This window comes from Niabella drilacis (assembly GCF_900101395.1).
GTDB lineage: Bacteria > Bacteroidota > Bacteroidia > Chitinophagales > Chitinophagaceae > Niabella > Niabella drilacis.
The window spans coordinates 346,030-401,085 of sequence record NZ_FMZO01000005.1 but is presented as its reverse complement, the minus strand read 5'-3'; the positions used below and the strand labels follow the sequence as shown (position 1 = coordinate 401,085).

The 55,056-nt window shown below is 48.4% G+C and carries 36 protein-coding genes (1 of these 36 only partly in view); 9 read left to right on the top strand and 27 right to left on the bottom strand.

Annotated features, from left to right (window positions below):
- Positions 1–249: 249 nt before the first annotated feature.
- From tnpA to BLS44_RS26535, 3 genes are all read left to right on the top strand, one after another.
- Complete coding sequence (gene tnpA / locus BLS44_RS11935; protein ID WP_090390276.1) at positions 250–693, top strand: IS200/IS605 family transposase; 444 nt, start codon at positions 250–252, stop codon at positions 691–693.
- Positions 694–1,245: 552 nt separating this feature from the next.
- A complete protein-coding gene (locus BLS44_RS26540) occupies positions 1,246–1,386 on the top strand; it encodes a hypothetical protein (RefSeq protein WP_176954401.1) in 141 nt (46 codons plus the stop codon).
- 166 nt (positions 1,387–1,552) lie between these two features.
- On the top strand, positions 1,553–1,693 hold the full coding sequence (locus tag BLS44_RS26535; RefSeq protein ID WP_176954400.1) for a hypothetical protein: 141 nt from the start codon (positions 1,553–1,555) through the stop codon (positions 1,691–1,693).
- Positions 1,694–1,977: 284 nt separating this feature from the next.
- Here BLS44_RS26535 and BLS44_RS11925 read toward each other — a convergent pair whose 3' ends face one another.
- Positions 1,978–2,562, bottom strand: a complete 585-nt coding sequence (locus BLS44_RS11925) for an RNA polymerase sigma-70 factor (protein WP_090390326.1) — start codon at positions 2,560–2,562, stop codon at positions 1,978–1,980.
- A gap of 657 nt (positions 2,563–3,219) precedes the next feature.
- Here BLS44_RS11925 and BLS44_RS11920 point away from each other — a divergent pair.
- Positions 3,220–3,558, top strand: a complete 339-nt coding sequence (locus BLS44_RS11920) for a hypothetical protein (RefSeq protein ID WP_090390274.1) — start codon at positions 3,220–3,222, stop codon at positions 3,556–3,558.
- 735 nt (positions 3,559–4,293) lie between these two features.
- Here BLS44_RS11920 and BLS44_RS11915 read toward each other — a convergent pair.
- From BLS44_RS11915 to BLS44_RS11870, 10 genes are all read right to left on the bottom strand, one after another.
- Positions 4,294–5,124, bottom strand: a complete 831-nt coding sequence (locus tag BLS44_RS11915; protein ID WP_090390273.1) for a hypothetical protein — start codon at positions 5,122–5,124, stop codon at positions 4,294–4,296.
- Positions 5,125–5,163: 39 nt separating this feature from the next.
- Positions 5,164–5,679, bottom strand: coding sequence for a hypothetical protein (locus BLS44_RS11910; protein WP_090390272.1), 516 nt, complete (start codon positions 5,677–5,679; stop codon positions 5,164–5,166).
- Between the two features lie 12 nt (positions 5,680–5,691).
- Complete coding sequence (locus tag BLS44_RS11905; protein WP_090390271.1) at positions 5,692–6,237, bottom strand: hypothetical protein; 546 nt, start codon at positions 6,235–6,237, stop codon at positions 5,692–5,694.
- Positions 6,238–6,264: 27 nt separating this feature from the next.
- Complete coding sequence (locus BLS44_RS11900) at positions 6,265–6,972, bottom strand: hypothetical protein (RefSeq protein WP_090390270.1); 708 nt, start codon at positions 6,970–6,972, stop codon at positions 6,265–6,267.
- 238 nt (positions 6,973–7,210) lie between these two features.
- Positions 7,211–7,966: a hypothetical protein gene (locus tag BLS44_RS11895; protein ID WP_090390269.1), complete on the bottom strand. Its 756-nt coding sequence runs from the start codon at positions 7,964–7,966 to the stop codon at positions 7,211–7,213.
- A 115-nt stretch (positions 7,967–8,081) separates the two neighbouring features.
- Complete coding sequence (locus tag BLS44_RS11890) at positions 8,082–10,223, bottom strand: sensor histidine kinase (protein ID WP_090390268.1); 2,142 nt, start codon at positions 10,221–10,223, stop codon at positions 8,082–8,084.
- The gene (locus tag BLS44_RS11885) at positions 10,223–10,939 is read right to left on the bottom strand and encodes a LytR/AlgR family response regulator transcription factor (RefSeq protein WP_090390267.1); all 717 of its coding nucleotides are present in this window, start codon (positions 10,937–10,939) and stop codon (positions 10,223–10,225) included. Before BLS44_RS11885 ends, BLS44_RS11890 begins: the two co-directional genes overlap by 1 nt.
- Before the next feature lie 266 nt (positions 10,940–11,205).
- The gene (locus tag BLS44_RS11880) at positions 11,206–12,972 is read right to left on the bottom strand and encodes an alpha-L-fucosidase (RefSeq protein WP_090390266.1); all 1,767 of its coding nucleotides are present in this window, start codon (positions 12,970–12,972) and stop codon (positions 11,206–11,208) included.
- 110 nt (positions 12,973–13,082) lie between these two features.
- On the bottom strand, positions 13,083–14,849 hold the full coding sequence (locus BLS44_RS11875; protein ID WP_090390265.1) for an alpha-L-fucosidase: 1,767 nt from the start codon (positions 14,847–14,849) through the stop codon (positions 13,083–13,085).
- 197 nt (positions 14,850–15,046) lie between these two features.
- Entirely contained in the window at positions 15,047–15,832 is a 786-nt protein-coding gene (locus BLS44_RS11870) for an SDR family NAD(P)-dependent oxidoreductase (RefSeq protein WP_090390264.1), read from the bottom strand.
- A 148-nt stretch (positions 15,833–15,980) separates the two neighbouring features.
- On the opposite strand from BLS44_RS11870, the gene BLS44_RS11865 reads away from it, so the two are divergent.
- The 5 genes from BLS44_RS11865 (at position 15,981) to BLS44_RS11845 (ending at position 24,559) form a co-directional block, all read left to right on the top strand.
- On the top strand, positions 15,981–16,871 hold the full coding sequence (locus tag BLS44_RS11865) for an AraC family transcriptional regulator (protein WP_090390263.1): 891 nt from the start codon (positions 15,981–15,983) through the stop codon (positions 16,869–16,871).
- Positions 16,872–17,328: 457 nt separating this feature from the next.
- Positions 17,329–20,613 carry a SusC/RagA family TonB-linked outer membrane protein gene (locus BLS44_RS11860; RefSeq protein WP_090390262.1) on the top strand — a complete coding sequence of 1,095 codons (3,285 nt, stop codon included), beginning with the start codon at positions 17,329–17,331 and terminating at the stop codon, positions 20,611–20,613.
- Between the two features lie 11 nt (positions 20,614–20,624).
- Positions 20,625–22,544, top strand: coding sequence for a RagB/SusD family nutrient uptake outer membrane protein (locus tag BLS44_RS11855; protein WP_090390261.1), 1,920 nt, complete (start codon positions 20,625–20,627; stop codon positions 22,542–22,544).
- 27 nt (positions 22,545–22,571) lie between these two features.
- Positions 22,572–23,813 (top strand): DUF4959 domain-containing protein, encoded by a 1,242-nt coding sequence (locus BLS44_RS11850; RefSeq protein WP_218127741.1) that lies wholly within the window; start codon positions 22,572–22,574, stop codon positions 23,811–23,813.
- A 26-nt stretch (positions 23,814–23,839) separates the two neighbouring features.
- A complete protein-coding gene (locus BLS44_RS11845; protein WP_090390259.1) occupies positions 23,840–24,559 on the top strand; it encodes a DUF4998 domain-containing protein in 720 nt (239 codons plus the stop codon).
- A 1,988-nt stretch (positions 24,560–26,547) separates the two neighbouring features.
- On the opposite strand, the gene BLS44_RS11840 is transcribed toward BLS44_RS11845, so the two are convergent.
- The 16 genes from BLS44_RS11840 to BLS44_RS11760 form a co-directional block, all read right to left on the bottom strand.
- Positions 26,548–27,291 carry a 3-keto-disaccharide hydrolase gene (locus BLS44_RS11840; protein ID WP_090390258.1) on the bottom strand — a complete coding sequence of 248 codons (744 nt, stop codon included), beginning with the start codon at positions 27,289–27,291 and terminating at the stop codon, positions 26,548–26,550.
- Positions 27,292–27,354: 63 nt separating this feature from the next.
- Entirely contained in the window at positions 27,355–29,457 is a 2,103-nt protein-coding gene (locus tag BLS44_RS11835) for an alpha/beta hydrolase family protein (protein WP_090390257.1), read from the bottom strand.
- Between the two features lie 3 nt (positions 29,458–29,460).
- Positions 29,461–31,074, bottom strand: a complete 1,614-nt coding sequence (locus BLS44_RS11830; RefSeq protein WP_090390256.1) for a sulfatase family protein — start codon at positions 31,072–31,074, stop codon at positions 29,461–29,463.
- Between the two features lie 30 nt (positions 31,075–31,104).
- The gene (locus tag BLS44_RS11825; RefSeq protein WP_218127740.1) at positions 31,105–33,177 is read right to left on the bottom strand and encodes an outer membrane protein assembly factor BamB family protein; all 2,073 of its coding nucleotides are present in this window, start codon (positions 33,175–33,177) and stop codon (positions 31,105–31,107) included.
- A 46-nt stretch (positions 33,178–33,223) separates the two neighbouring features.
- On the bottom strand, positions 33,224–34,075 hold the full coding sequence (locus BLS44_RS11820) for an alpha/beta hydrolase (RefSeq protein WP_090390254.1): 852 nt from the start codon (positions 34,073–34,075) through the stop codon (positions 33,224–33,226).
- A gap of 98 nt (positions 34,076–34,173) precedes the next feature.
- The gene (locus BLS44_RS11815; RefSeq protein ID WP_143019749.1) at positions 34,174–36,525 is read right to left on the bottom strand and encodes a beta propeller repeat protein; all 2,352 of its coding nucleotides are present in this window, start codon (positions 36,523–36,525) and stop codon (positions 34,174–34,176) included.
- 69 nt (positions 36,526–36,594) lie between these two features.
- Positions 36,595–38,895 (bottom strand): hypothetical protein, encoded by a 2,301-nt coding sequence (locus BLS44_RS11810; protein ID WP_143019748.1) that lies wholly within the window; start codon positions 38,893–38,895, stop codon positions 36,595–36,597.
- A gap of 107 nt (positions 38,896–39,002) precedes the next feature.
- Positions 39,003–40,862, bottom strand: coding sequence for a sulfatase-like hydrolase/transferase (locus tag BLS44_RS11805; protein WP_218127739.1), 1,860 nt, complete (start codon positions 40,860–40,862; stop codon positions 39,003–39,005).
- A 551-nt stretch (positions 40,863–41,413) separates the two neighbouring features.
- The gene (locus tag BLS44_RS26235; protein ID WP_143019747.1) at positions 41,414–41,611 is read right to left on the bottom strand and encodes a hypothetical protein; all 198 of its coding nucleotides are present in this window, start codon (positions 41,609–41,611) and stop codon (positions 41,414–41,416) included.
- Between the two features lie 934 nt (positions 41,612–42,545).
- Positions 42,546–45,344: a glycoside hydrolase family 2 TIM barrel-domain containing protein gene (locus BLS44_RS11795; RefSeq protein ID WP_090390250.1), complete on the bottom strand. Its 2,799-nt coding sequence runs from the start codon at positions 45,342–45,344 to the stop codon at positions 42,546–42,548.
- A gap of 11 nt (positions 45,345–45,355) precedes the next feature.
- Positions 45,356–47,332 (bottom strand): sulfatase-like hydrolase/transferase, encoded by a 1,977-nt coding sequence (locus tag BLS44_RS11790; RefSeq protein ID WP_245729188.1) that lies wholly within the window; start codon positions 47,330–47,332, stop codon positions 45,356–45,358.
- The gene (locus BLS44_RS11785) at positions 47,325–49,688 is read right to left on the bottom strand and encodes a family 78 glycoside hydrolase catalytic domain (RefSeq protein ID WP_090390249.1); all 2,364 of its coding nucleotides are present in this window, start codon (positions 49,686–49,688) and stop codon (positions 47,325–47,327) included. Before BLS44_RS11785 ends, BLS44_RS11790 begins: the two co-directional genes overlap by 8 nt.
- Positions 49,685–51,199, bottom strand: coding sequence for an arylsulfatase (locus BLS44_RS11780; RefSeq protein WP_218127738.1), 1,515 nt, complete (start codon positions 51,197–51,199; stop codon positions 49,685–49,687). The genes BLS44_RS11785 and BLS44_RS11780 overlap by 4 nt, the downstream gene beginning before the upstream one ends.
- Entirely contained in the window at positions 51,180–52,559 is a 1,380-nt protein-coding gene (locus tag BLS44_RS11775; protein WP_176954399.1) for a sulfatase, read from the bottom strand. Before BLS44_RS11775 ends, BLS44_RS11780 begins: the two co-directional genes overlap by 20 nt.
- Positions 52,560–52,914: 355 nt before the next feature.
- Positions 52,915–54,336, bottom strand: a complete 1,422-nt coding sequence (locus BLS44_RS11765; protein ID WP_090390246.1) for a sulfatase family protein — start codon at positions 54,334–54,336, stop codon at positions 52,915–52,917.
- 6 nt (positions 54,337–54,342) lie between these two features.
- Positions 54,343–55,056, bottom strand: partial view of a TolB-like translocation protein gene (locus BLS44_RS11760; protein WP_090390245.1) — the 3' portion only. It continues 444 nt past the right edge of the window; 714 of the gene's 1,158 nt are visible here — the last part of the coding sequence; its start codon lies off the right edge, out of view; it ends in the stop codon at positions 54,343–54,345.

Sequence of the window (55,056 nt, the reverse complement as noted above, 5' to 3'; positions counted from 1 at the left end):
TAACCACGCGTGAAACGCGGGGTTAATGACCGGAATCTTCGTTGAACCCCGCAGGGGTTCAATACACACCGGGCACAAATAAGCCGGCGGTTATATCACCGGCTGTCCGGGCCTAACCCCTCACGGGGTTAACGCCTTTGCCTGATGCAGATAAGCTTCCCAAACTGTATGACCCGAGAAAAAATAAAAAAACGGTTTCATGAAAATAATTGTATCTTAATAGACCTATTAACCGATAAATGAAAAACCATGAGTTATCGTCAAATCTTTTACCACGTAGTCTTCGGTACAAAATATCGCAGAAAAACCATCGAAGAAGAAAACTGTGAACAACTTTACAAATACATTTCGGGAATTGTTAAAAACAATAAGTGTAAGCTGTATCGTATTAATGGGATAGCCGATCATATCCATCTTTTGTCCGACCTGCATCCATCAGTATCACTTGCCGACTATATCAGGGATATCAAAGTAGCATCCAGCCTTTGGATGAAGCACAGCGGCCTGTTCCCTTATTTTGAAGGATGGCAGGAAGGCTATGGAGCGTTCACCTATTCACTAAAACAAAAAGATATAGTTATTAACTATATTAAAAATCAAAAAGAACACCACAAAAAGGAACCGTTTCATGATGAATTCAAAAGGCTCCTCATTGACAACGGCGTCGAATTTGATGAGCGGTACCTGCGATGAAGAAACGGCGTCCGAAAACTCTGTTTACAATGAAGGACCGGCCGGCCTCCAGGATCACCCCGCAGGGGTTCCATCCAGGTAACCGCACTTGAAACGCGGGGTTAATGACCGGGATCTTTGTTGAACCCCGCAGGGGTTCAATACACACCGGGCACAAATAAGCCGGCGGTTATACCACCGGCTGTCCGGGTTTAACCCCTCACGGGGTCGAGCGGCTCTACCTGATACATATACGCCTCCTAAACTGTATGACTCCACAAGACCTTAAAAGATAGCGCCGAACCTCTTGGACCACGTCTACTATAAAAAGCGGTAGCCGAAAACTCTGTTTATAATGAGGGGCCGGCCGGCCTCCAGGATCACCCCGCAGGGGTTCCATCCAGGTAGCCACGCTTGAAACGCGGGGTTAATAACCGGGATCTTCGTGGAACCCCGCAGGGGTTCAATACACACCGGGCACAAACAAGCCGGCGGTTATATCACCGGCTATCCGGGCCTAACCCCTCACGGGGTTAACGCCTTTGCCTGATGCTTATACGCCTTCCAAACTGTATGACTCCACAAGACCCTAAAAAAATAGCGCCGAACCTTATGGACGATACCTGCGATGAAGAAACGGCGGCCGAAAACTCTGTTTATAATGAAGGACCGGCCGGCCTCCAGGACCACCCCGCAGGGGTTCCATCCAGGTAACCCCGCTTGAAACGCGGGGTTAATGACCGGGATCTTCGTTGAACCCCGTAGGGGTTCAATACACACCGGGTACAAACAAGCCGGCGGTTATACCACCGGCTATCCGGGCCTAACCCCTCACGGGGTCGAGCGGCTCTACCTGATACATATACGCCTCCTAAACTGTATGACTCCACAAGACCTTAAAAAAATAGCGCCGAACCTCATGGACGATACCTGCGATGAAGAAACGGCAGCCGAAAACTCTGTTTATAATGAGGGGCCGGCCGGCCTCCAGGATCACCCCGCAGGGGTTCCATCCAGGTAACCACGCGTGAAACGCGGGGTTAATGACCGGAATCTTCGTTGAACCCCGCAGGGGTTCAATACACACCGGGCACAAACAAGCCGGCGGTTATACCACCGGCTGTCCGGGTTTAACCCCTCACGGGGCCGAGCGGCTCAACCCCATGCCTATACGAGAGCCTTCGGCGCCGAGCCGAAACCCTTCACGATTATAGAGATGACCGGTATTACAGAAATGTTTTGGCGGCGCTCCGCATAATGGAAGCGGGATCCGCGCCTGCAACAGGCCCTGCATAAATACAGGTCCTAAGAACTTCGTTTCTTCCTGAAAAAGTGACGCCCCTCCTCGGGAAAAGCGGCTTCCAGGGCCCGGGAAAGTGTTTTTAAAGCAATGGACATCTGCGCTTCCACCGTTTTTACGGAAAGGTCCAGGATCTCTGCCACTTCTTTGTATTTTAACCCTTCATCCTTTACCAGGCGAAAGATCAGCCGGCAGCGGGAAGGCAGCTGATTCACCGCATCCGCAATCTGTTGCAGGTTTTCCCGGCTGATGAGCGTTGAATCCGGCGCAGTATAGGCAACGGGCAGTGACTCGCCGGGCTCCTCAAAATGGATCTTCTTCCTCTTGGCAAACTGAGTATAGCAGGATTGCTTTACAGCCCGGTACAGGTAGTTGGACAGGTTCTGAATAGCGGGAAGGGTTTTCCGGTTCACCCAAAGCTGCACAAAAATATCCTGGATCACTTCTTCCGAAAGTGGCCGGTCGTTCAATATCGAACAGGCAAAGGATAATAAACCCGGGTAGTAATAACGCATCAGTGCGTCAAACGCCTGCTCATTCCCCTCTTCAGAGATCCACTTTATTAAATATGGTAAATCCGTCCTTTGCATCCGGCATTCAGCTGCTTTTTTACCAGGCTGGAATGCATCAATTATGCAATCGATTCTATAATCAGCCTTTCTTTTCAAAGAAACAACAAATCATACTCCGATAGTCTTACAGGATATTCTAAAAGATATACTATTTTAACATCTATTACGATTCCGGAGCTGCCGAAAGCCATAAGTGCATAACAGGTTGTGATCGCCACTCCTATGTCACTTAAAATGGCCCCCTGAATTTTAACAATTACGCCTTATACAAATAATAAATAATTACTATATTTATTATAGCAAACAAAACGCACCAGTATGGCGCTATTGAAAAAAGCACACAGTCCTCCTTCCCCGGAGTAGCCCCCTATCCTGAAAGCCCGTTAATGACCAGGTACTGACCGCTGTGAGCCTGTATAATTGCGACACCTGCAGATCCCCTGTTATAGTGCTTCTAAACAATTTTCCATGAATCCACCCCGTAGCAATACCCGGCAGCCATAACCCTTATTGCACAAAAGGATCCTCCCCGCCCCCGGGGCGCATATCGCCATTGCAGCCGGCGAACAGCGATCCTATGCAAAATTTGTAAACCGGGTTTTATCAACTTTTTTTTTGTTCCCGGAAAAAAGTTTGTTAACACCTCCTTGTCCACCCCGATAAAAAATACGGATCATGATCTCTTTCCGACAACAAACCGCATTCAGCCAAACAGAACTGGCAGCCTTGCTGGACACCTCCAAAAGCAGTATTTCCATGCATGAAAAAAGCGGCCGCTCCCTGCCCCTTGATGCTGAACGACAGCTGCTGGCCTTACAAAAAGCCTGGACACGCTTCCTGCAGGAAGGAGCCCCCCCGGGCTATTCCTTAAAGAAGGCGTCCTCCGGTTTTAAGCGGTTCCGGTCCCTGCTGAATGCACGTATACAAAGGGCTGCAGATAACAGGCTCCCTTCTCAGAAAACCGGAATTGCTGGAAAAAGAAGCAGGAACAATTTGAGTTCCGAAACTTTGTAAGATGATTTGAAGATGCGGAGATATGGCTTCCGAAAATCCGGGAGTGGGAATGTGAAGATAAAAAGCAGGTCTATTGCGATAAAATGTAGTATGAATAAGCCTTTGGAGGCCGAAAAGGACCTGATCTTTTGATAGCAGGCGCAGCGCGCCGCAAATAATGGTAACAAGCACTTCCAGGAACCTGGCCGTAGCCGCAGCGCGGCGGGAATCCTTTCGGGGGAGACTTATAGTACCGGTGCGCTGCACCTCTGTGCCATCTCCTGCTCGTTGCTAATAAGCGCAACGCTGCGCTGCAGCTTTGGCCTTTAACCACTATTCCTAAAATTAACCTGATGCGCATGCGATGACTATCGCATGCGCATCAAGATAAAAAACAGGTCTATCGCCATAAAATGTAGTATGAATAAGCCTTTGGAGGCCGAAAGGGACCTGATCTTTTGATAGCAGGCGCAGCGCGCCGCAAATAATGGTAACAGGCACTTCCAGGGACTTACCCGTAGCCGCAGCGCGGCGGGAATCTTTTCCGGGGAGACTTATAGTACCGGTGCGCTGCACCTCTGGTCCATCTCCTGTTCGTTGCTAATAAGAGCGACGCTGCGCTGCAGCTTTGGCCTTTAACCACTAAATTCCTAAAATCAACCTGACGCGCATGCGCAACTTCGGGGGGAGTATCGGGGATCCGTACACAGCCTCAGCAACCGGCAACGGCTTCAAGCATTACTTTTACGCGTGATCTTACTTTTTACATTCTACAATTATATCAAATTTTATACTGCCCCCTTTCGGGCTTTTGGGTACTATATTTTTTATACGCATTAATGCTCTTAATGAATTACTGAACTTAATGCAATACACTCCGGCAACTGGATTTGTATAGTTTACATACTGGCCGTCCATATTATTGGCATAACCAGCATTAAAGGCTTTCCAGCTATTTTCTTCTATTATTTTTTCAAATGTTGCGTCACTCATGCTTCCTTTGTATAGTTCCCCGGAGTTGATATTTTCCTGCTCCCATCCGCCCATACCGTCTTCTTTGAATAGATCAATATCATCATAGCTGATGCTTAAATCGGATTCTTTGGCGTTGGCCGGGAAGGTAAGGATCAGCGACCCGCCGTAGCCACTAAATAATACCATAGCCACATCTCCCTGCATTTCATTCGCGCTTTCTATATCAACACATTGACCGGTGGAGGGCACAAAAAAGGGGCCGAATTTGGTGTTTTTTTGATCACCCATCATGATATCCCGGTAAGACATCAGGTATTTTCCGGATTTTTCCATCGTTGAGGCAATACCGGGATTCCCGCCCCCCTGCGAAATACCCTCCTTTGTAACCTCCTGATTTTTGTTGATTGTTTCCCCGGTTTTCTCCGGATCCAGGTCTTCTGCTTTTTTGTCATTTTTCTTTTTCTTCTTCTTTGAAAAAAGTTCATAAAGGTCCACCTGGTCGATGGCTTTATCCACCGCTTCATTAGCTTTGTTTTCCAGTTTCTTGCCAACAGTCTGTGCCGATGTGGCCAGACTTGTCATCAGCAGTAAAAGAAGGATACCATTTTTCATCTCAAAAGTTTTTCGTTTATTAAAAAGAAAATCAACGGTCTAATTTTTTTCGTACGTACCGGCATTCCATCTTGCAATACCGCCGGCATAAATAACAAGGTTTCCATCAGTTTGTAAAGTGAGAATATTTCCACTTGCGTAGAATTTATCACCCCTGGGTAAAAACTTCTTCAGCCCTGCATTGTCCTTATTTTTTTGATCGGTCCAGGCATCCCATTGCGCTTTCCCATTATAATCGTACAATACCAGATTACCATCGTTTTGAAATATACATTTCTGGATGGCCTTACCATTGGTATGCGTGTACCAGATCGCTTTAAATTTATTGGGCCCTGTCACTTTATAAACAACAAGATTCCCATCGCTCTGCATTTGTAAAAAATACCGGTTATCCTCTGAATAATATTTTTGATCTTTATTAAAAGTGGTGCCGCCTGCAAAACTGCCCCGGGGCAGGCTGTTGGGGACTCTTATAGTTGGCCTTGTAGTTTGCTGTGCTATCGTATTTACGCTGATAAGCAATAATAAAATAAGGATACCGTTTTTCGTTTTCATGATTTTAGATTATTAAAAATTAATGGCTGCATTTACCGTTTTCATCGCTCCTTCACGGCTATAAAGTGTGATATCTTTTAACGTAATGGTTCTGTCAGATACGCTCATGCTGCCTGTAGTTTTACCGGTCCCGAAAAATGATTTGCCACTGGCAAGCCCATTTCCCCGGCCGGATAGCGTTATGGAAGCAAGCCCGGGCATGGGATCTGACATGGCTAATGCTGGCCCGTTAAACACCTTCAATGAGGGATTATTGATAGCGTCGCTTTCGTTGAGAAATGTAATTTGCAGCAGCGCAAAATTGGGATTTTCAGCCCCGCCATCATTGTCATGTTGGCAAAGCACCGAAAAGTTTCCTTTCACTTTGTCACCAAAATATTGTGTACTTACGGCTCCCTCAACCGATTTTCCGTCGAAAGAAAAGCTGCCCGTTTTTGTATCATCTTCATCAACTTTAATACTGTTTAACGCCGCGGTTTCATTGGTTGTTTTATTGTTGTTTTTGCATGATGTAAAAAATATCAGCAATAACAAAGCGGCAATAATGGATTTAGTCATTGTGTTTTTTTAGTGATGAAGAGGCAACTAATGTATTTCGGGTACTTTTACAGGAGGGTCTCCTGGATCGGGGAAAACATTACCGGGAAACGATTTGTTGGCGGCAGGCAATATCCAATTTCCTGAAACAGGATTGCCGTTTACTTTTGCGGTAAGATCCCAAACGCCTTCGCTACCGCCAATAGTAACGCCTTGAAACGCCACGTCTACAGATGTTCCGTCGGTAAATAAAAACGTTACAGAAAAGTTGGCCTTAAACGGACTTCCGTTATCTGAGTCGAGCTTCCAAACACGGGCTTTAAAGCCGTTTTGGAGGAAGCTTTTGTAATTGGCATTTTTAAAACCAGGCGCATCAGCAGGGGAAAAACTCCAGGTTCTCGAATGATTTTTCGGTTTGTTTATGGTTTCTATAATCTCACCACCCTGTGTATTTTTACTCCAATAAAATTTATTGTCATTTACACCTTCTAATGTTATAACTAAAGTTCTCTTAGGATTATAAAGATCAGCGCCCCAGGCAGTAAACGTTATTTTAGAAACCGTGGCGTTTAATATTTTGTCAATGCGCTTCTTTTCTTCTGCAGCTTTTTGGATACGTGGGTCTATTGGCGGTATTTTTCCGGAAGGCTTGTTGTTTATATGAGTTGGCGTTGGTAAAGGTTTTAGTACCTGTACCTGCGCACCGGCATTTACAACAAATGCCGAACAAATTATGCCCGCAATTATTTTTTTCATCAGTTTATTTTTTATTTTTTTAATGGTCTGATGGAACGCCCTATAAACATTCCCCTGTGTGATAAATTTATTATGGGCGTTTCATCTGTATATTTTTATTGGTTAATGCTGTTGTATTTAGTGCCTGTTTCTGTTTGATGCTGAAAGTAGTAGTACTGCTGTACAAGTGTGCGACGCAAAACCGATGATAGTAGTACTGTTGCCGGGTTCATAAAAATATGCGGCACATTTGCGGCAATTATTTTTTTATGTACTCGTAAGTAGTTGTTGTGTGTACCGGGCCTCCGTTGTTGTTCGACTCTTTGCAACTAATTGGATAGCCATCGGCGTTGGCCGTATAGATGTATGTAGATCCATAGATCGTTGGAACAGGACCGTCGGAGTAATCCATTATTACATCTTTATCTGTAAGGTTGTAATTGCTAAAAGCACCGATAGGGCCTGTGGTGCGATACGGGTCTTTTATATTATTAGGGGTGTAGGTTATCTGAACATTGAAACTCCCATCCTCATTGTACCAGGTAAATGTGAGCACATTTTTTTTGTCAGACGTATAGGTAAATACCTGTTTGGTAACCGTGCCATACCTGCTTGTTCGCATACTTTCCACCCTGTCATTGTAGTAGGCGTATTCGTTTTTATAATCTTTGCTGCCGTCATTCATATATTTTTGCTGGCTAACCATTCTGTTCATATTATCGTAAGCATATTCCACGCGGCCGATGCCATCGGCTGAAAGTTTTTCAACGGCAATGTTTCCTTTGGCGTCATAAGTAAAGGAGTTGATGCCTTCATACGGGCTTCCTTTTGCATATATTATTTGGGTAATACGCCCCAAATCATCATAACTGTATTCATCAATAGTTGTACTACCACCGCTAACAGTTGTAGTCCGGGCTAACAGAATTTTCTGGTCCTTTGCCGGGGCCTTATCCTTTGTGCAGGACGTTATTGCAATGGCCATGAGCAATACGGGGAGCAATTTCATTTTCATTGATAAAAGTTTATTGGAACGTTGAATTTTGTTACACAACAAACTTATTGCAACCTCGTACCCGCCGCCATATTGTATTGACGAAAGGAGTGTTTTAATTGACGAATGAAAAAAATCAGTTTTTAGCAGCAAAAATAACCTCGGCTAACGTGCCTTCAGCCAGGGCTGTAAAACGGACTGCTGCGTTCATCTTGCCGGACAGTTCCGCTACCAGCTGCAGGCCAAGGCCATTAAGGGTTTGGGTCGTGCGTCCGGCCAGTGTCTGTTGTTCAAAATCTGCCTGTGCAAAGCTGCGTCCGCTATTTTGGATGGACAATATCGCATGGCCGTGCTGTGCTGCCATGCCAACAACAATCGTTGCGCCCGGCGGCGAAGCCTTGACGGCATTCTGCAAAAGATTTCGGTAAATGGTCTGTAGAAAATTGTCATCGGCCATAACGGTTGTGCCCGGTGCAATATTATTCTGCAGCTGAATGCTCTTTTCTTCAACAGGCAGTTGGAGCAATTGTTCTACCGGATGCAGGACGGGCAACAGCGCTATTTCCTTTACATTCGGGTTTAGCCGGCTCATCTGTGTTTTGCTCCAGAGCAGCAGGTCTTCCATCGTTTCCAGCAGGGACTCGGTGGCTTTTTCCATCTTGGCCGCACGCCCTGCTTTTTCCTGTTCATTGTGCACATTCAGTTTCTGCAACTTTAAGAACTGGTACATTTGTTTCACCGGAGCACGCAGATCGTGGCCAATGATACCAAAGAGCTTTGCCTTGGTCTGGTTGGCCTCTTCCAGTTCATTGTTCAGTTCGGATAACTCTTTGTTCTTACCGTCCAGCACATCCGCTGTTTTTTTCTTATTCCTGTAAAATACCACCAGCATCACGGCAATAACCGCTGTGAGCAATAAACCTGCCGTAAGCCACAGGCGTTGCTTTTTAGCGAACCCGAGGTCTTTTTGTTGTGCCTCGATTTGCTGTTGCTTTTCTTTGTTTTGAAATTTGGCTTCTGCATCGGCCATGCTTTTTTGTATATCCACTGTGTACAGAGAATCCCGAATAGGCAAATACCTTTCGTAGTACAGTGCCGACTGCTGCCACTGTCCCGTACCCGAGTAGCATTTTGCTATTTCCCGCAGCACATTGCCGTATTGTTCCGGCCCCTGGTCCAGACCTATTTTTTCGGCGCTTTTCAAATAAGGAAGCGCCGCGGTATAGTCTTTTGCTGCAACAAGTGTCTGCCCCATTTTATAATTAAACGCAGTCAAATTAAGGGTATCAAGGAGCGATGTTTCGGCAAGTGACCGGGCAATATTCATATAAAACAGGGCGCTGTCAACTTTTTTGTTGGTCAGGTAATAATCGGCAAAAGACAGATCGGAGAACATCCTTATGTCCCAATCGTTCCGCTCATTCTTCTTGTCTGTGGGTGGCGGCCCAAATTCCTGCATGGAAAAATCTGTCAGCGAGTCGCGGTACACGCTGGCAATATCCGGCCGGAATAACTGCAAATAAGCATCCGCCGTATTTTTATAATAATGAAGGATGGCGTGCTTATACCCATCAAGGAATTTTTTGGATGGACTGAGGTATTCCAACGCTTTTTTAGGCTGTTTCAATTCCAGGTACAACGCACTGATATTGATGTAGGCCACACCGAGGTCTGTAGAATCCGCTCCATTCAATTTTTGCAAAGGCAGATCTTGCTTAAAGATCTCCAGATCTGCCAGCATCACGTTCATCTGTTGCTCGCGACGTCCAAGTGTTTCGTAATACTTCGTCAGTGCATTGTACATGCTATGTTTGAAGCGATTGTTACGTGTAGTATCAACGATACGCAGTGCCTCCTGGGCGGCTTTGTCGCGTTGCCGGGCATAACCGTCCATTTCGCTGTACATATACAGCAAGCGTTCCAGTCCGTTTACAATTCGTTTCGGATTGTTGGCACGGCGGCCATAGTCCACCGATTTCTCCAGATAAGCAATAGCGGTATCCCCATCTATTCCCTGGTTATAGGCACCAATGTAAAAATTGAACCGGGAAAGGTTGTAGTAATCATTTGCCGGTGTTATCAGCAGGGCGTAACGTGCCGTCGTAAACATATTCCTGTACGCTTCAACCCTGGCTGAAGAATCGCATAGATCCCCAAGCGCTTTGAGTCGCTCTCCGGAGGTTTTGTATTTTGTTGCATCAAAATTGAGAACGGGTTGTTGGGCTGCAACAACAATAGTTACTAAAAAACAAAGAAAGGTAAGCAGGGTTTTTCGCATTATCTGGTGATTTCATTTTTTACAATCTCCTTATAGGTTTTACCGACCGGCAAAGTAGCATTGCCGCAAATGATCTCATCCGACGAAACCCATCCATTGATCTTATCGCTGGCTACCGCATAACTGCGGTGAATGCGCAAAAAACCGGTCTGTGGCAATTTGTTTAAAAAGGCATTGAAACCTACAAGGGTAAGATAGCTGCGCTGACGGGTGACCACTTTGGTATAGTTCTGCATGGCTTCGAGGTAAATGATTTCATTTACCGGTAGTTTGGTCTTGTGGCGTCCCTCACTGATGAGCAGTATTTCCGTCCCGTGCAATAGTTCGTAGGTAATTGCCTTCTGTTTCATGTTCCAGTAATCTTTCAATCTTTGTACGGTGGAAGCAAAACGTTTTTCAGTGACAGGTTTCAGGATATAGTCAAAGGCAGAAAGTTCAAAACTCTCCAGTGCAAATTCCGGATGGGAGGTAACAAAAACGGCCAGTTCGATTCTATCCTTCAGTTGCTTCAAAATCTCCAACCCAGTAGCGCCAGGCATTTCTATATCCAAAAAAACAAGATCCGGTTGCAGGGAAAGAATGGCCTGTAAGCCGTCAGAAGCCGATGAAAAGCAACCTGCACAGGTTAAAAGTGGGTCTGTTTTTATGTACTCGTTTAGCAGCAATAAATCGTCCGGTTCATCATCAATACATATGCAGCGTATATTGTTCGTCATCGGCGATGGTAAATTTACTCAAATATACCAAAATAAGGCATTGCCGCCGGCGACAAGGCAGGACAACCGCATCTAAATTGGGTAAAAAGAGCGGAACCAGGAACATTACCAGGCACGGTAAGCGCCCGGTGTTTATAGCAGGATGTTAATGAGAAAACCCGGCTCCTTTGGAGCCGCGTCGATTAAAACGACACATTTGCGAAAAACACAATGCTCCTCCGGAGCTGATCAATGTTGCAATTGGATGCGTTTACCCTGGCCCGGTATCAAAAAACCACCGGCTTTATTTGCATCCCTGTTAAGCTCGCTTTTCCCCGATCGCCCTCTACCAGCTGTACCGTTACCCGGTGCCGGCCGGCTTCGTTAAATTTCAGCCAGCCAATAGGGTGACTGGCATATATATGATCTGCTCCCTGCTGGTTCTGGATAGCGATACCTTCACTGTTTGCTACCCGCCACACCATCCTGCCAGCTCCTGCATACTTCAGGTCAATGGCATAATACCCGGGATCTTTAATAACTATGTCCCATGTTACAGCAGTATTGTCCTTCCAGTTATTGACCACATACGCGGTTTTCCACTCACCAAATTTCTCCATCCACTGGTGCTTGCCCACCGACCCGTTCTGCACCGTAGCAAATTTTGTGGAAAGGGCAATGCCCCATTCCGGGTCTACCGCCTGCACAGGGTCCACTTTCAGCGGTATCTTATTCTCTGGTGTGAGTTTGATAACGGATGCCAGGGGATCGGGACTTAAAAAAGGTACATCGATCACCAGCCAGCTTCCTTCTTTCCGGAACTTCAGTTTTTTTTGCCCGCCGCTTAAAAGGCTTACGCCGGATACGCCGGACAGCAGGCCCGGCACATACAGTTTACCCCGTGCCGGCCAGTGCAATACCGACAGGTACAGGTCGCCGCCATGGGTGGTTACGTCACCCCAGGGCAGGGCGTGGTTCCAGGGGGAAGCTCCTGCACCGTAAATAACCTTCGGGTATTTTGCGATCCATTTACCGGCAGACCGCAATGATTGCTGTGCCGGCGCCGGCACCACGCCGCTGCGGTCAGGCCCCACGTTCAACATGAAGGTGCCACCGCGGGCTACCGTAGCGATCAGCCCCGACAATACCTGCGCCGGCGCCTTCCAGTTTTCATCATACCAGGCATAGCCCCAGGAATCATTGGTTACATCAATGCCCTCCCAAAGACCGCTGATATTTTCAAGCGGCGTTTCCATATCGCCGAGGGTCTGGTAATCGCCCAGGTTGTACCCTACCCGGCCGGAAACCAGCGCCCCCGGCTGGTTCCGGTGCACCGTTTCCACCAGCTGCTTCGCATATTTTTCCGGCATGCCCCCCGGCGTATCAAACCAGACGAGGGCAATATCGCCATAATTCCGGGTGATCTCCTCTACCTGCGGCAGGCACTTTTCCTTAAAATAATCATCAAAGGTTTTGGGGTTCCCCGCGGCATCCTTTGCCGGGCCGCCATTGCCCCCCGGGTAGGTCCAGTCCTGGTTATGGGAATAATAGAACCCGAATCCCAGTCCCAGCTCCCTGCAGGCTTTGGAAAGCTCCTTCATGGGATCGCGTCCGAAGGGTGTTTGCTGAACCACGTTAAAATCGCAGGCTTTTGAATCATACATGGCAAACCCATCGTGATGTTTGCTGGTGATGACGATATACTTCATACCTGCATCCTTTGCCAACCGGGCAATGGCATAGGCATCAAAGTCTTTCGGGTTAAACCCCCTGACCGCTTTTTTATATTCCTCAACAGGGATCCCGGCCATATTCTCATTCATGAGCCATTCTCCGATACCGTAGTAAGTTTTCCCCTGCCACTCGTTGGCCAGCTGCGAGAACAATCCCCAGTGAATAAACATAGCGTAATTGGCTTCATCAAAAAAGGCAGCCCTGCGCGTTGCCCCGTCTTTGCTCTTCGCCTGGGAGCTACCCCACATCTTGTCCATCTCCTGCGCCTTTGCGCCCCGGCAGGCAATCAGCAGGCAAATCATTATTGCAAATCTTTTCATATTGCGTTGTTTCTTTAGCACCTGGTTACAAAAGAAGCACAATTTCCGGTTCCGTTATTCGACGATCTATTCCGGTATATACACTATTTGATCTTCATTCAGTACCGGGGCTATTGAACTGTATATACAGTCACCTTCATCCTTAGGGGTCTCTTTGTCTGCAGCAGCACAAAAGACGCCCTCCTCCCCGGAACCAATGCCCCGGTTTTAAGTTCGTTTATCGAAAGTTCTGTTGTACCATTACCCACCACACCAGCCGGATCCCAATGGATCCCGTCCTGTGAAGTAAATACTTCTATTTTCTCCGACAGACTGCTTGTTTGCAGGCCCGTTACCATCCTGTGCCCGGGCAAATCAATACGGTACCGGTTCCCCTTCCAGGAATTTTCATCAATGTGTTTTTCAACTGCTTTTTTGCCATAAACCGGGTCATCAAACATTGACCCTTTTATCATTTCAGCATTCTCCTGTACCGTCCCTGTCATTTTTAATTCGATGATGGTCACCGTTGCATCCGGCCTTGCAGGCTTATGAAAGATCCAGTGACGACCATTCGTATTCCATTTTGTTTTTTCATCTATATTGACATAACGTGCAGCCACAATACGGTTATTATGAAGTGCAGGAAGGGAAACAGATCCATTGGGCCAGTCAAATAGATACAGGAAAATACGTTTCCCTTTATAAACAGCGCCGTAATTGCGGAAGGGTGCCCAGGGACCACCCCTTGTGCCATAGTAAGCAACGCCGAATTGTTTAAGCCAGCGGCCGATCTTTAAAAGCGAATCTTTTTGTTTTTCATCAAATGCCCCGTCAAAATGCGCTCCCCAGCTCAGCAGTACATTTCCGTTGCCGGCTGCCGCCTTAAGCATTTGCGCAATAAGGTCCTTTACGGGTCTTACGGGCGAAGGTTCATAGCCCCAGCTGCCATTTAGGGTCATGGCACTTTCCCAGGGGCGCAACTGGAACATCCCTATCCGCTGTTCCGGCGTATCAAAATCGCCCGGCAGGCTGGTGCGGTTATTAATAATAATACCCGGCTGCAGTTTACGGATCATACGTGTTAAGTTTTCCGCGTCCCACATATCCGCCGTAAACATGCCACCCCACCAGGCCGCGTCAAACCAAAAGATATCAATCTTTCCATAGTTTGTAAGCAGTTCCCGCACCACGTTGAACTGATACGCGATGTAGTCTTTATGAGAGGAGCCGGGCACAACCGTTTTCCCCGGTTTTGCTTTATAGTAAGGCGGGGCAGCTATTCTTTGCAGGGTTGACGTATCAACAGGCGCATAATCCCGGTGATACCAGTCGCGCTGCGAATAATAAAGGCCTACCCGCATTCCGGCCTTATGACAGGCCGTTACCAGCTCCTTCAGGTAATCTCTTTTAAAAGGAGTATTCGTTATTTTAAAATCAGCATACTTGGTGTCCCACATATGAAACCCGTCATGATGTTTGACCACTATAACGATATATTTAAAGCCTGCGTCTTTTGCGATCTTTACCCATTCCCCCGCATTAAATTTTGCGAGGCGGAACAAACCCGGCCAGATTTTTTTCCAGGCGCTGTCCGGGTAACTGCCATGCCCGGAATCGGGTGCTTTATGATCATAAACAATGGGCCAGCTCATATCTTTGTTAACGAAGGCATTGAGCCCGAAGTGTATGAACATCCCGTAACGCGCGTCGCTGAACCATTTCATATCCCCCGGTGTTGCAAAATTGCTGGCCGACCATTGCGCTTTTGAGAACACCTGGTACAGGTAATACTGATTGGAGTCCTGAGCCCGCGGATCGCCTTCTTTTACACTCCACTGTGCAATAGACGGTCCGGCCGGGAAAAGGATCCATAAAGCGATAAAATACTTTTTCACATGCTATGCTTCATTAATTTACTGCCTACAACCATCATCAGCCATTTTATATGCCCGTTTAACCGGTACACCCTGGCGTTAAAAATAATCCCTGTAATTTATAGTGCTGCTTTGGCTGCTACTTTATGTTAACGGCCTGTATCAACATAGTGGTATGTGCCGGCAGCGCCGCCACACGGCATTCCTTATCAAAAGCCCTATCCTAAAAGCGTTTCCCCGGAAGAACGCCGGTATCCCAGCTCTGCACCGCCTGTTACAGGAAATATACATCCTGTGATGAATGCAGCCCTTGCTGAAGCCAGGAACACACAGGCATCTGCAATAACATCTCCTTCCGGGCAATAACCCAGTACATGGATGTCATTCAAATATTTTTCCATTGTTTCGGGGTGCGGCTGTTCTTTACACCATTTCTTTAGCATAGGCGTCCAAACCCCCGCCGGAGCTACCGCGTTTACTCTTATACGATGGGGCGCATAGTCCAGTGCCATCGATTTGGTAAGTGCATTTACAGCTCCCTTTGTAGCCGTATAAACGGCATGAAGCTCCTGGCCAATTTCTCCCACAAGACTGCTGGTATTGATAATGGTTCCGGCTGTTTTGATCAATGCAGCGATTCCATGACGGGTCGTATGAAAAATACCCTTTACATTAACATTGATCAGCGTATCAAATTCTTCCTCCGAGGTCAGGTGCAGCGGCTTTGAGGGAGAGGCAATACCGGCGTTGTTATGGATCACATCAATCTTTCCATACATGGCAACCGCTTCTGAAATGGCTGCCTGAACGGAGGCCGATACGGCAACATTACCCACAATACCCAAATGCCCTGCGCCTAATTGTTTAACGGCATCCTGAACCTGATCGCTCTCCGGGGCAAAAATAATTACACGTGCGCCCTCCTTTGCATAAGCCCTGGCACAACACAGGCCAATTCCCGTTGACCCGCCTGTTAAAAAAACGACCTTATCTTTTAGCTGCATAAATTTAAATTATAGTTGGAAAACACCGCAGTACGAAAATACGCCTCCGGCACGTAATTTATATAGAATATTATATTCATTAGATGGATTATACTATGGTTCCTGAAAATGATTTCATTTTCACCTACCTTTAATAAAGACGTGCGTTATGATAAGAAATTTCAAACTGAAAGACGGCTTTTCGGGTGAACTGCAGATCAATGTTCCCCGGGAGATCGTCATTAATCACCTCCGGAAAAGACAATTCCTTGGCAACCTGTTTATCACACATATTGGTTTTTTCCCAAAAGCCAGGTTCCATTTCAGGGAACGGCCTTTTGGCTGTGCCGATAATATTTTGGTTTACTGTGTAGACGGGAAAGGCCACTATCGTTCAAAAACGGCTGAGCATACGCTTTTGCCGGAGCACTTTTTTATTCTTCCTCCCGGGGAATCCCATATGTACCAGGCAGATATCCGTACTCCCTGGACCATCTACTGGCTGCATTTCAGCGGCAACATGTTAAAAGCATTCAACCATCTTATAAAGGTTGACGATTTTACCACGCCAACAAAGATCAAAAAGGACAAAAGGATCATTGAGCAATGGAGTGATATTTACAGTGTGCTGTCAACAGGGTTCAGTGATCAGAACCTAACCTATGCTACGCTTTGCCTTTACAAACTGCTCACCTTCTTTGTATGCCCCATTGATATTTATACCCCCGTAATAAAAAAAGACCCCATCAACGATTCCATTGCTTACATGAAGGCCCATATTGACCAGCAGCTAACGGTGCAGGAACTTGCCGGCAAACAACAACTTTCCGGCTCGCATTATATGATGCTTTTTAAAAACAAAACAGGCTCTTCTCCCATCGACTATTTCATCCGGTTAAAAATGCAGTATGCCTGCCAGCTGCTTATGCAGTCCGGCTTTAAGATCGGCGATATCGCCGCAAAGATCGGCTACTACGATGTTTTCTATTTTTCCAGGCTCTTTAAAAAAACAACCGGCTATTCTCCATCCGAATACAGGGAGCGGGTATGCACAAACTAAAGATACAGATGCGTTTGCCCTGTATGCATGCCGGTCATTTTTATCCCTGTGTTTTCTTTTATCCTTACCGGGCCCTTCAGATTATAATAACATAATCCATAAAAAAAATAGTTTACCCTATCCGATCTGCTTTCCGCTCAGGCTAATTTTGTTTCAAATAAAGCCAGGCGCTACGATTGCAGGCCCATATAAAATGAGAAGAAAGGAGATTACATCGTTGTTATACTGAGTTACAGCCAATCCATCTGCCCGGGTATCCATCGGCCCGGGAGAGGTTTGTGTCCCTGATCTCCTGTTGCACTGCGGGTTTCCGGCCAATGGGAACGATAACGGGTATGTTGCCGTAAAGGGAATGCTATGCGGTTTACCATACAGGTGACCCGTCCTGTATCCGTTTTCTGCACTAAAGAGCAACATACAAAATAATAACATTTTTAAACCAAAAGGAAAGAATACAATGAAGGTAGCTTTTGAATTCAAATTTGCCCGAAGGAAAAACGGCGTACGCCTGTGCTTATTCTTCATGCTGCTTTCCGGATCTATTATTGTTAATGCCCAGAAGAAGATAACAATAACCGGAACGGTAACCGACACGCTGAATGCGCCGATCGCTTCTGTAAGCATCGGCCAGGAAAAGTCCGGTACTGCAGGCACCACAACAGACGCCAACGGCCGTTTTATCATTGATGTGGAGCCCGGTACCATTCTTGGTTTCAGTTTTATCGGCTTTGAACCCTATGCCTACAGGGTGCCCAATGCGCCGCAACAGAACCTGTCCATCGTGCTCCGGCAAAAAGTGATTGCAGCCGGCGAAGAAGTAGTGGTAACCGCGCTGGGAAGAAAACAGATCAAGGAATCCATTGTCGGTTCGGTATCCACCATCAAACCGGAAAACCTGAAGATCCCCGCCAGCAACCTTACCAATGCGCTGGTAGGACAGGTGGCCGGGGTGATCGGGTTCCAGTCGAGCGGCCAGCCCGGCCTGGATAACTCTGACTTTTTTATCCGGGGGGTAACCACCTTTGGATACCGGGCAGACCCCATGATCCTGATTGACAATATAGAAGTGGGAAAAGACGACCTGGCACGGCTGAACGTAAACGACCTGGAAAGCTTTACCATCCTCAAAGATGCCAGCGCTACCACCCTGTACGGCGCAAGGGGAGCCAACGGGGTTATCCTGGTAACCACAAAATCCGGTAAAACCGGGAAAGCGATCCTGAATATTGTTTTGGAGAATACCGTGTCGACCCCAACAGACCGGATCAAACTGGCCGACCCCATAACCTATATGAACATGTATAATGAAGCAACCGTTACCCGCGACCCCATGATGCCTGCACCATTTTCTGCCGACAAGATCCATTATACCGGGCTCACCCTGCAAAATGCACCTGCCGGGAACCGTTATGTTTACCCGGCCGTAGATTGGCTTAACCTGCTTTTCAGAGACCGGACCTTTACCCAGCGCGCCAATATGAATGTAAGCGGGGGGTCCGACCTTTCACACTACTTCATATCCGGGTCTTACAGCAACGATAACGGTATTTTGAAAGATCACCCGGACAATAATTTCAAGACCAACTTAAAGTTCACAACCTATCAGCTCCGGACGAACGTGGATTTTAACCTTACAAAATCCACACAGTTATCGGCCCAGCTTTGGGGATTGTTTAATGAATACTCTGGCCCGCTCACCAACAATGCCAGCTTTTCAACCGACCTGTACGATATGGCTACCCATACAAGCCCGGTATTATTTCCCGCATATTATGAACCGGACTCCGCCAACCTGCTCACCCAGCATATCCTGTTTGGCAACGCCTATGGTTCTTCCGCCAATTCCGTTGGTTACTTAAATCCCTATGCACAATTGCTGCGCGGTTTTAAAAAATTCTCCAATTCAAGAATGACCGCAACGCTCCGGCTGAATCAAAAGCTTGATTTTATTGTGCGGGGCCTGTCCTTTGATGGTTTTGTGAACGTAAACCGCTACGCTTATTTTGACAATACCATGGCCTACAACCCCTTTTACTATACCATACCCGTGGGCGGTTATAATATAGGATCCAACAGGTACGTACTTCAATGGATCAACAGCCTCTCCAGCGGAAACGCCTTTGCCGGGGGCATTGGCGCCGGGGGCAATGGCAGTGCGGCAACAGAATATCTTGTTTACAGCCCCGGCAAAAAGGACGCCACGGCCTATGTACATTTCCAGGGACGCCTGGACTATTCCAAACGGCTGGGCGATCATGATATCGGTGCTACCTTAAACATTATAAGAATGCAGCGGCTTGAGGCCAATGGCATAGATCCGGTTACCAGTCAACCGTCACTCCCCTACGCACTTCCCTACCGCAACCTCAACTTTGCCGGCGAAGCCAGCTATGCCTTCCGGTCAAAATATTTCTTAAGATTCAACTTCGCCTATAACGGGTCCGAGCGGTTTGATGTAAATAACCGGTATGGATTCTTTCCGACCATCGGGGCATCGTGGATCGTATCCAAGGAAAAATTCTGGCAGGATGGGTTGTCAGATATTATATCCAGCTTAAAACTGCGCTCCAGCATCGGATACAGTGGTAACGACCAGATAGGCAGCCAGCGCTTCTTTTATCTTTCCGATGTAAACCTGGCCGGGGGCAACCCTGCCTCCTTTGGCATTGGCAACGGGTACAGCCGCCCGGGTGTTACCATCAGGAATTACCAGAACAGCCAGGTTACCTGGGAACGTGGCCTTCGTTTTAACGGCGCCGTGGAAGCGACTTTTTTCAGAAGCCTTGACCTTATAGCCGAATACTGGAAGGAGCGACGCAGCAACATTCTGCAACAACGCCTGATCCCCAGCAGCGAGGGTTTGGAGGCCGGCGTATTTACGAATGTTGGCGAAGTGGAGTCCAACGGATGGGACCTGACGCTTAATTATAATAAAAGCTTTTCAAAGGACCTCACCGTTGCTTATATGTCTAACTTCACCTACTCACAGGCCGTATATAATAACTACGAAGAGCCTGCATACCTGAGCGAGCCCTGGAGAAGAAAAACAGGATCGATCGTAGGCCAGCCCTTTGGGTATATTGCAGAACGGTTATTTGTGGATGATAAGGAAGCAGCGACCTCCCCGGTACAAAATTTTGGCGGTCAAAAACCCAAGGGCGGGGATATCAAATACAGGGATGTGAACGGCGATGGGCAGATCACCATTGCCGATATGGTACCGATCGGGCTGCCCACCACTCCGCAGATCTCCTACGGTTTTGGAGCATCCGCAAAATACCGGTCGTTTGACCTCGGTTTCCGGTTCCAGGGAAATGCCCGCACCACCTTTATGATCGATGCCCGGGGGATCAGCCCCTTTGTGATACCGGCAGATGGCGTACCCGGACAGGCACAGGTTTTGCAGGCTGTTGCGGATGACTACTGGTCAGAAGACAATCAGAATATTTATGCATTCTATCCAAGGCTGGGTACAGATGCCAACATCATCACCAACAACCTCCAGCCCAGCACCTGGTGGCTCCGGAAAGGCGATTTTTTAAGGCTGAAGCTGGTAGAGCTGGGGTATACGCTTTCCCCTGCAATAGCGCGGCGCGCCCGTATAACCAATCTCCGTATTTACGTCAACGGCTCTAACCTGTTTTTACTTTCCAATTTCAAATTATGGGATGCAGAACAAAAAAACGGCTTCACTTATCCCTTACAAAAGACCTACAACCTTGGCCTTAACGTTACATTTTAACAGGATAAATCATGCAAAACAAAATACATATTCTCTACCTGGTTCTTTGCCTGGCTATGGCCGGCAGTGTAACTTCATGCAAAAAGTTTCTTGATGTTACCCCGGAAAACGTAGGAACCCTCGACTATGCATTCCGCAACCGGAATGAGGCCGAAAACTATCTATTCAGTTGTTACAGTACCCTGCAATCCCTGGCGGATATAACCAGGGATCCTTCCTTTACCACATCGGGGGAGATCATTTACCCGAATGTACTGGGTGAAGGCCCCAAATTATATGACGCGGGATTTCAATTGATGCGGGGTACGCAAAACATATCCAACCCGGTGCTTAACTATTGGGATGGCAGCAACGGTGCCCCCTCTGTCTTTAAAGCCATCCGGCGTTGCAATATCCTGCTGGAAAATATTGACAAACCGATCGACCTGTCTGTCTTTGAAAAAGACAGGTGGATCGCCGAAGTAAAATTCCTGAAAGCCTATTACCATTATTTTTTAGTAAAAATGTACGGCCCCATCCCCATCTACCGGACCAATCATGCCATCACCGATCCCATTGGAACGCTGCGGGTAAAACGGCTGCCGGTAGATTCCGCTTTTGACTATGCCGTGCAATTATTGGATGAGGCCATTCCCGAGCTGCCAACAGAAATAGCAGATGTTAACAGGGAGCTGGGCCGGGTTACCCAGGCAGTGGCCCTGGCTGTAAAAGCCGAAATACTGGTAACCCGGGCCAGCCCTCTTTTTAACGGCAACCCGGATTACAGGAATTATAAGAATGCGGACGGACAGGCACTTTTTTCTGCCAGCGCGGATCCCGCCAAATGGGCTGCCGCCGCTGCTGCCTGTAAGGCCGCTATCGACGCCTGCCGGCAGCTGAACCTGGGTTTATATCATTTTATAAGACCCGCCAATATACCGGCAACCCTTCCCCAGGTATTGTCCGGTATACTAACCCTTCAAAATGCCGTAACCGAAAAATGGGACCTGAACAAGGAAATCATCTGGAACCTGAACAGTTATTTTCCTCAGCAGGCCAATGCCGTTCCCCGGATCACCGCCGAGTTTGACCTTGGCTCTGCCCCGGGAACACTGGCCGTTCCCATTTCAACAACGGACCTGTTCTACACAAAAAACGGCGTACCCATCGATGAAGACAATTCCTGGGACTTCTCCGGCCGTTTTAACCTGAGAACGGGAGATGCCGCCAATAAGTATCTCATTGCCCAGAACTACCAGACCATTAAAAACAATTTTGACCGCGAGCTCCGGTATTATGCAGGCATTGGCTTTGACGGCGGCATATGGTACGGCAATGGTGTTACCAACCCCGATGCCGCTTTATCTGTACAGGCGCAAAAAGGACCTGCTGCACCCAAGGACAATTCAAGGCTCAACGTCACTTCCATCTGGCCCAAAAAGCTGGTGCATTACCTTAGTGTTTTTGATAAGAACGGGTTTTCCCAGACCAGTTTCCGGCTCCCCAGGATCCGCCTGGCAGACCTTTACCTGCAGTATGCAGAAGCGTTAAATGAAGTCAACGGCCCCTCATCCGAAGTGTATGCCTACATCGACAGCGTGCGGCTGCGCGCAGGCCTGAAAGGCGTACAGGAATCATGGCAGCAGTATTCATTCAACCCCGGCAAACCATCAACAAAAGACGGATTACGTACCATCATTCACCGTGAGCGCAGAATAGAGCTCTGCTTCGAGGGAAAAGCCGGCTGGGACTTAAAAAGATGGAAAGAGTGGACCTCGGTAATGTCGCAGCCGATGCAGGGCTGGTCCATTTACCAATCGGCGCCTTCCGACTTTTATATACCTGTAACCCAGTTTATCCCTACCATTACTTCAAAAGACTATTTCTTCCCGTTATCGGACCAGGCATTAAGAGAGAACGAAAACTTAATACAAAGTCCTTTTTGGAAATGACCCATTTATAATTCGAAATCCATAAATATGAGACAACCCTATTCTTCCCGCATATTGTTTATGGCCGTTCTGCTCAGCTGCCTGTTACTGTGGGTTCAATGCAGCCGTGTAGCCGACTTTAACCACCCCGTATCAACAGACAAAACCAAGCCAGGCGTAGTCACCAATATTAAAGTAAAGAACTTTAACGGCGGGGCTTATATTACCTATACCCTTCCAAAATCAGAGAATATTTTATATGTGAAGGCAAATTATGTGATCAATGAAAAAAACCAAAAGGCACTTGAAACCAAATCAGCCTATTACTCCGATACGGTAACGGTAGAGGGCTTTTCAGAAAGTAAAGAATATGAAGTCACCTTAAGGGTGGTCAGCCGGTCTAACGTTGAGTCGGATCCCGTTACAGTAAAAGTACACCCCGATACGCCCATTTACCAACTCGTAGGCAATACACTCTCTTTAGGCGCAGACTTTGCCGGGATCCGGGTAGATGCCACAAATGAAGCGCGGAAAAACGTAGGCGTTGTATTGGTTTATAAAGATCCCTATTATGGCCGGTACGTGATCCGGCAACAGCAGTTTTCCAACTTTAAAGATATCTTCTTTACATCAAGAGGATTAGATACCCTGCCCAAACAGGTGGGGGTCTATGCTACAGACAAATGGGGCAATATATCCGATACCGTTTTCAAAACTATAAAACCACTTTATGAAACGCTGCTGAACAAAAGCAAATTTTCCGTGTATAACCTGGCCAGTGACAGCCCCATCGGCTATGGATGGGTTACCGCCAACCTGTGGGACAACAACCCCGGAAGCGGGTGGCACACCCCCATACCACCCGGGAACATCCCGGTAACCGTAAGCTTCAACCTTGGCACTTCTGCAAAGCTGAGCAGGTTCCTGTTGTGGGGCAGGGCTGATGTTTACTACTGGGGACACGGAAATCCCAAATACTTTACGGTCTGGGGATCCAATTCAGAGCAACCGGCCGATTTTACCCCGCCTGCTAATTCTGAAGAAGGTCAAAAGATCGGTGAATGGATCAATATCGGCAACTACCGGTTCCCGGACCCTCCCTCTGGCAACGCGCCTTCTTCCCCTACAGCTGCAGACAAAGCCTGGTTTAATGCCGGTGTGGAATTCATCATGCCCTTCAATGCTCCGAAAGTCCGGTTTTTGCGCGTTGTTGTTACAGAGAACTGGGCCGGAACAAATGTTTTTGCCCATATAATGGAGCTTTCATTTTATGGAGATACAAGACCCTGATTTTTATTCCTACTAAATAAATCACTATGATTGATAAAATTAAGTTTCAAAAAAGCGGTTTCTTAATAGGGAGCTTCCTGCTTGCAGGTGTCCTGAGCTGCTCCCGGAAGGCAGACGATTACCAAAAGTATCAAAATGGCAGGGAACAGATCTATACCGGGGTTGTAAGCAACTTACGGACAGATCCCGGGAAGCTGAGAGCCCGGATCAAATGGAACCCGAGCTCTGACCCCAGCATAAGCCGGTATCTCCTCTTCTGGAACAACGGGAATGATTCACTTGAAATCGGAACAAAAGGAGAAAGCACCGCGGACACGATCAGCGTCATCATTACCAGCGGATTGCAGGAATCCGATATTCAAAGTTTTTCACTATACACTTATGACAAGGCCGGGAACCATTCTATCGGGCAGCTCACTGCTCCCTTAAGAATCTATGGTTCCATATACGAAGCCTCCCTGTACAATAAACAACTGGTGACCGCAAATCCCTATAAAATTTACCCGGTCAACAATTCCATAACGTTTTATTTTACCAAATCAGACACTACAAATATATTTAATCAATTATACTATTATACTAAAAATGACGCAGTAGACAGCATTCGGTTTACCGGCGACTCCGTTAATGTAAGCAATCTGAAAACGGGCACCCGCGTGGCTATACAATCGTACTTTTTACCGGTCAGGAATGCACTGGACACCTTCAGGACCCGCAGGGCAGACTCTACCATTATCATTAACTAAGACTGTTCGCATCTGAAAACAAACCTGAGATTACGGAATGCGTCAGGTTTGGATCTACTATAAGCTCCGGGTTCCTGAACTACTGGCGCTCGGTAAAAAAGCAGTTGCGTCAAAGCCCGTGTAGACGGGGACTGCAGGTTTAAGAATCATTTCCGGGGGGCCTGTGTTGGAGCTAACAAGATCAGAGAGCAGCTGATCTGGATTTTGACGGCATTTGCATAAACTTTTTACAATGGTGATCTGCTTTCAGATCACCACTAATAGTAGCGACAAACACATCTGAACCCGGTGAAAAGAGCGCAACCCCGAGCAGGATCAGGCACGGTAAATGCCTCGTGTTTGTAGAAGGGTGTTAAAGAGAGGGCCCAGGCTCCTTTGGAGCCGCGTAAAATTGCCACGGCCAAACAAACACGAGGCTCCTACAGGAGCCGGGTTGATAAAACAGCAGACTACTATAAACACGCTGCTCCTCCGGAGCTGAACAATGCTGAAATCAGATGCGTTTGCCCTGCAGAAAGATATGGGGCAAATACATCTGAACCGGGTGAAAAGAGCGCAACCCCGAGCAGGATCAGGCACGGTAAGTGCCTCGTGTTTATAGCAAGATATTAAAGGGAAAAACCCGGCTCCTATAGGAGCCGCGCAAAATTTCCGGCCAAACAAACACGCGGCTCCAAAGGAGCCCGGTTGATTCACCCGACACATTGGCTATCAACACAACGCTCCTCCGGAGCGGATCATTGCTGCAACCCAATGCGTTTGCCTTGCAGAAAGATATGGGGCAAATACATCTGAACCGGGTAAAAAGAGCGCAACCCCGAGCAGGATCAGGCACGGTAAGTGCCTCGTGTTTATAGCAAGATATTAAAGAGGAAAACCCAGCTCCTATAGGAGCCGCGCAAAATTTCCGGCCAAACAAACACGCGGCTCCAAAGGAGCCCGGTTGATTCACCCGACACATTGGCTATCAACACAACGCTCCTCCGGGGCGGATCATTGCTGCAACCCAATGCGTTTGCCTTGCAGAAAGATATGGGGTAAATACATCTGAACCGGGTGAAAAGAGCGCAACCCGGAGCAGGATCAGGCACGGTAAGTGCCTCGTGTTTATAGCAAGGTATTAAAGGGGAAACCCCGGCTCCTATAGGAGCCGCGTAAAATTTCCGGCCAAACAAACACGCGGCTCCAAAGGAGCCCGGTTGATTCACCCGACACATTTGCTATCAACACAACGCTCCTCCGGGGCGGATCATTGCTGCAACCCAATGCGTTTGCCTTGCAGAAAGATATGGGGCAAATACATCTGAACCGGGTGAAAAGAGCGCAACCCCGAGCAGGATCAGGCACGGTAAGTGCCCGTGTTTGTAGAAGGGTGTTAAAGAGAGGGCCCAGGCTCCTTTGGAGCCGCGTAAAATGGCCACGGCTAAACAAACACGAGGTGCCAAAGGTGCCTGGTTGATTAAAACGGCACATTGGCTATCAACACAACGCTCCTCCGGAGCGGATCATTGCTGCAACCAGATGCGTTTGCCAGGATTTAAAAGCCAGGCAAAATCGGCTGCCCGATAAAAAAGCACCTTTTATTGATGCTTCTTATTTTTCCCCGACATCAATGATCCTGAACTACGCATTACCCGGGTAATACTACTCTTGGGCTGGCTGGTTAAAGAGCGGATAACCGCGATCCCCTTATCAAAGACAAGTGCTTAACCAGGCCGTATTCTACCAGCTTTGAGGAACCTGGTATCGTTGGCTCCCCGCCTCCTTTTTAAGGAATGCCCCGTCTGCATTTATCTTTCGTTAAAAAGCATTTTCCTGGTAACGGGTTCTCCGGCACCATTCCAGGAATTCTTTATATACCCCCTGTGCACACATGAAGCAACAGGCCTCATCTCCTGCATGCGCGGGGTAGTACTCATTTCTTTGCATTTAAAATTGAAGGAGAGACTGGTTATGCGTATTATCTTTCAAATAATATCTCATCCATATCACAATCGCTTTAAACGGATATGCCGTACAGCAATGGTCATCGGCGGGCCGACATGAACCTGGAATCCCAACAGCCCCTCCATCTCCCTGTTTTGTACATCATCATCGGTTACATCGCTCATTAAAACGCCATTGATATAATGCTGTAGCCGGTTTCCTTTCGCCCAAATGCGCAACTCATTCCAATCATCATTAATGCGTGATTTTAGCGAGTCTTCATTGCCCAATGCATCCAACCGCTCACTTGCGGTCCATCTATTCTCCCTTGCAAAATCAGCAATGGTTCCTTTCACAGGCGGCAGCCGCACTTTCTGGCCGGGAAATGCCAGTATTTTCCGCCCTCCTTCTTCATAATTCTGCCCGGTATATTTTTTTGCGCCATCAATGTCCGCCTGATATCCCCGCATAGCAAAAGGCTGGCCTGCTACTTCTTTACTACGATAATTAAACCCGCTGTTTCCCTTTGCCGACACTTTATATTCCACGATCAGCTCAAAATCCTTCAGGTTGCCGCCCTGCCAGATGATAAATGAGTTCCGCTTCAGCTCTTTGCCAGGCCTTATCTCCCCCACCAACAGGCTGTCTTTTACATACCACAAAGCCGGATCGCCTTTCCATCCTTTTAAGCTAACGCCATCAAATAACTCCTCGTAGTCACCTAAAGCCGGCCGGACCTGGGCCTCCAGGCCTGTACCCGGCCTCAAAAAACAAAACCATAAAAGAACAAAGCTGAAATATTTCATATCTTATACATTGGGTTCCAGAACAACTTTTTAGGCTCCCGGGAGCTACGCTGGTTTACGCCCCTATTGAACTTCCAAAAACGGACCGGGTGCTATTCCATAATTTTCCATTAACACAGGCCCCTTGTCTGCGATGATGCCTCCTCCGCCGTTACGGGGATTCATCATCACCAGCTTATTTTTCCGTGAATAAGCATTTACGAGGTCGCACAGGTCGTACTGCTTTATGGATCCGGCAGCGGCCGAAAGGATATATTGCGTTTTATAAGCCGGCGTTTCGATCACGGACTGAAAGGAGATCAGCGGATCGGTCAGCCAGAGCGATGCGATATCATTGCTCCGCATCACTGCAATATGCAATAAGTCGGTGGTCAGCACGCCTCTTGCCACGCCCATTATTTTGTTATGCTCCATTTTTATCCAGTCTGTCAGTACGGAAAGCTCCTTCATCCGCACCCCCAGCAACGACTGACCGGTTAAAATCCCGGTATACCAAAGATTCAGCGGCACTCCGTCTACATATGCATCCCCACCTTTTATATACCCGTTCCCCAGCTCACCAAAACCACTCAGATCCGGCACTACCACTTCATATCCGGCCAACGCCAGGGAATCGGCCATTGAGCCTTCTTTTATGGCTTCCGATTTTCCCCGGTCGTCCAGGAGCAGCACAGCGTTGCTTTTATTCCTGCTGTTGCCATCCGGTGGTTTTAAACAATAAAACGGAAGGTAGTACCCGGCCGGGCTTTTTATTAAATAGGATTCGATGGCATACTGTTTACGAAGCTCCCTCCCCGAAAACACCGGCGGCTCCATTCCCCGTGGCTGATCAAAACCCGTTACAGCCCTCACACGTTTTCTTAAATCTTCCTCTCCCTTAACAGGAGCACGATCCTTTACGATCTGCTGCATATGGTTACGGGCAAGTGTTTGCAGGTTAGCGCCGCCCAAAGCGAGGTATACATTGCCATCGGGTGTTACATTCAGTGCTTCCGGTTTAAAGACAGGCACAGGTTCATCCACAGCGCTACCGGGGTTTTTCAGGTATTTTTGAAAAAAGCGGTATGTGGCCTCCCGGTTCTTCCGGGTGGAGGCATGTTCCGCATCATCTTCGGTCATACCCACCAGGTCTGGTTGTCCCAACCAGGTATAAGCGCGCTTTGCTTCTTTAAAAACATCCCTTGCCCCCTGGATGCTGAAGATATCCCGGGTGGTGCTCACGATCAGCAGGGGTTTCGGCGCAAAAGAGATCAACAGATCCGGGATATCCAAACCCGCCGCGATCGCGCCGGCAAAGTTCTGTTCGGCATCCTGCGGCCCCATGGTCATTAATAACTTTTCATAGCTGGTAATATAACACTCCGGCGCTGCCGCTTTGATCCGGTCATCAAAAGCGGCGATATATGCAGTTTGTGTACCACCTCCGGACCTCCCGGTAATGCCGATCCGGGTGGTATCTATTTCCGGGCGGCTGCACAAATAATCCAGAGCCCGTATACCATCCCAGATAAAATAATATGCGGGCGACCTGCCGGTAAGGAACAACTGGCTGCCGGGGTATGAATGCTCCTGGGTAGGGCTGAATTTCCGGCTTGTATCCTTTGCATACTGCCGCCGCTCTCCCTGTCCTATGGGGTCAAAGGCCAGGACCGCAAATCCTTTTTTTACAAAATTGAGGATCGCATTCTGGTAAGGCCTGCTGCGAAAACCGGAACTGCTGTGCCCTGCACAATAAAGAATGGCGGGCAGTTTTCCTTTACGCGCTGCCGGCATAAAGAGCGCTGCCGTTACATAATAGCCCGGTAACGATTCAAAATATATTTTTTCAACCTTCACGTCTTCATCTTGCAGTGTGCCGGTGATTACCGCATTTAAAGGCGTCCGGGAAGGGAAGCTGCCCAGTACCTGCGTATAAGCCTGCCTGACCCTATGCTGCCTTTTTTTCCAGCCCTCTGCTGACGCCAGTGCATTTACCTGTGTTTGCCGCTGCTTCAATTTCAGCAGCGCCTTATCGGCCAGGTAACCATAAAGCGACTGGCTGCTGCTGTGGATGTACTTCCATGGCGTAAAAACATCTTTTACCTCCTGGGCCGCAGCCTCCCGCATCCCTGTACCGGCCCAAAAAACAAATGCGGTCAATATGGCTTTCAACCTGCTGCAATCCATAGCTTATTTCTTTTTCTTTGATGTTGCCGACAAATAGCTTTTCATATACTTCTGGTCGCTGGCATCGCTGTCCTTATACTTCTTCCGCAGTGCCTCCAGTTTTTTGTGCATATTGTCCCTCACACTCCTGTACGCGGGATCATTATATACACTATGCATTTCATGCGGGTCTTTTTGCAGGTCGTACAGCTCCCATTCATCAATATCATAATAAAAATGGATCAGCTTGTACCGGTTGGTACGGATGCCGTAATGGCGTTTTACCATATGAATGGATGGATACTCATAATACGTATAATAAATAGCATCCCTCCATTTGCGGGTTTTACCGGCGACCAGGTTCCTGAATGATACCCCCTGCATATCGGCCGGAATTTTTGCACCGCCATAATCGAGGAAGGTTGGCGCAAAATCCAGGTTCTGCACCAGGGCATCTACTTTTGTACCGGGCCTGATCTCTTTTGGATAACGGATCAGCAAAGGGGTTTTCAGTGATTCCTCGTACATAAAGCGTTTATCAAACCACCCATGTTCCCCCATATAAAATCCCTGGTCGGATGTATACACCACGATCGTATTTTCCGTCAACCCGTTTTGATCGAGGTAGTCCAGTACGGCTCCCACTCCTTCATCTACCCCGGCGATGGTGCCCAGGTAGTCCTGCAAATAGCGCTGGTAACGCCAGTGCATCAGGTCTTCTTTCGACATCGTGGGATACCGTTTTTTAAAATCTTCATTGATCGGGTCATAGACGGCATCCCAGGCCGCGCGCTGGGCCGCATCCATTCTCCGCATGCTCCTGTTATAAGACGCTGTATCCCATTTTATGAGGGAATGCAGCTTCAGTTCCTCCAATACTTCGGGTTTTATCTTGTCATCATCGGCCCAGTTCATATCTTTACCGATATTCATTTCTGCGGTCTTAGCCGCAGTGCCCCTGCCCTTGTAATCGTCAAACAGGGTTGCCGGTTCTTTAAAGGTCTTCCCCGTATATTCCTTATAATGCCGTTCTATAGGCATCCATGCCCGGTGCGGTGCTTTCTGGTGATAGAGCAGGCAGAAGGGTTTTGTGGTATCACGCCCTTTCAGCCATTTCAACGCCAGGTCTGTGGTGATCTCTGTTACATGGCCATGGATCTGTTGTTTTACACCATTAATGATAAAATCGGGGTTATAATAATCGCCCTGGTCGGGTAATACCGCCGAATAATCAAACCCCTGCGGCAGGCCGTCCATGTGAATTTTACCTACCATGGCGGTCTGGTAGCCGGCTTTACGCAGCAGCTTGGGAAAGTTGTCCTGGTTCCAGTCAAAATGCTGCACATTATCCACTTTACCATTGATGAAGCTGTGCTTGCCGGTAAGCATTACCGCCCGGCTGGGCGCACATAACGAGTTGGTGACGCAGGCCGTTGTAAACAAGGCGCCTTCTTTTGCAAGGCGATCGATATTCGGTGTCTGGTTCAACCCATAGCCATAGGCGCTCACTGCCTGGTAACCGTGGTCATCACTCATGATGTATATGATATTGGGGCGACCAGCCTCAGCCCTCTTTGCCGGCTGGCCGCTTACCTGAATGGCCGTTAGCAACATGGTCATAAAAATCAACCTGTTCATTGTCCTTCTTTTTTATTTTTCTTCTAAAACCTATTTTTCCCGGGGCAGTGAAAAAGCGATATAAACGTCCCCTTTAGCCGTTCCCAGCTTTGTACCACCGCAGGCAATAACGATGTACTGTTTACCATCAATGGCATAAGTAACCGGCGTTGCAAAACCTGCGGCGGGTAATGGAAACTCCCATAACAGCTTTCCTGTTTTACAATCAAAGGCCCGGAACTTTGCATCTTTTGTAGCGGCAATAAACAACAGCCCGCCTGCGGTAACCAGCGGGCCTCCATAATTCTCTGTGCCGGTAGCCGGTATCCCTTTTGCTTTTAACGATGCTGTTTCGCCCAGGGGTACCTGCCAGTTATGCTGCCCCGTATTCAGATCAATAGCCGTAAGGGTGCCCCAGGGAGGGGTTATGGCGGGCAACCCGTTTTCATCCAGGAACTTGTTATAGCCGTTAAATTCATAAGGAACAGAGGAGCCCCCCGCTGCTACTGCTATATCGTCAGCAGCCTCTGTTTTTTCCTGTCCCCATAAGAAACCGATAATGGCCTGTTTTTGCTGATCCGTAATCGTTGTAAACCCCGGCATCATTCCCCTGCCGGTTTTCATAATGTTCAGCACCTCCTGTTTTTTCATCCTGCTATTGAGCGCCTGCAGGCTGGGATAGCCGCTACCTGGATTACCTGCCAGGTCCGGCCTGTGGCAGGCCGCGCAGTTGTTATTGTAAAGGATCCGGCCGCTCATGCCCGCATGGCCGGCCTGTTCTTTCTTCCGGCTCAGGCTAAAAGACCAGGCCATTTCATTGGCATTTATATACAGGATGCCATCGGGGCTTACCCCTGCACCACCCCATTCAGCACCGCCATCGGCCCCGGGGAACAGGAGGGTATTTTTAAATTCCAGGGGATGAAAGGCGCCTTTGTTGCTATTTTGAAAAACCGTTAACAATGAATCCCGTTTATCGGAGAACCGTGTAATATCTTCATCGGTAAGCCGCTGCCTTGCAAATGGCCCGGGTAAACGGGGTATGGGTTGTGTGGGCCAGGCGGCTTCTCCCTCCATCACAGAAGCGGGAGCTGCCACTTCATCTATGGGAAAAACCGGCTGGCCGGTATCCCGGTCCAATACATATACATACCCCGACTTTGTTACCTGGGCCACCACATCCATTAATTGATGATCCTTTTTGATGGTTAGCAGGTTGGGGGGCGCCGGCAGATCCCGGTCCCACAGATCATGCCTTACCGTTTGAAAATGCCAGATATAATTTCCATTCTCTGCATTCAGCGCCAGGATACAATTGCCAAACAAATTGGCCCCCTTCCGGTTTCCACCGTAAAAATCAAAGGCCGGGGACCCCGTTGGTATATAAACAATGCCGCGCTTTTTATCCAGTGCCATACCCGCCCAGTTGTTTGCGCCTCCTATCGCCGGGTCTTTCCAGGCATCCCCCGGCCAGGTACCGTATCCTTTTTCGCCGGGATGCGGGATGGTATGAAATACCCAGGTGAGGCGGCCGGTTTGCACATCAAAGGCCTGTATATAGCCCGGCGCTGCACCGGCTCCCTCCCCCACCCGGATGGGCATGATGATCGTATTTTTATAAACGGTGCCGGGGGTGGTAGACACCACGTATTTATCAGCAGCGCCGGGCCCCAGCCCTGCTCTAAGACTCACACGGCCATTCGCACCAAAACTGCTTACCGGCTTTCCTGTTTTTGCATCAACGGCATAAAGCCAGGATTGATGGGCAAACAGGATCCGCGCTTCACCGCCCCCGCTCCAGTAAGCCACGCCCCGGTTGGTAGCAGCCGACCGAACCGTATCCGGGGCAAACCTCCATCGCTCAGCGCCGGTTTCCGCATCCAGGGCAAAGAGCTGGTTCAATGCAGTAACCCCGTAAAGTGTTTTTCCTGCCATGATGGGGCTGCATTGCATCTCGCCCGGCTCACCGGTATGAAACGTCCAGGCAATTTCCAGCTTATTAATATTGCCCGCATGTACCTGGCTGAGCGGGGAATAATGATTCCGGTCCGTGCCGCCCAGGTACTCCGGCCAGTCAACATTCCTGTTTTCAGAAACCCCGCAGGACGCTGCTACACATAGCATGCAAAAACTGATACTTAATAACCGTATAATCATAAACCGTAAATGCTCAATTGGCAGCGCCCTTTTCCGGGTCTGCAGTTATATAATCCAGGGATCTCAAAAAACGTTCCGCTTCTTTAAGCGTTTCCTTATAAAAAAAATTGCTCCGCTCTTTGTTGGGGTTAAAAAAACCATGGCCCGCATTGTCATAGAGCACCAGGTCGCACCGGCTGGCTACTTTCTCCATGACGGTCTTATAATATTCAGCTGTTGCAACAGGGATCAGATGATCGTTGCTACCCAGCAGGATCAACGTGGGCGGGGCGCCTTTCCGGATATTGTGCAGGGGAGAAAAATGGAGATAGGATTCCCCGATCCGGTCATAACCATAGCCTCCGGGACCATTATCAATTACGGGATTGAACAATACCAACGCTGCAGGAACCGGGCTGATCTTTAAGTCATCCGTTTGCTCATTATAATCGCTGATCAGTGCCGTTGCTGCAGCCAGCTGTCCGCCGGCAGAACCGCCTGCTGCCACTATCCCGGCACTATCGATATGAAATTTTCCGGCATGCTGCTTTAGGAACCGGATCGCGGATTTGGCGTCTTTCAATGCTTCAAAAGGTGTTGCCCGGTTCCGGCTTTCCACACGGTAATCCGGCAAAAAGCAAACCAATCCTTTACTTGCAAAATAGGCAGCCTGCGACCGGAACTGCGCCGGGCTTCCTTTTGTCCAGCCACCGCCAAAGAAAAACACGATAGCTTTATGCTTTACATTTGCATCCATACCCCGTGGCTCATAGATCTCCATTTTCAGATGGAGCGTGTCGATGGTTTTATAAACCACCGTACTCTGGCCAAACAGGAAATTTGTCGCCAATACAAAAAAGAAGAGGTATAAAAATCGCACCTGCATTCAGAAAAATTTTTAATTACGGTTATCGTTATTGAAGTTATTGGAACAGTATCACAATGAAGGCCGGCTACGCTGTTTACAAATCCATTTTTACCGGCTTAATAGGGAAAGGTTGTGATATGATGCATGGTGTACGGCACCGCGGCAAATGCCGTATTCGTACTCACATTATCCGGAGGAAGCATGACCAAAGAGCCGTTTTCACCGGATAGATACACTTCGCCCGTAACAGGGGAAACAGCCAAACCATTCACCGATCCCTGGGGAATGTAGTTGCTTAAATTTTCCCAGCTTGCACCCCCGTTTACTGACCGGAAAAATTTATTCCCGGTATTGGCCCGTTGGTTAATCGCATACATAATGTCAGGATTTCGCGGATCAATAGCAAACCGGTGAATATAATCCGTCCCTGCTGCGGCGCTGCCCGGAATAATATCCAGGTCCGTTGACGTTCCGTTGCTCAAATCCCATTTGGTAATTTCCCCGTTTGCGCTGCTGGTATACACAATATTATTATTTTGGGGATGCACTTTAAATACAAACTCCGTGCTTTTGCCCGGAACCGTCAGGTCCCAGGTAGATTCGATAATGGGATTTGTACTCCAGGATCCGACCTTCCCCTGATTGGCGGACCTGAAGATTTTCCTGGTGTTGCCATCGCTTTCCAGTTTCATTGCATAAATAATATCGCCATTTGTTCTTGATATACCACACAACACACTACCGGCCGGCATATCAGACATTGGATGCCAGCTTGCGCCATCATCATCCGATCTTTCCCTCCACTGGTAACATACATTTGTTTTCTGCAGGCTAAAACCTACCACCCACCTGTTTTTGGATTCCGGAAGTATGACCGACCAGCTACCCCCATTGTCCGTTGAACGAAGTAACTGGCCAACACCATTCATCCCAACAGTAGCCAGGATCACCTGGGTGCCCGGCTGCAATGCGCCTCCTATGCAGGTTTGGCCCGCACCCCCGGGTTTTGCAAACTCATTAAACCATCGCCCCCGCAGTGTGGAAACAACAGGGCCTCTGTCCACCATAAAATAGCAGAACCGATCCGGAGTATTAGGGTCAAACATCTGATCCTCATTAATAGAACTATGCGAAGAACCGTTATAATAATTATCCGATGGATCCCACCGGTGCCCCCCGTCCGTTGAGATATAGTTTTTCGACTTGGAGTGCATAAAGATACTCCCATTGCCCGGGTTAAACAACACATGCGCGTAAGTTCCTCCCAATTTATTATTCCAGGCCGAATCGTAGCCCGGACGATAGTGCACATCCGCCGTTGCCGGGCTCCACCAACCGGATCCGCCATTGTCGCTTATCTGTATCTGATGCGCATTTGAGACGGGCGTGGCAACGATCTTATTGGAATTCTTTTCGCTTACATAACAATAATTAATATCAGTCCATTGTAAGATAGCGGCCCAGCTTGTACCGCCATTAGCAGATTTATACACGCCTTTTTTAACAACCGCTACAATAAGGGTATCCCCGTTGTCTGACTGGTAAAGACTGCCCATGATATCGCCTGGCGGCAACTTCCCGGCGGCGTCGACGTCGTTGCTTAATTTATAGACGGTCCCCGATGCCGCTGTTGCATTTGTTATTTTAAACAAGCCGGCACTGCCATATAAAAAGACCTGGTTGGCATTTGTTTTATGCACTTTTATACCGCGGATATTTTCTCCATAGGTTGATCTAGGTAAGTTCCTGACCTGGACCCAGCTGGCACCGCCATCGCCGGAGGTTAAAAAACCGTCCTGGGCAGGTATGCTGTCATGTCCCTCTCCAAAGGCGGCGTACCACCTCGCAGCCATGGTGCCATTTTTTGAGGTTGGTGCATACGCAAACAGCTTTGTACTGCTGCGTACCGCCGATAGCGTGGTGCGACCGCCATTTCCTGCTATAGACCAGCTGACACCACCATTGGTAGACAGATATATACCCTGGTAATTTGAATTTATTTCAGCATACGGGCGGCAATTGACAGCGGCGAGGATCCTGTTCTTATTTACAGGATCCGCTTCTACAGACATAACAAAATTACTGTTTAACCCTCCGCATTTAAGGGTAGACCATCTCTGACCAAAGTTTGTAGATACCCATATATTCGAAACGTCCTGCCCCATATATATGCGGTTGGGGTCAGCCTCACTATAGGCAATCCCCTGCATATGCTGTGTGTGATCGCCGGGTTCATAGTAATTCGGCGGGTTCCACTCTGCCTTCAATACTACAGGCAACGGCTTTATCTGCGGTATCATTGCCGTAAGGGCTCTCGGGCCAGCGCCCCGGTTCGCACTTTCCCGCTCCTTCGAAAAATCTCTTTTACAGGCAACGATCAAAAATAACGCGGCAAACGCGGCATAGAAAATTGTCTTTTTCAAAACGCAATGCGTGCAAAAACTCAAACTATTATTAAAGGGTTTCATCTTTAAGCGTTTTATGGTTTAAAAAAAGGCGTTCAACAAGACCTTATTGAACGCCTTATCTACATTGAGTTAATTGTATGGTTCTGTAAGAAGATTGCTTATATAAGGTACTGCATCATATGCCGTATTTCTTGTAGCATAAGGTGGCAGCATAACAGACGATCCATTTTCACCGGAAATAAACACTTCACCGGTTACCGGCGACACGGCTAAGCCGCTAAGGGAACCCTGGGTAACGTAGTTACTGATATTCTGCCAGGAGTGGCCGCCATTTATGGTGCGAAAGAACTTATTGCCGGTGTTAACACGGTCGTTAATTGCATACATCACATTAGGATGTCTTGGATCAATGGCAAACCGGTTTGCAGAGAAGTTAACATCTGTACCGCCGGTGATTATCATATCCTTTGACCTGGCAGGCAAAGTACCTACATTCCATTCCGTGATGTGCCCGCTGGCGCTGCTGGTATATATGATATCGGGGTTTTTGGGATTGATGCGGAACACACAGGTAACGTCATCTCCCGGCAGTGTCAGGTTCCAGGGGCTTTCTATAACCTGTTCCCAGGAATCGCCGCTGTTGATGGAACGCCACACTTTTTTTGCCGTATTTTTTAGATCTATCGCATATAAGACCCTGCCGTCGGAACGGGCCACTCCACAAAGAATGGCATTCGCCGGCATATTGGGCATTTGCATCCAGGTTTTTCCGGCATCAACAGATCTTTCACGCCACTGGTAACAGGTGTCGGGATGCTGCAGGTTAAAAGCAATGCACCAGCGTTGCTTATTGCCTTCGCTCACCACCGTCCAGGTCTTCCCATTATCCGGGGAACGCAATAATTGCCCTACGGGCGACTTTCCCACGCTTGCCAGTATAACCGGTTCGGTAGGGTGCAATGCGCCGGCCATACAGGTACGTCCGTTCAAACCCAGCGGGCCCGGCTGGATCGTACTCTCATAGAACCATTTACCACGGGTATCGGTGTAAGCATAGGAGCGGTCAACCATAAAATAACAGAACCGGTCCGGATTGGTGGGGTCAAACATTTGCTCATTCCAGATGTCGCTATGAGAAGCTCCGTTGAATCCATTATCGGATATATCCCAGGTAAGGCCACCGTCTGTTGAGCGGAAGTTTTTGGATTTGGTGTGTATAAAAACCCGCCGGGGGTCGCGTGGATCGGGAAGCATATAGGTAAACTGACCGTTCAGTTTCCGGTTCCAGTCGCTGTTATCATAACCAGCGCGATAATGCACATCATCCTTTGCAGGGCTGGTCCAGGTCAGCCCCCCGTCGTTACTAACACGAATTTGTGCTCCGTTTTTTTCGCGGGGCACTGCAAAGATCATATTCGTGTGTTTTTCATTAACGTAGCAATAGGCGATCTCGTTCCATTCATAGAACAGGGTCCAGGTATCGCCGGCGTCGGTTGATTTATAAATACCTTTCTGAGCTACTGCAACCATCAGTACCTGCCCATCATCCGATTGATAGATACTTCCTCTTACATCCCCTTCCGGCAAACCCGAACCGGGGCGTCCACTTAACCGGATCACCGCTCCGTTGGGATCGGTGGCATTTTCAAAACGGAAGAGCCCATTACTGCCATATAAGAAAACTTCTTCCGGCTTGGTTTTATGTACTTTCAGACCACGGATATCCGTTCCAAAAGTAGCAGCCGGCAGTTTCCTCAATTCAGTCCAGGTATCGCCCCCATCTGCAGAAGTAAGAAACCCATCGTCAGCGGCGCCCGCTTCACCCTCGCAAAAGGCGGCATACCACCGGGTAGCATAACCTTTCCCGGGATCTTTTGTGGAAGGCGCGTAGGCGATTAATTTAGTGCTGCTGCGAACTTCAGACAACTGTTGCCTCGGAGTTTTCTGCTGCCAGGTAATGCCCCCATCCTTTGAAAGATAAATGCCCTGGTAGGCTTTATTTACCGCATCAAACTGGCGGCATCCCGCCGCCGCCAGAACGCGGTTCTTATCAAGCGGATCTACCTCTATGGAATAAATAAAAGAAGTGCCTAACCCAAGACATTTCAGGGTGTTCCAGTTCTGCCCAAAATCGCGCGATACCCAAACATTGGATACATCCTGGCCCATATAAATCCGGTCAGGATCCGATTCAGAATAAGCCAGGCCCAACATATGCTGGGTATGATCTCCGGGGGTTCTGCTACCCGACTCCCATTCCTCCTGAGTTACAACAGGCAACGGTTTGACCTTGGGAGCCATAAGGGTAGCGATGCTACCACTGTCACCGGGCCCGGGATCAATGGGAACGCTGAATCTTTTACAGGAAATAAATGAAAAAACAAAAAGCAATGATGAAAACAGGCATAAAGGCAATCTAAATGGTTTCATAATTTAATTTATTTATTAAGTGAAACAGGGGTGGGGAATCCTACTCGTATGACGCTATACGCTCATGGTCAGAAGTTGTAACCTGTTGAAATGGAGTTGTATTTCGGCTATGGTTTATTTAAGATCCATTTTGTGATATTGGAGATGTATTCATTCTTTTTAGCAGCCGGCTCTCCAGCCAGTGCCGTCACGGCTTTGCGGACCTGCCCGTTCCGCACACAGCTGTTATCGATTGCATTAAGGGCGTGTACCTGTACCATAATATCGGGGTTGTTTAGTGCCACTAACAACACCGGCTCACTTGCCTTCTTATCGCCCAGCCGGTATAAAGTTTCTGCAACGGTAATGGCCACATCGGGCGAAGCATCGGTTAAAGATCTTTTCAATGCAGGAAGCGCCCCCCGGGCCTTTTCGCCCAGCTGTAACAAACCGTTTGCCGCCCAATACCGCAGCAGCATATCCGGGTCCGACAGGTATTTTGAAAGCCCTGGAATATCTTTTATGGTTGCAAAACCGGCAAGGTCACTTACTGCAATGAGCTGATCCATCGGCTGAGCTCCGGAGCGCATATAGTCATAAACGGTCATTCCCTTTGTGATCGCTTTTATCATTCCCTCGGGTATAAAGCCCGCGTCTTTTATTTCCTTCATCCATCTTGTATTTTCCGTCCGCATCCGCAGCAATACATTTTTGAATGCCGGATCATCAGCCAGGTTGCGTACTTCCCAGGGATCCTTTTCCGTATCGTATAATTCTTCAACGGGTTTTGCCCGGAAGAAGCGGGACTGCACTTCATTACACCTTCCCTGCCAATATTCCTCCTCCCAGGAACGCATGGCTGCGGCTTTCCACAAATAATCGATATGCTGTGCATAAATACGGTAGGGCATGTAATTGCGGATATAACGGTACCGATGATCCCTCACAGCCCGCGACATATCGATACGTTCGTCCATACGGCCCCGGAACATATAGGCATATTGCGGATCCGGCGACTTTTGTTTTCCCAGGAAAGCGTGTCCCTGCAGATACGACGGAACAGGGATATTGCAAATACTTAACAGGGTGGGCACAAGGTCTACCAAACTGACCAGCCGGTTAACTTTTGAGCCGGCTGTTGCCGCCGGGTACAGCTTCTTAAATTGCTCCGGTATTCTTATAATAAAGGGGATGCGGGTGCCGGTTTCATATACATAGCGTTTGCTGCGGGGCAACACGCCGCCATGATCGCCATAATAGATCACGATGGTATTTTCCGCCAGCCCGGCCGCTTCCAGCTCCTGTAATTTTTCGCCAACCCAGGCATCCATTTTTTCGATATAATCATAGTAGCGTGCCCAATCGGTCCTGATGGCCCTGGTATCCGGCTGGTAAGGGGGCAATTTCACTTTGTCCGGATCATGTTTGGGCCGGCCTGAATCGGGTTTATGCAAACAGCTTTCATGTGAGATGAGCGTGTTGAATACGGCAAAAAAAGGTTGCCCGGGTCTGCGGTTCTTATAATGTGCCGTATTGCTGCTTTCATTCCACAGGTCTTTTTTTACATCTGCGATATTGTAATCCTGTTTTGAATTATTGGTACAGTAATACCCTCTTTCCCTTAAATACTCCGGCAGCAAACGAACCATATCCGACTTCGGATAATAGCTGCGCATGCCATCGTTCCCGGCTGCACAGGCATACACCCCGGTAATGATGGTGTTGCGCGAAGGAGCACATACAGGTGCATTGGCATAGGCATGTGTATATAAAAAACCTTCACCTGCAAGCCGGTCCAGGTTCGGGGTCGTAGCCATCGCATCACCATAGCAGCCTAAGAGGGGACTGTTATCTTCGGACGTGAGCCAGAGGATATTGGGTAGCGCTTCTTTTGCTGCACTTTCGGGCTGCCGGGCCTGCATTAAAACCGGCCAGCAACAGCAGATCATAACCACCGGCAGGAATTTCCTGCAATCGCTCTTTTTCATTCGCTATATGGTTTAATATAAAACGGTCTTCTTTTGTAAGGTCACTTCAACTGGAATAAGACCTGGTTCAATCTGTAACAGGTTTTCCAGGCCGTCAAAAAACAGTAACGGCATTGCCCGGTCCTCCGTGTATACGCCGGGCTCCTGAACAATCATCACAATACCGGTATACCTTCTGTTTAAGGATCCTGAAAAATGCCGGGCACTTCTTTTTATCCTGCCTGTTTTAGTGTTAAAGAGCAATCGTTATACCTGCAATCTTATAACAATAGCGCAACGCTATAGTACTGTTATTGCCGGTGCAGCGTCTATCAACAATACTCTTATTTATAGTCGGCTTTTTTTTGAGAAACCCCCAAAAGGTCTCTCATTTTTTTTCATCTTATTTCATTGAAGCAGCATATTGCAACAAATCCAAACCCCGCGGCTCTCTGAGCACCGGCCAGTCTTATGGGCTCCTGTTATTTATTAGGTCCACTTGCTAAGGATGTATTGAACCCCGGCGGGGTTCAACCGGGACACCCGTCATTAACCGCGCGTTTTACACGCGGTTAACCAGCCCCAACCCTTTCAGGGTTATAAGACGCTTCCTGCAAATACTTCGTCTGAAAGCCCGGGATAACCGTATTGCTATTCAGGCATTGCTGTTTAACGTTGTAACCAATCAAATCGCGCTGTAAGAAAGTAAATCCAGAGGATGCACCAGTAACATGTAGCACACAAAAGACCATCACCGCCGCAAAATTCATGTACGGTTATCTTTTTTCTGTACCGTTTCTTTGCCCAAAAAAGGCCCCCGATCGCTATTGCACGCGCGTCAAGCTAAGCAGCTAACCCCGAACGGGGTTTAATGACCGCATAGCCGGCGGCGTAACCGCCGCTCCATTTGCGAAGGATATGTTGAACCCCGCCGGGGTTCAACCGGGACACCCGTCATTAACCGCGCGTTTTACACGCGGTTAACCAGACCCAACCCTTTCAGGGTTATAAGACGCTTCCTGCAAATACTTCGTCTGAAAGCCCGGGATAACGGTATCGCTATTCAGGCATTGCTGTTTAACGTTGTAACCAATCAAATCGCGCTGTAAGAAAGTAAATCCAGAGAATGCACCAGTAACATGTCGCACACAAAAGACCATCACCGCCGCAAAATTCATGTACGGTTATCTTTTTTCTGTACCGTTTCTTTGCCCAAAAAAGGCCCCCGATCGCTATTGCACGCGCGTCAAGCTAAGCAGCTAACCCCGAACGGGGTTTAATGACCGCATAGCCGGCGGCGTAACCGCCGCTCCATTTGCGAAGGCTATGTTGAACCCCGCCGGGGTTCAACCAGGGCTCCCGTCATTAACCGCGCATTTTACACGCGGTTAACCAGACCCAGCCCTTTCAGGGTTATAAGACGCTTCCTGCAAATGCTTCGTCTGAAAGCCCGGGATAACCGTATTGCTATTCAGGCATTGCTTCAAAAGCCGGGGCATCATCAAAGGTTCCTGCTCCGTAAGGAGCAACGTGTTTATAGCAGCGTATCATTATTAAGATCCGGGCTCCATAGGAGCCCCGTGCTTACGCGGCACAACCCTTTTAGCCGCTGCAATTGCAGGCCGGTTAAAGCATTTTTGAAACGGGAAGCCTTTCGACAATGATCCTCCAGGATTTTGCTACAGCCTCTTTTCCATCACTGTTCTATTGTTCAGGCGGGGCCGGGTTAAAATCAAAGACCAGCTTCAGCTGCAGCAGGCCTTCATAGAGCTTATAGCCATTGAAGGGGTTGAGCGCGGCCTGCGGGCCCTGCAGACTATCGAACTTTGTGCCGATCGCATTGATGCTATGCAAAAAGGATATATTGCCCGGGGGGTATTCTATTGCCGTTTTAGCCGGAGATCTGGGTGTTGGCGGTGTAAACAGGCGCAGGAAAATATCATCCGATGCGATATATACAGTAAAACCTTTTTTGTCTTTTGCACCCAGCTCCGCCCAATAAGTTCCGGCATGGTAGCCCTTAAATTCAGGATATATATAACCCGATTCCCCGGTAACGGTATTGTTGTAAGCTTTTTCCCAAAGGCCAAAGGACGCACCTTTCAGCCGGTTCTTATATACCCGGTAAGGACCGTTGCCTAACCAGCGTATACCCGTTACCTCGCTCTCGGGAAAATCAAAAGATACACCTGCAAAGAGGTTGTTATTCTTTGGTTCATAATTTACCGTGAGCCGGGCCAACCCGTCGGGGCCTATTTTCCAGGTAAAATCATTGCCGCTTTCATATAATGCAGACAGGTAAACCGTATCCTGCTGCTGATAACAAGCCACTTTCTTTAAGACCTGTTCCCTGCTGATGAGCACCGGCCCGTTCGATAAAGGGATCACCACGCCGTTCCTCATTACACGGGTCAGCAAGGCCGTTTTCTTATTAAAGCTGAGCCGAAGCTCCCCCACCGCTACCTGCCAGCTATCACCCTCTTCTGAAAGCCGGGTAGCACCATATGTTACCCGCGGCAGTAGTTCAGCAGCGCTTTGCCCGGCACTTTTAACGGGCCATGTCCAGGTATGGATCAGCCGGCCAAAAGGATCCCTGGCGGTGATCTGCAATGCATCATAGCGCATCCAGCCTCCGGGCATATCCACCTCTAAGGTACCTTTCTGCCCGGGCTTAAGCGAAACAGTCACCGGCTTTGCCAGGTCTTTTTCAACAGGGGCTTTCATTCCCGGGCCGGGGCACTTTATCCAGCTTGCTTCAAAGTGGCATTCTTTCAGATCCGTATAGATAAACCGGTTCTCAATCCTGAACTTTCCGTCAAATGCAGGCGTAATATATCGCTGCTCAAAAAATACAGGCGCCCATATTTCCCTGACTGCGTAATAACTTCCTTCTTTTTCAAGATAAGGGCCCAGGATCCCATCGGGCGCATGGTTACCGTCGGTATCCAGGCTGTCGTTACGATCGGTCCTTTCCAGTGCTTCATCTGCATAGTCCCAGATAAAGCCTCCTGCGCAAAGCGGATCCCTCCACATTTGCTGCCAGTAATCTTCCAGTCCGGCTCCCGCCCCTCCATCATATAACCCATGCATAAATTCAGTGGGCAAAAATATTTTACGCCGGCTGTGATCATCATGCGCGAGGTAGTTGTAACTGATATAATGCGCTGTATTGAATTTCCCGAACTGCTGCCAGGGATGCAGTACCTCCCGTTGCTGGATGTCCAGCTTACCAAACATAGTATCCAGCGTATAATTGTTGCCGCCTTCATTGCCATTGTCCCATAACAGAATACCGGGGTGATTCACATCTCTTATAACCATTTCCTTCAGCAGTTTCAATCCAACCGTATCATCATAGGGAGGTTTTTGCCAGCCGGTGAGCTCATCCAGCACAAAGAGTCCCAGCGAATCACAGGCATCCAGGAAATGTTTTTCAGGCGGATAATGCGACATCCGCACCGCATTCATGTTCATGTCCTTTATAGTATTCACATCGCGGATACTCAGTGCTTTTGAAGAAGTGCGGCCATACTTTGGATGAAATGTATGCCGGTTCACGCCTTTCATTTTAATGCGTACCCCGTTCACATATACCCCATCGGCATCCCGCACTTCTACCGTTCTGAAACCAATGGTTTCGTTATAGCGATGCAGGACCCTGCCTTCCTGGTCCAGCAACTCAAATACAGCACGGTAGCGGTTGGGCAACTCGGGTGTCCAGGTCAGTACATTGCCGGCCGTTCCTTTGATCTGGGTTTTTGCACCTGTAACAGCTGCCGACAACACTACTGTTTTTCCTGTTTTAGATGGCTTTACAGGCAATGGGGTCAATTTTACCTGCACAGCAGCGGCCTGGCGAAAACCGGACAGGTAAACATCCGCGGTAAATGCCCCGTCGCCCCGTGCATCCACTGCCACCCGCTGAATATTCATTTTGGGCTTCGCCTCTAAATACACCGGCCTGAATATACCGCCAAACATCCAGAAGTCCGCCGTGCGCTCCGCTTCGTTCACCGAAGCATTGCCGGAGTTCTTTTTTACCAATACCTGCAATTCATTTTTGCCGCCAAACTTCAACAGCTTACTTATATTGTACCCAAACTCATAAAAAGCGCCCTGGTGCACGGCCCCGGCGGGCATGCCATTGATATGCACTTCTGCGTCCGTCATCACCCCTTCAAAAACGATCCGGGTCTCCAGGTTCTTCCAGCCGGCCGGCACCGTAAATGTATAGCGATAAGTGCCGGTCTCATTCAGCCGTTCCTTTAAAGGATCGTGTCCATAGTTGTAGGCACCAAACCCCTGCTGCTCCCAGCAGGAAGGCACTGCAATGGAGGTCCATTTGCCGCTCCGCCTTCCCGCAGAGCACAAAAAGTTCCAGTTAACCGTATCATCTGCCCCCCGGCCCGATAAATACTTTACCTGCGTATCCTGTGCCTGCAGGCCGGTTGTACCTGCAATCACCAAAAATAAAAAACAAATAAGGACTTTTAATTTCTTCATCGTTTCAATTGCTATTGCCGGTGATCCATATCATTGAGAACCAGGCCCAGGCTTCCCAGGAAATCCATACAGGCGGCTTTGGCAGCATAGCTCCTGCCCTCCAGCCCGCGGCATTGCTGCACCGGCTCAATGAATGGTTTTTTATAATGACTATATAGTAAAAAATTTACGCTCATCAATGCCCAATACTGGTTTTTGCCCAATATATGATAAGTTAAACAATCCTTTGCCCGGGGATCCTGGTCCAGCTCGTAGCATATAGCAGCAGCGGTTATGGCTACCGGCGGATATGCATCCTTCAGCAACGGCAATAACCGGGATCTATAGGGTTTTAACGCAGCTCCCTTTTGCGCGCGCAAGCCTGTTACCGCCCAGTAACGGACTATTTTGTCAGGATCTTTTAACAAAGCTAACTGTTTTTTCAGCGTTTCCGGCGTGCGGAAACCGGACAGCGAAGCCGCCGCATAGATCTGATGAAAGGGATATGCCTTTTCGTTTAAACGGTATGCATAAGGAGTAATATGTGTTGAAAGGGTATCCAGCTCTCCTTCAGGCAGCAGCATGATATCTTTTTCCGAAAGCATTTCTTTTTCCAGGCGTCCCCGCATTTTCCGTAACACCCGTTGTTCATTTTCAGCACCTGAAAGATCCCGGGTTTCCCAGGGATCGGTTTTTGTATCAAATAAAAATTCGGCAGGCCTTGGCTCAAACAGGCTTTGCTGCAACGGATCCAAAGCCCCCTTCTCCCAATCGCTTCTCATTAGCTGTTTGATGGTTCCGATTTCCATATACCGGATATAGCGGAGCTGCGGCATCCAGGGCATAAAGTTTCTTGCATAAAAATAACGGCCGTCTGTTACAGCCCGTACCAGGTCGGGGCCGTTATCCGACCGGTCGGAGGACAGTACCAGGTATTCCGGCGCTTTCCTCCTCGCTGTCCCCATAAAAGCCCTTCCGCTCATATAGGCAGGCTTTACACCTCCTGCCAGTGAGATCATGGTTGGGGCCAGATCCGTAAAATCGATCAGTTCATCCGTGACTACATCTGTGCCCCAGGGCGACAGGTGCTTATACATTTCAGGAAACCAGATCACAAATGGTACGCGAAACCCAAAACTGATACCATTGGTCTTTCCCCGGGGAATACCTTCACCATGATCACCATAAAAGATAATGATGGTGCTGTCCATAAGATGATCTTTTTTCAAACGGTCAAGCAGTTCTCCAATACGCTTATCTGTTAATGATAATGAATTATACACACGTGCCATTTCTTTTCTCATCTCCGGGGAGTTATGATAAAAGGGGGGCATTTCAAAAGCATCATCGGCTATTCTTTCGTCTGCACTGAGATTTGCCCAAATGGCCTTTTTATATTGTGCGTAAGGATTGGTCATCGTATTGGACTGATGCGATGCATTAAAATTAAATACCGCAAAAAAGGGCTGTCCGGGCTTTCGGTTCCACCAGCCCGCTTTTACGCTGCTTTCATTCCAGGCCTCTTGTGTATAGGCGGTTTCATTGCTTACATTATAATCCGTTTTGGCGGAATTGGAGGTATAATAACCTGCCTGCTGCAAATAGTAAGGGAATCCCTTCATAAATACAGGAACGGGGAAAGCGCTGCGGTGATGCCCGGTACCCGTGCAATAGGTCTTTACGCCCGTGATGATCGCTGTGCGGCTGGGAGAGCAGACCGTGCCCGTTGAGAACACATTGGAAAACCGCACACCTTCTTTTGCGAGCCGATCTATATTAGGCGTATGCGCCGCTCTGTTGCCATAGCAGCCAATGAACTCCGGCGAGGTATCCTCAATAGTGATCCAGAGTATATGGGGCCTTTGTTGCGCATGTACCGTAATGCCCTGTAAAAGGTACAAAAACAGGAAACAGAGGTACAGGTATTTTACATGTTGTATTTTGCCTGGTGTGTGTTCACACACACCAGGGCGATGATTTATCCGTTTCAATATATTCAACTTACGCATAGTTAATCCTGTTTTTGCCCGGGTTGAGTTTTTGAGTTTTCCCTTTATATACAAACAGGCCATCCGATCCGGCCGGCAGTGTTACTGTTCCCGTCCATCTATCACCGGTTATGGAAAGATCCATCCGGATCATACCCAACGGATGGGGCATTGTTGCTTTTATATACTTTAACCCGCCGGGAGCAGGCGCTATGCGCACAGATCTGAATCCCGGCGCTGCCGGCTCAATACCGCAGACAAGCGCCAGCAGATCATAGTTCGGGCTGGCACTCCAGGCATGACAATCCGATCGTGCCGGCTCCGGCTTTTCTGCAAAAGTAGTCAATCCCAGCGCCAGCATGTCTTTCCAGGGTTGCAGCATTTTTAAATACACATTGGCCATTCCAGCCTTTTTTAATGCCCTGAATAAATAAAAACGGTAATACAGGGTTGCCTGAACCAGGCTGGTATCCGCGATGATCCTGCTGACAAGCATTCCCTGCTTTTCTGTCGGCAGCGCTTCCGACAGCACGGCCATGATATTGGCATGCTGGCTGAAACTGTTTTGTTCCGGATCATCTGCAAATAATTGTCGCTTCTCATTCCAGCAGTTCTTCTTTACGGCTTTCAGTAAGGATTGATATAGGACGGTATAATGGACCGCCAGGTCGTTTTCATTCACCAGGGAAAGCAATTCAACAGCATCCCTCAGCGTATAGGCCAGTTGCAGCGTTAGTACGGATGATCCGCCTGTAAGTCCGCCCGGAGGCACTCCGCCCAAAGGTTTTTCATTACTCCAGGGCCAGGGCTTGGCCCAGTCTGCAAAGTTCCAGTGTGGCAAAGCGCCCAGCATTCCGGTTTGCGGGTCTACTTTATTTTCGAACCAGGACAGCACGGACCGGATCCCCGGAAGACATTCCTTTACCAGGGCCGTATCGCCCCGGTGCATCCAGTGATCCCGGATCATATTGATCCAGAACAGGGAAAAAGGGGGAATGAATTGTGGCTTATAGCCGGGAAAACGGCTGTCCGTAATGCCCTCGTAAGTGCGCGACCGGTTAAAGGAACGGATCGCTTTTTTCATTAACCGGTCATCGCCGCTTACATATAAAGAGATCAGCGCCTGTATGCGTGTATCCGCTATATATTGCAACTGCTCATAATAGGGACAATCAAAATAGGTTTCATGCGCACAAAGCCGGGCCGTGCGCCAACCTGTTTGCCAGATCTTTTGCAGGCTTTCATCACTGCTTTCAAAGGAAGCATTTTCCCTGAAAGGATAGCCGGTATACATTGCATAAATATCTTCTACCTCCAAAGGCTCCTGCCGGGTTTCTATTTCCAGTTGTATATAACGCCAGGTGCGGAACCACAGGGGCCGGAACAAACGCTGCCTCCCGCCATCGGTAATAAAATAATCCGACGGCGCTTTGATCATTTCGTACCCTTCCACAGCATTGCGATCGCCTTTCCTCCCGTTCTTAAACAATGCCTCCGCATAGCTCAATTTTATCCGGGCATCTTTGCCGCCATTGACCAACAACTCCGGGTAACCGGTTGTCAGAAAGCCCTGATCGATCAACAGCTTAATTTTCCTGTTGGCCGGTACCAGTAATCTCCCGTTCTTTGCAGGCCATGCTCCCGGAATGCTGACCCCGTCCGCCTTTCGAACGATACCCATACGTTGTTTTGTTTCCTCCATCGGTGGTATATCCCGTGGTGTAAGCACCCAGGAGTAGCCGGTACCCGATCCGTAGGGAGTGCCCCGCTCCAGCAGCGCGGCATCCATCCAGCCCCTGTCATTATAACCTGTTTGCTCCCATCCCCAGGGATAGTGGGCCGCATCAACGCTGTCCGTGGCGCCAGCAAAATAATTGTAGGCCGTAGCCGGGGTATAAGCAGCATTGTGCATCACTTTCCATGCCTGGCTGGTGTTGATCACCGAATCTCCGGCTGCCGTACTTTGCACGATCAGTCCTGTCTGGCAGCTAATTTGCGCCAGCGGGCGGTGTTCCCCCATGTTCCAGACAACCGCCGCGATCGTATTGCTCCCCTGCTTCAGGCAATGGGCAATATCTACCTGCTCATAGTACCAATGCAGCAGGTCGCCCCTGGCGGGGCCCTGGCTTACCGGTACCCCGTTCACAAAAAGACGATACCGGTTGTCTGCCGAAACATTGATCAGGTACCTTGCCGGCTGATGCGACAGGCTGAAGCTTTTGCGAAAATGAAACACCCCATAGCCTGTTGGAACCACGCCCGGACAAGTGATCCAGTACGCAGGCCATTTGGCAGCCAGGTTCACTCCCGATGCCTGCACCGCCAGCGACAACACGAGTCCGAAGACCAGGGATCCTATATAGCTGGTTCGATTCATTTTAAACTTTCGATGAAAGGGAATTGCGGTGCAGGTACTCTTGACTGTTCCATCACCTCCTGCAGTTCTTTAACAACATCCGGATATTGAAGGGCAATGTCTTCCTGTTCGCCGGGATCTTTATCCAGGTCAAACAACTGTGCTTTTCTTTTTTCTTTATTGAGCACGTTATATACAATGTATTTCCACCTGCCTTTCCGGATAGCCTGCCGGCCACCAAACTCATGAAACTCCCAATACAGATGATCGTGTTCCTTTTGCGTTCCTTTGCCCAAAAGTGTGGGTAAAAAAGACAGTCCCTGGGTATTGGCGGGTGTTTTTACATGTACGAGCTCCGCAAGCGTAGGCATCACATCCCAAAATGCAGTAATCCTATCCGTTTTACTACCTGCTGCAATATGACCCGGCCAGCGCGCCAGCATTGGTTCGCGGATACCGCCTTCATAAAGATCCCGTTTGTACCCCCTGTAAGGGCCATTGCTATTAAAATATTCAGGGTCGGCACCCCCTTCGAGGTGCGGGCCGTTATCGGATGAAAAAATAACGAGTGTATGGTCATCCAGCCCGTATTGTTTCAGCCGGTCCAGTATTTCCCCCACCTGGTGATCTAATAAAGTGATCATAGCGGCAAATGCGGCATGCCCTTCCGGCTGGCTTTCATAGCCGCCCTTTTTGTAATTGGGTGCCCCATAGCTTACACCCTTAAATGTTTTTTCGGGTAACAATTTTCCCCTGAACCTTGCCATATATTTTTCGGGTGCTGCCAGCTCGGCGTGCGGGATGGTGGTAGGGTAATAAATGAAGAAGGGCCGGTCCCGGTTCTTATCGATAAAATGCAATACCTGCTGGTGGATCAGGTCTGGTGCATATTCCACTTTTTTATCCGGCAAGTTTTTTTCAAGGATAACTTTTTGCTGGTTGTGTACTAAAAAATCCGGATAATAGCTATGGGCCAACCCCTGCGAAATATACCCGTAAAACTCGTCGAAGCCCTGTTTGTTGGGATCGCCTTCAGAGCCCACTGCTCCTAAGCCCCATTTGCCAAAAGCCCCGGTGGCATAGCCTGCCTGCTTCATAAGCTCTGCTATGGTGATGACAGTATCCGGCAGGGAGGCCGGCTTTTTATTACCGGTACTGTTACCTCTTATAGGCGTATAACCAGTGGTTTGCCCTGTCATCAGCGAAGAGCGGGAAGGGGCGCATACTGCAGTCCCGGCATAATGCTGCATAAATTGTATTCCGTCCCGGGCAATACGATCGATATTGGGGGTCTGAAAACGCTGCTGCCCGTAACAACTCAGATCGCCATAGCCCATATCATCCGCCAGTATATAAATAATATTGGGTTTACGTGGCGCTTTAGCCGAATTGGCTCCCTGGGCTGCTACCTGATCCAGGGATCCTGTCAGCAATAAAACAAATAGCACGATCAGGGACACCCGCCTATCGTATACAGGCCCTAACCACTGCGCTATCATTTCTGTGCAATTATTAATGTACATTTTTATCATCTCCTGCTTTTTTAAAAACCGTTAATCCTTTAGGAGGAACGGCGGCTTTTTGAATGCGCTCCTTCAACTGACCATCCAATTGGCCGATCAATTTTTCATATGATACATCATTTGCCAGGTTCTTCATCTCCCCCGGATCTTTAACCCTGTCGTAGAGCTCGATCATTCCTTTGCCCCCTTTTCCCCAGCGCGTGTACCGGTAATCCGGTGTTCTCAGTGTATACCCGCCGCTCATCTGGCTTAAAGCGCTGTTCCTTGTTTTTTGACCCGGGCTCTTCAAAATACTTTTAAAACTGTACCCCACAACATAAGCCGGCACCTTCAAGCCAGCAAGATCACTAAGGGTGGGGTACAAATCTATGATCTCAATAATAGAACGGCTCACCGTTCCTTTTTGTTTCATACCCTGATAAGAAACAATCATCGGGATCCTGTCCGAATTTTCAAACAATGTATTTTTCTGATAGTACTCATGTTCGCCCAGGTGATAGCCGTGATCAGACGTGAATACAATAATCGTATTCTCCTTTAAACCCAGGCTATCCAGTGCCTGTAATACTTTTCCCACCTGCGCATCTAAAAAAGAGATGGTGGCATAATAACCCTGGATGGCCCTCCTGGCCAGGGAATCAGGCATATTTAACTGCTCTTTGTAATACTGTAATCCTGCTACCGCAGGTTTGGGCAAAGTAGAAAAATAGTTATTATCAATACGAGGCAGTTTTATGTCGTTAACGTCATAAAGATCAAAATATTTAGCGGGTGCTACAAAAGGTGTATGCGGTTTGTAAAAACCCACACCAAGGAAAAAGGGTTGATTTTCGTCCTTATACTTTTTGAGCAATTCAATTGCTTTCAGGGCAACTTTTCCATCCGTATGATCTTCATCGTTTCCTTCTGCAGCCAGCCAGCTTAAGGTGGCTCCGAAAGCGCCCGGTTTCAGTGAAAAAATCTTATCTTCTAAGTCTCTGTCAATTCCCCTGGGATAATACCGTTCATTCCAGGACGCGGAATCATCATTACCGGGTGTACCGATGCCTTTAGGATTATCATAGTGATATATTTTCCCCACTCGTGCAGCGGTGTACCCCTGCCGCATAAAATTCTGCGATAGCGTAATTACATTAGGGACATGCTGCCGGATATAATCGCGCAGCTTATAATGGCCCGTTTGATCGGGGTAAAGCCCTGTCATCATACTGGCACGCGACGGACCGCATAGCGGGAAATTGCAAAAAGCATTTGTAAATTGCATCCCCTCTTTTGCCAGCCGGTCAATATTGGGGGATTTGACCAGGTAATGCCCGTAAGTGCCGAGGTCGCAATTAAGGTCGTCTGCAATGATAAACAGCACATTCATTTTTTTTTGCTGTGCCGATGTACTCAATGCCCCTGTGCAAAGAAACGTCAGCAGGAAAAGGATCACCGGCCTGAACCGTGCGTGAAGACGTCTACCGGGTCGAAGAAAACACGCGTCACGTTGAACGCGCTTTACATAGGGCCTGTTTTTGACCAATCGTATCATCATCATTTTTTATTTTGCTTTATGGCTACTCCTGTTGCCACTGAATACACTGAATTTTTGAAAAAGTCTCTGCGCTTCTGCATTGCCACTGCTCCGAACCCCGAACGGTTACAGAAGGTTTTGGGGCCCGGATTCAAACCGGTATGGTGCCCGGGCGATGAGGTCTTTTGCTGGAGGAATATCAACAAACTCAGCGCTTCTGTGCCTCAGTGGCAAGGCGCTCCGGTATATGATCCAACAGATCCAAGGCCTTTGCATCTTTATATCTTTCTGCCCATTCTTTTAAATACCGCCGGTGCGTTTCCAATACGTTCCTGTATGCCGGAAGGCGCGCCAGGTCCTTCATTTCACCGGGGTCTTTATCTATATCAAACAAGGATTCCCGCTGCCGGCCTTCATCATAGATCCAGTATTTGAACTGCGCGCTGCGTACCATCCGCCCTTCGGGTTTAAAACTTTTTTTCCCGGGGAAAATATTTACACCAACAGCGACCCTGTTTGCTGCAACAATATACCGGCGATCTGCACCCGGGAGCAATACATCCCGGCCTGGTAATGCAATGGAAGGATCAATACCTGCATAGGCACAAATAGTAGGGATCAGGTCGATGCCGGTGTTGACCAGGCGATCCGATCTTTTGTGCTCCAGCCCCGGGCCTGATAAGATAAACGGAACCCGCGCAGCTTCCTCATAAAATACCGTTTTCTGGTTCCACTGATGAGCGCCCTGCATATCGCCATGGTCGCTCAGGAATACGATCAGCGTATTCTCATACTGGCCCGAAGCCTTCAGTGCTTTTAAAACCCGGCCTATATAGCCGTCTGTTTTTTCAACCAACCGGTAATAAGCCCACCTGTAGGCCTGCCATTGTTCCATTGTAAAATTCCCCACCGGGAATTTCGGGTTTGCCTGCACGGCTTTGCGCAGATCCCGGTTAATATCGCTTTCATTGACTGAGGGTGCATGATTGGGCAATAACGGCGGGTAGCCGGCAGCGGACACCGGTGTTGCGATGTTACCGTCCGGAAGCCGGTCGCCCCTTGCCCATTCGCATATATTGTGGGGGTTCACGAAGGAAACGACCAGTAAAAAGGGTTGCTTTCTTTTTTTATTGATGAACCGGATCGCAGAGCCCGGCAACAGGCTGTCGGCGCCTCCCAACTGGTTATTTTCGGCCCATTGAAATCCACTGATCTGTTTATTCTTTAAAGGAAATGCCGGCACATGCCATTTACCCACATACCCGGTTTCATAGCCTTTTGCTGAAAAAAAAGTACCCATTACGGGAAAGTGTACCGTGTCGGACCTGGGCGTTTCATTATCCATAATGCCCAGCTCATGCGGGTACCGCCCTGTGAACATCGCCGAACGCGAAGGTGTGCAGAGCGGATTAGCGCAATAAGCCCTTGTAAAGCTAATACCGCTTTTTACCAGCGCATCCATATTCGGTGTATGAAGATAGCGGTTACCGGCAACAGCGCTCATAGCATCAGCAGATTGCTCATCCGTCATAATGATAAGTATATTCTTCCCCGACCTGGTTTCCTGGCCCTTAGCGGACAACAAGCTCCCAAAACAAAAAACCATCAGGCAGATCCATTTTAAATACATGCTGTGCTATTTAATTTCATAATAAAAAATACCGGCATATTTTTCATTCAATGGCCTCGAATAATAAAGCCGTTTTCCATCTCTTGAAAAGGCAGGGTTCACATGAAAACGCCGCTTCCACACGATATCATAAGGGTTATACCTTGCAATCTCAATCGCTTTTCCGGGATGCCCGTCAGGATACAGCGTAAACACAACCGGGTTGGTCTGGTAAAAGGTTTCGGATGCCACCCATTGCCTGTCCGGAGAGATGCAGAGGTGATTTCCTTTCGGAGTAATGTTTCGCTGCAGGATATTCCCCTCCAGGTCTACCCGCACCAGTGTAAAACGTAGCTTCGGGTCTCCGGGCTTTTTGCCGTCCTTTTCATACCGCAGGTGCCCGATCAGGGATCCATTGTCATACCAGATGGAATGCAGTGTTTGTGTCATTATCGTAAGGCCGCTTCCATCCCTGTTACAAATGCCCTGTAACTGCCCCTCTTCAAACGGCCCCACATCCAGCCGGAATGCGATCTTCTTTCCATCCGGTGCATACTGGCAATGAAGCGCCCGCCAGTCCTTAACGGGGGCCACCTGATCCCCCGGCAAAAAAGAAGGTAACGGTATTTTTGCTATGTCTGCATTGGACAATACTAATTTTGTTTCAAAGGTATCACCGTCCAGTTCGTAAATACCCGGTTCACCGGTTCCTTCTCCGCTATAGATATTGTACAGGATCTT

Coding starts and splice junctions, on each gene's coding strand:
- tnpA (WP_090390276.1), top strand. CDS start 250: ATGAGTTATCGTCAAATCTTTTACCACGTAGTCTTCGGTACAAAATAT.
- BLS44_RS26540 (WP_176954401.1), top strand. CDS start 1,246: ATGACTCCACAAGACCCTAAAAAAATAGCGCCGAACCTTATGGACGAT.
- BLS44_RS26535 (WP_176954400.1), top strand. CDS start 1,553: ATGACTCCACAAGACCTTAAAAAAATAGCGCCGAACCTCATGGACGAT.
- BLS44_RS11925 (WP_090390326.1), bottom strand. CDS start 2,562: ATGCAAAGGACGGATTTACCATATTTAATAAAGTGGATCTCTGAAGAG.
- BLS44_RS11920 (WP_090390274.1), top strand. CDS start 3,220: ATGATCTCTTTCCGACAACAAACCGCATTCAGCCAAACAGAACTGGCA.
- BLS44_RS11915 (WP_090390273.1), bottom strand. CDS start 5,124: ATGAAAAATGGTATCCTTCTTTTACTGCTGATGACAAGTCTGGCCACA.
- BLS44_RS11910 (WP_090390272.1), bottom strand. CDS start 5,679: ATGAAAACGAAAAACGGTATCCTTATTTTATTATTGCTTATCAGCGTA.
- BLS44_RS11905 (WP_090390271.1), bottom strand. CDS start 6,237: ATGACTAAATCCATTATTGCCGCTTTGTTATTGCTGATATTTTTTACA.
- BLS44_RS11900 (WP_090390270.1), bottom strand. CDS start 6,972: ATGAAAAAAATAATTGCGGGCATAATTTGTTCGGCATTTGTTGTAAAT.
- BLS44_RS11895 (WP_090390269.1), bottom strand. CDS start 7,966: ATGAAAATGAAATTGCTCCCCGTATTGCTCATGGCCATTGCAATAACG.
- BLS44_RS11890 (WP_090390268.1), bottom strand. CDS start 10,223: ATGCGAAAAACCCTGCTTACCTTTCTTTGTTTTTTAGTAACTATTGTT.
- BLS44_RS11885 (WP_090390267.1), bottom strand. CDS start 10,939: ATGACGAACAATATACGCTGCATATGTATTGATGATGAACCGGACGAT.
- BLS44_RS11880 (WP_090390266.1), bottom strand. CDS start 12,972: ATGAAAAGATTTGCAATAATGATTTGCCTGCTGATTGCCTGCCGGGGC.
- BLS44_RS11870 (WP_090390264.1), bottom strand. CDS start 15,832: ATGCAGCTAAAAGATAAGGTCGTTTTTTTAACAGGCGGGTCAACGGGA.
- BLS44_RS11865 (WP_090390263.1), top strand. CDS start 15,981: ATGATAAGAAATTTCAAACTGAAAGACGGCTTTTCGGGTGAACTGCAG.
- BLS44_RS11860 (WP_090390262.1), top strand. CDS start 17,329: ATGAAGGTAGCTTTTGAATTCAAATTTGCCCGAAGGAAAAACGGCGTA.
- BLS44_RS11855 (WP_090390261.1), top strand. CDS start 20,625: ATGCAAAACAAAATACATATTCTCTACCTGGTTCTTTGCCTGGCTATG.
- BLS44_RS11850 (WP_218127741.1), top strand. CDS start 22,572: ATGAGACAACCCTATTCTTCCCGCATATTGTTTATGGCCGTTCTGCTC.
- BLS44_RS11845 (WP_090390259.1), top strand. CDS start 23,840: ATGATTGATAAAATTAAGTTTCAAAAAAGCGGTTTCTTAATAGGGAGC.
- BLS44_RS11840 (WP_090390258.1), bottom strand. CDS start 27,291: ATGAAATATTTCAGCTTTGTTCTTTTATGGTTTTGTTTTTTGAGGCCG.
- BLS44_RS11835 (WP_090390257.1), bottom strand. CDS start 29,457: ATGGATTGCAGCAGGTTGAAAGCCATATTGACCGCATTTGTTTTTTGG.
- BLS44_RS11830 (WP_090390256.1), bottom strand. CDS start 31,074: ATGAACAGGTTGATTTTTATGACCATGTTGCTAACGGCCATTCAGGTA.
- BLS44_RS11825 (WP_218127740.1), bottom strand. CDS start 33,177: ATGCTATGTGTAGCAGCGTCCTGCGGGGTTTCTGAAAACAGGAATGTT.
- BLS44_RS11820 (WP_090390254.1), bottom strand. CDS start 34,075: ATGCAGGTGCGATTTTTATACCTCTTCTTTTTTGTATTGGCGACAAAT.
- BLS44_RS11815 (WP_143019749.1), bottom strand. CDS start 36,525: ATGAAACCCTTTAATAATAGTTTGAGTTTTTGCACGCATTGCGTTTTG.
- BLS44_RS11810 (WP_143019748.1), bottom strand. CDS start 38,895: ATGAAACCATTTAGATTGCCTTTATGCCTGTTTTCATCATTGCTTTTT.
- BLS44_RS11805 (WP_218127739.1), bottom strand. CDS start 40,862: ATGAAAAAGAGCGATTGCAGGAAATTCCTGCCGGTGGTTATGATCTGC.
- BLS44_RS26235 (WP_143019747.1), bottom strand. CDS start 41,611: ATGAATTTTGCGGCGGTGATGGTCTTTTGTGTGCTACATGTTACTGGT.
- BLS44_RS11795 (WP_090390250.1), bottom strand. CDS start 45,344: ATGAAGAAATTAAAAGTCCTTATTTGTTTTTTATTTTTGGTGATTGCA.
- BLS44_RS11790 (WP_245729188.1), bottom strand. CDS start 47,332: ATGCGTAAGTTGAATATATTGAAACGGATAAATCATCGCCCTGGTGTG.
- BLS44_RS11785 (WP_090390249.1), bottom strand. CDS start 49,688: ATGAATCGAACCAGCTATATAGGATCCCTGGTCTTCGGACTCGTGTTG.
- BLS44_RS11780 (WP_218127738.1), bottom strand. CDS start 51,199: ATGATAAAAATGTACATTAATAATTGCACAGAAATGATAGCGCAGTGG.
- BLS44_RS11775 (WP_176954399.1), bottom strand. CDS start 52,559: ATGAATGTGCTGTTTATCATTGCAGACGACCTTAATTGCGACCTCGGC.
- BLS44_RS11765 (WP_090390246.1), bottom strand. CDS start 54,336: ATGTATTTAAAATGGATCTGCCTGATGGTTTTTTGTTTTGGGAGCTTG.